This is a genomic window from Anaerobacillus sp. 63XJN7_5_ISO-PGPR-S23-430 (assembly GCF_056173695.1).
In genome coordinates, this window is record NZ_CM149686.1 from 1,839,793 (window position 1) to 1,897,463 (window position 57,671).

A 57,671-nucleotide genomic window follows, 5' to 3' on the forward strand; every position below is an offset into this window, starting at 1 on the left:
TATATAAACTGTATCTTTGGAGGAGATCGTATGTCTAATCCATTAACACCGAGACAAATTGTTGAAAAGCTTGATCAGTATATAGTTGGTCAGAATGACGCGAAAAAGGCTGTTGCCGTGGCATTGAGAAATCGTTACCGTCGGGGTCTTTTAAGCGATAAACTGAAGGATGAAGTGAATCCAAAAAATATTTTAATGATTGGGCCAACAGGCGTTGGTAAAACTGAAATTGCGCGACGACTGGCTCGTCTTGTCAATGCTCCTTTCATTAAAGTAGAAGCAACGAAATTTACTGAAGTGGGTTATGTAGGCCGAGATGTGGAATCAATGGTTCGCGATCTCGTTGAAACATCAATCAGACTTGTCAAAGAAGACCGAATGGAACAGGTGAAGGGCAGAGCGGAAGAAAATGCGAATAAACGCATTGTGGAACTGCTCGTACCGTCTAATAAGAAGCAGACACAATACAAGAATCCGCTTGAAATGTTATTTGGTAATCAGGGGCAAGAAGAAACAAACACCCAGGCTAGTTCAGAAGATCAGTCGATTGCTTCAAGACGAAAGCAAATAGCTCAACAGCTTGCGCTAGGTGAACTCGAAGATCGGATGATTACTGTTGAAGTGGAAGAACAAAACAATTCCATGATGGACATGTTCCAGGGAGCTGGCATGGAGCAAATGGGTATGAACATGCAGGATATGCTCGGAAATATCATGCCTAAAAAGAAGAAAAAACGTAAGCTTCCGGTGTCAGAAGCACGAAAGGTCTTAACGCAGGATGAAGCAGCAAAACTTGTGGATATGGATGAAGTCGCACAGGATGCAGTTTCAAAGACGGAACAAACGGGTATCATCTTCATTGATGAAATTGACAAGGTCGCGGGGAAAAGTCAGCAGTCAGCTGATGTATCCAGAGAGGGCGTTCAAAGAGACATATTGCCAATCGTAGAAGGTTCAACGGTAACAACGAAGTACGGTCCAGTAAAAACAGACCATATTTTGTTTATGGCCGCGGGGGCGTTTCACATGTCGAAACCATCTGATCTAATCCCTGAACTGCAAGGCCGATTCCCAATCCGCGTTGAGTTATCAAGTTTAACCGTAGACGATTTTAAACGTATATTAACAGAGCCTGATAATGCTCTTGTGAAGCAATACACAGCATTATTAGAAACAGAAGGTATTAAAGTTGAATTTTCTGACGATGCTATTCTTAAAATTGCTACGATTGCAACCGAAGTGAATCAGGACACTGACAACATTGGCGCAAGAAGACTGCACACAATTTTAGAAAAGCTTCTTGAAGATCTTTCATTTGAAGCACCGGACATTAATCTAGACAGCATCACGATTACACCAGAGTATGTTGAGGAAAAGTTAGCTTCTATTGCGAAGAACCGTGACCTCAGCCAATACATCCTATAATACATGCAGGAGGACAAAACTATGAATTTACTTGAAAAAACAAGAAAAATTAATGGAATGCTACAAAAATCTGAGGGGCCAGTTAACTTTACAGACATGGCTGAAACACTACGAGACGTCATTATGGCAAACGTATATGTCGTAAGCCGCAGAGGTAAGCTACTTGGAATCGCAATTAATCAAGAAATCGAAAACGAACGCATGAAGAAAATGTTTTCTGAGCGTCAGTTCCCTGAAGAATATACACAAAACCTGTTCAACATTGCAGAAACTTCTTCGAATCTGGATATCACAAGCGAGTACACAGCTTTCCCAGTAGAAAACCGTGACCTCTTTGAAAAAGGTCTTACAACAATTGTACCGATCGTTGGTGGTGGAAGCCGTCTTGGTACGCTCATCCTGTCACGTCTAAGCGACTCATTCTCAGATGATGATCTTCTATTAGCTGAATATGGTGCAACAGTAGTAGGAATGGAAATTCTTCATGAAAAAGCGGAAGAAATTGAAGAAGAAGCAAGAAACAAAGCGGTTGTACAAATGGCGATTTCTTCTCTTTCTTATAGTGAACTTGAAGCAATCGAGCACATCTTTGAAGAACTTGAAGGTAATGAAGGACTTCTAGTTGCAAGTAAAATTGCTGACCGCGTAGGCATCACTCGCTCTGTTATCGTAAACGCTCTTCGTAAGCTTGAGAGTGCTGGTGTTATTGAGTCTCGTTCTCTAGGAATGAAAGGAACTTACATTAAAGTTCTTAACGATAAATTCCTTGTAGAGCTTTCAAAACTTAAGACACAGTAATTCATCTAAAGCTCCGAGATCTCTCGGAGCTTTTTTAATAGAATGTTGCCGATTTCAACAGTCCTTTTGCAAACGATGGAGTTGAATCCTAACCGTTTAAGCGTACTGTGAGAGTGAGTTTGTGTAGGTATTCATGGAATTTAAGATTTAAACTTGCGACTTGTCACTTGATATGATATATTAATCAACGGTGTTAATCACACACGCTTGTTGATTTGGAAAGTGGTGCTGCAGACGCAGTTTTTTCCGAAATAGATGCAAGCGGAGGATAAAAAAAACCATTAGGAGGAACACAATCATGGCAGTAATCTCTATGAAACAGCTTCTTGAAGCTGGGGTACACTTCGGTCATCAGACTCGTCGTTGGAACCCGAAAATGAAACCTTATATCTTCACTGAAAGAAACGGTATCTACATTATCGATCTTCAAAAAACAGTGAAGAAAGTCGAAGAAGCTTATAACTTCGTTCGTGACATTGCTCAGGACGGTGGTAAAGTTCTTTTCGTAGGTACAAAAAAGCAAGCGCAAGATTCCGTTAAGGATGAAGCGATCCGTGCTGGTCAATACTACATCAACCAACGCTGGTTGGGTGGAACGCTTACGAACTTTGAAACTATTCAAAAGCGTATTAACCGCCTGAAGAGCCTTGAGAAGATGCAAGAAGACGGTACTTTTGAAGTACTACCTAAGAAAGAAGTTATGCTTCTTAAAAAAGAAATGGATCGCCTTGAAAGATTCCTTGGTGGTATTAAAGATATGAACGGCGTTCCAGACGCAATGTTCGTAATCGACCCTCGTAAAGAGCGTATTGCTATTGCTGAGGCTCGTAAGCTTAATATCCCAATCGTTGCGATCGTGGATACAAACTGTGATCCAGATGAGATCGACTATATTATCCCTGGTAACGACGATGCAATCCGCGCTGTGAAACTTCTTACTGCTAAAATGGCTGACGCTGTTATCGAAGTTAGCAAAGTAGAAGAAGAAGCAGAAGTTGAAGCGGTAGAAACTGAAGAAACATCTGTATAAGAACACAAAGGGGTGATAAAGGGGAACTCTAACCCCTTTATCACCTTTTTTTAACCCAAAAGGGTATGATTACATATCATAATTCAAGGAGGAATTACTAATGGCAGTAACAGCTCAAATGGTAAAAGAATTGCGTGCACAAACTGGTGCAGGTATGATGGATTGCAAAAAAGCTCTAACAGAAAACGACGGTGACATGGACAAAGCAATCGACTGGCTTCGTGAGAAAGGTATTTCTAAAGCAGCTAAGAAAGCTGACCGCGTAGCAGCTGAAGGTCTTGCAACGATCGCTGTTGAAGGTAACAAAGCAGTAATTGCTGAAATTAACTCTGAAACTGACTTCGTTTCAAAGAACGAAAGCTTTATTTCACTAATCAATGATATTTCGCATCACCTCCTTAGTACGAATCCTGAGTCTGTGGACGCAGCTCTTGAAAGCAAAATGGAAAACGGACAAACCGTTACTGAATTCATTAACGACAAAATTGCTAAAATCGGCGAGAAGATTTCTCTTCGTCGTTTCCAAATCATTGAGAAAACTGACGCTGACGCATTCGGCGCATACCTACACATGGGTGGACGCATTGGTGTTCTAACACTTCTTGAAGGCACAACTGACGAAGAAGTAGCGAAAGACGTTGCTATGCACACTGCAGCAGTTAACCCTCGTTTCGTATCTCGTGATGCTGTTCCAACTGAAGAAGTTGAACGCGAGCGTGAAGTATTGAAGCAACAGGCTCTTAACGAAGGTAAGCCAGAGAAAATTGTTGAGAAAATGGTAGAAGGCCGTATCAACAAATTCTTCGAAGAAATTTCTCTAGTTGATCAGCCGTTTGTTAAAGACACTGATCAAAAAGTTGGTAAGTACGTTGAATCTAAAGGCGCTACTGTAAAAGGCTTCATCCGCTACGAAGTTGGCGAAGGCATGGAGAAACGTGAAGATAACTTCGCTGAAGAAGTTATGTCTCAAGTGAAGAAGTAAAACAATGATAGGGAACACGTTGTGTTCCCTATTTTTCAAGAACAAATACTGATAAACATGCTGGAGGGTTAAAATGAGCGGAGCCAAGTATGAACGCGTTGTGTTAAAATTAAGCGGAGAAGCTTTGTCGGGTGGAGAAGGTCAAGGGATTTCACCGACAATCGTACAGTCAATCGCATCTCAAGTGAAAGAAATTCACGAAATGGGTGTGGAAGTGGCTGTCGTCGTTGGCGGAGGAAACATCTGGCGTGGTAAAGTAGGCAGTGAGATGGGAATGGACCGTGCTACTGCTGATTATATGGGGATGCTTGCAACAGTTATGAATTCACTAGCTATGCAGGATAGCCTTGAGAATATTGGAGTTGAAACACGTGTTCAAACTTCAATCGAAATGAGACAGGTAGCTGAGCCATATATTCGTCGTAAAGCGATTCGACACCTTGAGAAAAAACGCGTTGTCATTTTTGCGGCTGGTACGGGTAATCCATACTTCTCAACAGATACGACTGCTGCATTGCGTGCGGCAGAAATTGAAGCAGATGTTATTTTAATGGCGAAGAACAACGTAGACGGAGTTTACACAGCCGATCCTACAGTTGACGCTACTGCGAAGAAGTATGACACCCTTTCTTACCTTGATGTACTTAAGGAAGGCTTAGCTGTAATGGACTCCACAGCTTCTTCACTTTGTATGGATAATGACATTCCACTTGTTGTCTTTTCCATTATGGAAGAAGGAAACATTAAGCGCGCCATTTGCGGCGAAGAAATTGGAACAGTTGTAAAGGGGAGAAATTAAGATGACGAAAGAAATCTTGAAAAACGCTGAAGAACGTATGCAGAATGGAATTTCAAGCTTGAAGCGTGAGCTAGCAACACTAAGAGCTGGAAGAGCAAATGCTTCTCTACTTGATAAAATTCAAGTTGACTACTACGGTGCTCCAACACCAGTTAACCAGCTTGCTGGTATTTCTGTTCCGGAAGCACGTATGCTACTAATCCAACCTTATGATAAGACTTCAATCGGCGAGATCGAAAAAGCAATTCTTAAATCAGATCTTGGCTTAACACCTTCAAATGATGGGAATGTTATTCGTCTAACGATTCCAGCTCTAACAGAAGAGCGTCGTAAAGATCTTGTGAAACTCGTTAAGAAGTATGCGGAAGAAGGGAAAGTTGTGCTTCGCAACATTCGCCGCGATGCAAATGATGAGTTAAAGAAACAAGAAAAAGATGGCGATATTACAGAAGACGAGCTTCGCCGTGGCAACGACGATGTCCAAAAGCTTACTGACAAGTATGTAGCTGAAGCTGACAGTGTTGCGACTGATAAAGAAAAAGAAATCATGGAAGTCTAATTCAATAACATGTAAAATAAGATAATAAAAGGACCCTCTTTTCCCACAGGGGGTTTTTTTGTTAAGTAAGTGACACAATGGAGGATTTGCAATGCTTGGGAAGTTCTCGAACTGGATGAGAAAGAATGAAGATGAGGAACATTTAGAAATTAACACATCTGCAAATATCCCAGGACATATTGCGATCATTATGGATGGCAATGGACGCTGGGCGAAGAAGCGAGGTCTCCCGCGTGTGGCTGGCCACCGTGAAGGCGTTAAGGTTGTAAAGAAAATCGTAAGAAAGGCGAATGATCTGGGTGTTCAATATTTAACCCTGTATGCCTTTTCGACCGAGAATTGGAAACGACCAAAGGAAGAAGTAGACTTTTTAATGAAGCTCCCTGAGCAATTTCTACTTAGCCACCTGCCAGAATTGATCGAGCAGAACGTTCAAGTTAGAATTATGGGAGAACGAGAACAGCTGCCCCCCCATACGTTCAAAGCCATAAGCAAGGCAGTGAAAGAGACGAAAGACAATACCGGACTCATTCTTAACTTCGCGCTTAACTATGGTAGTCGTCATGAAATGAAAACAGCGATGCAGCGGTTATTAAGTGATGTAAGAAAGGGGATACTGACGGAAGAAGAGATTACGGAAGAGAAGATTTCTTCGTATTTACTCAGTAGCCAGTACCCGGACCCGGATTTATTAATAAGGACAAGCGGAGAAATTCGCTTAAGTAACTTTATGCTCTGGCAGTTAGCTTATACTGAACTTTGGTTTACGGAAGTTCTTTGGCCTGATTTTACAGAGCACCATTTTATTGAGGCCGTACAGGAATACCAGCGAAGAGGAAGACGTTACGGCGGGGTGTAAGTGTAGGAGGACATTAACGTAATGAAACAACGTGTTATTACGGGTGTGATTTTTGGCGCCCTTTTGTTAGGAATGATTATTGTAGGAGACTGGCCATTTATCATTTTGATGGCGCTTGTTGCCACTGTTGGAATGGTCGAACTGTTACTAATGAAGAAAATCACATTGGTTTCACTTCCTGGATTACTTGCTATCGTCGGAACGTGGATTCTTGTTATGCCTGACGACTGGATTGCGTCATTGACGTCGTCTGTATTCACCAAGATTGACCTCTTGTTCTTCGGCTTGCTTATTTTGCTTGCTATGACTGTCCTTACGAAGAATAAGTATAGTTTTGATGAAAGTTCATTTATTATGATGGCTTCGTTATATGTCGGTCTAGGTTTCTATTATTTTACAGCGACACGGTACCTGGGAGAAAATAATTTAGATGGTATGATTCATTTATTTTTCATTATTTTTCTTATATGGGCGTCTGACTCTGGCGCATATTTTGTAGGACGATCGCTCGGAAGGAAAAAGCTATGGCCTCATATATCTCCGAACAAAACGGTTGAAGGTGCAGTTGGCGGCGTTGTAATGGCAGTTCTTGTTGGCGTTGTTTTTCAATTGATTTATCCGGTGTATGATTCCATGATAGTTGTTTTGATCGTCTCCGTTCTAACTTCTGTTTTTGGACAGATAGGTGACCTTGTTGAATCAGCATTCAAGCGTCATTACGGAGTGAAGGATTCAGGCAGTATCTTGCCAGGGCACGGAGGGATACTTGATCGATTTGATAGTCTAATATTCGTTCTCCCTCTTCTGCATTTACTTAACCTGGTTTGATGAAACAGAGTAGATTGGAGGAACGGGTCGTTTGAAGAAAATAAGCTTATTGGGAGCATCTGGTTCTATCGGTATTCAGACTCTCGACATTGTGAGAATGCACCCTGACATGTTTTCTCTTGTAGCTGTTTCAGTAGGGAAAAATGTTCAAAAAGCGGTGGAAATAGCAGAGGAATTTAAGCCAAAGCTATTATCTGTTCAAAAGAAAGAAGATGCTGACTCGCTCAGAAGAACAATTTCAAGAAAGACAAAGATTGTCTATGGAGATGAAGGATTGCTAGAAGTAGCCTGTCATCACGATTCAACCGTTCTTGTAAATGCTATTCTCGGCAGTATCGGACTTTCTCCGACCCTTTCAGCGATTGAACAGGGAAAAACGATTGCTATTGCAAATAAAGAAACGCTTGTAACTGCTGGGCATCTCGTAACAGAGGCAGCCAAACGACATGGATCTGCCCTTCTGCCAGTAGATAGCGAACATTCAGCATTGTTTCAATGCTTGAATGGTGAAAAACAAGATCAAATGGAGCGCCTCATTCTTACAGCATCAGGTGGAAGCTTCCGTGATAAAACACGTGAAGAACTTGTAGGAGTTAGTGTGAATGATGCCTTAAATCATCCGAACTGGTCCATGGGTGCTAAGATTACCATTGATTCAGCTACAATGATGAACAAAGGCCTTGAAGTGATTGAAGCGCACTGGCTGTTTGGAACACCTTATGATCAGATTGATGTATTGCTTCATAAAGAAAGTATTATTCACTCGATGGTAGAGTACATAGACGGTAGTGTCATGGCCCATCTAGGTACTCCGGATATGCGAATTCCAATTCAGTATGCACTTAGCTATCCTGATCGACTTGAAATCAGAAATGCAAAACGGTTAAACTTATGGGAAGTTGGTAAGTTACATTTTGAGAAGGTTGATTACGACCGCTTCCGCGCATTAAAGTTAGCTTATGAAGCTGGCCGCGCCGGTGGTTCACTCCCAGCCGTCATGAATGCGGCAAACGAAACGGCCGTTGCAGCATTTCTGGAGGGAAAGATCGATTTCTTAACGATCGAAGAGCTCGTAGAACAGGCGATGGAAAACCACAGTATCGTTCAAAATGCATCGCTTGAAGAAATTCTTGCTGTAGATTCTGAAACAAGATTACGAGTTCAGTCATTAATTAAATAAAGGTGGTAAGTGGATATGAATACTGTGATTTCGATCATTATCATATTCGGAGCACTTGTCTTTTTCCATGAATTGGGTCACTTGCTCCTGGCAAAACGTGCAGGAATCTTGTGCCGAGAATTCGCCATAGGCTTCGGACCGAAAATTTTCACAATCAAGAAAGGTGAGACGGTTTACACGATCAGACTTCTGCCGCTCGGTGGATTTGTTCGAATGGCCGGCGAAGATCCTGAAATGATTGAATTGAAACCTGGACAGCGTGTTGGGCTTCTGTTTAATGATCAGAATAAAGTTGAAAAGATTGTTATCAATCAAAAATCAGCTTACCCTAATTTAAAAGAAGTAACGGTTGAAGAAGCCGACCTTGAGCGTGGGCTTTATATTAAAGGATACGAAGATGAAGATGAACCAGCTACGGTATTCTCAATTGATGAAACATCTCATTATGTGATGGATGGATCTGAGTTTCAGATTGCGCCGTTTGATCGTCAATTCGGTTCAAAGTCGCTTTGGGACCGTTTCCTGGCCATTTTTGCTGGCCCAGTTATGAACTTTTTACTTGCGATTGTTATTTTCATCACGCTAGGCTTATTACAAGGGACGCCAACGAGCCAGGTTAACGAAGTCGTTGAAGGCAGTCCAGCTGAGCAAGCCGGTATGATGAATGGTGATGTTATTACTGAAATTAATGGGACTGAAATAACAGGCTGGAATAAGATGACGTCTATTATTCAGGATAACGCAAATAATCAACTAGGATTTAAAGTAGATCGTGAAGGTGAATCGGTCTCTTTATCCATTACTCCAGAAAAACAAGAGCTTTCTGAAAATCAATCTGTTGGTCGTATTGGGGTTTCCCCAGAATATCAAGTGGATTTCTTAGACTCTATCGTTTTTGGTTTTACATCAACGTATGAATTCGGAAAGGCCATATTCGTAGGACTTGGCCAGCTTGTAACGGGGCAGCTTTCCATCGATGCTTTCTCAGGACCTGTAGGAATTTATAGTTACACAGAAGAAGCTGCATCTGGAGGGCTCTATGTTCTCATGAGATGGGCTGGTTTCTTAAGTATTAACCTTGGTATTTTTAACTTATTGCCACTTCCTGCACTTGATGGAGGAAGACTACTATTCATCGGTGTGGAAGCGTTACGTGGCAAGCCAATTGATCCGCAAAAGGAAAGCTTAGTTCACTTTATTGGCTTTTCGTTTCTCATGTTACTCATGCTAGTAGTGACATGGAATGATATCCAACGCTTCTTCCTATAGGAGCCACGGGACCCGTTTTAAGAATGAAATGAGGTGCAGTAGATGAAACAATCTAAATATTTTAATCCAACCCTTCGAGATAATCCAGCTGATGCCGAAATTAAAAGTCATCAGCTCCTTGTCAGAGCGGGTTTTATACGTCAAAATGCTTCAGGTATTTATTCATACCTACCATTAGGAAAGAAAGTACTAATGAAAATTGAAGAAGTCATTCGAAAAGAGCTTGATGAAACTGGTGCACAGGAATTATTAATGCCAGCGATTCAACCTGCTGAGCTATGGCAGGAAACGGGGCGATGGGACGTTTACGGTCCTGAGCTAATGAGACTAAAGGATCGCCACGGTAGACCTTTTGCTCTCGGTGCTACTCACGAGGAGTTAATTACAAGTCTTGTTCGCGATGAGTTGAAATCGTACAAGCAATTGCCGGTGACTCTTTATCAGATTCAAACAAAGTATCGTGATGAGCGTCGTCCACGCTTTGGTTTGCTTCGAGGAAGAGAGTTTATTATGAAAGATGCCTACTCTTTCCATTCTTCTGAAGAACAGCTTGATGAAGCATACAATAATATGCATAGAGCTTATAGTCGAATCTTTAGTACCCTGGGCTTGAATTTTCGTCCTGTTGTGGCTGATTCGGGTGCAATGGGTGGTAAAGATACAGAAGAATTTATGGCATTATCTAGCGTTGGGGAAGATACGATCGCATATAGTGATTCTTCAGATTACGCTGCCAATATTGAAATGGCAAAAGTTCATGTAGCGTATGAGAAATCGGACGAGCCAGAGGCACCTTTAACTAAAGGGGAAGGCGAGGCTTCGTTAGAACGCCATATCCGTACTTCTCTTATCAAGGTAGAAGATGAGACCGTTCTTGTTCTTGTAAGAGGGGATCATGAATTAAATGACATCAAGGTTAAGCACCTATTCGCAACGGACATCGTAGAAGTCTTGAATGAAGAAGTTGATGTGAAAGAATTTAACGGCAAGGTTATTGCAGACAATGCAGTTAAAGCCATCGTCAACGGATCAATTAGTGGTAAACATGCTTATCAGAATGTTAATCCAGATCGAGACCTTTCCATTACAAGTTATGAAGACCTTCGTTTTATTCAAGAAGGAGATCCTTCTCCAGATGGCAATGGAACGATTGTTTTTGCGGAAGGCATTGAAATTGGCCAGGTGTTTAAGTTAGGAACAAAATATAGTGAAACAATGGGCGCTTCTTATCTTGATGAAGGCGGGAAAGCTAAGCCTATTATGATGGGTTGTTATGGGATCGGCGTTTCACGAACGCTTGCCGCGATCGCTGAGCAAAATGCAGATGACAATGGGCTGAAATGGCCTCTTGCTGTAACACCATTTCATGTTCACTTGATTACAATCAACGTGAAAGATGCTGATCAAACAGCTCTATCAGATCGTCTATATGAATCTCTACAGAATGAGCGTTATGATGTTCTTTACGATGATCGAAAAGAGCGTGCAGGTGTGAAGTTTAAAGATGCGGATCTCGTCGGTCTTCCATTACGCGTAATCGTTGGTAAGAAAGCAAACGATGAGATCGTGGAAGTGAAGCGAAGAGATACTGGAGAGTCAATTGAAGTATCAGTTGATAACTTGAACGAGACAATCCAGCAACTTTTAACACAAATGAACTAAAATTGTGGATAGGTGCCAGTGGTACCTTCCACCTTTTTTTTCGTTACCTTTACGCATTTTTAAGAAGGAGGAACAATTGAATGGACCAGGATTTAAACATAAGAAAAGAACGTCTCCAACTGCTCCTTCAACAAATATCGATTCCTGATAAATTCGTTGATTATTTTAGAGATGGGTACATTTCGAAATTAACTGTATACAAAGAAACGAGAAAATGGCATTTTGATTTTCATTTTCCAGACGTTCTTCCGTTTCATGTATATGAACTATTTCGCAGTCGTCTGCAAGATGGATTAAAGCACATCGCTACAGTGACTTACGGAATCTCCACAGATAGTGGAGGAAATGAAGAATTAGCAATGGCATACTGGGACAATGTCGCTGAACTGATGAAAGAGCATTCGGCATCCCTAACAGCTGTATTGAAAAGTCAAACGCCTAAAATAAGTGGAAATAAACTTATTGTAACGGTTCGTAATGAAACGGAAGCTGCAATCGCAAGACGAAAGCTATCTGGTCCTTTGTCAGAATGTTATACGCACGCTGGATTTCCGAAGTACATGCTTGAAGTAGAAGTTAAGGCTTCTGAACAGGATTATCAAAAATTTGTTGAACAAAAACAACAAGAAGATCAATCTAAAATGATGGAAGCCTTGATCGAAAAAGAAAAGGCAGATAAATCTTCAAGTAAAAACGTTCCAGATTCTCTTGTCATTGGTTACAAGATCAAAGAAGATCCAGTACCAATCGAAACTATTCAGGACGAAGAACGACGCATTGCTGTTCAAGGTTATGTCTTCCATGCTGAAACGAAAGAGCTTAGAAGTGGACGAACGCTATTAACGTTTAAAATAACGGACTACACGGATTCAATCCTTGTGAAAATGTTCTCCCGCGATAAAGAAGATGTTCCGATTTTAGAAGCAGTAAGAAAAGGAATCTGGGTGAAAGTACGCGGTGGGATCCAGAATGATACGTTTGTACGCGATCTTGTTATGATCGGAAACGATTTAACTGAAATCAAACCTGATTTACGAGTAGATGAGGCGCCTGAGGATGAAAAGCGTATTGAGCTACATGCTCACACGCAAATGAGTCAAATGGACTCCGTCAGTTCAACAGGGGAACTGATTACACAAGCAGCTAAATGGGGACATCCCGCTATCGCCATTACGGATCATAATGTTGTACAGTCATTTCCCGATGCATATGCAGCAGGACAAAAGAACGGTATAAAGGTTATCTATGGTTTAGAAGCAGACCTTGTCGATGATGGGGTACCGATGGCATACAATGAAGCTGATCGTGACCTTGAAACGGGTACTTACATTGTTTTTGACGTGGAAACAACCGGACTTTCGGCTGTTTATAATAAAATTATCGAGTTAGCAGCAGTGAAATTGAAAGATGGAGAAATCGTTGATAAGTTTGAGCGATTTGCTAATCCGCATCATCCTCTTTCCTCAACAACCATTGAACTAACGGGGATTACGGACGATATGGTCATGAACGCCCCTGAAATTGAAGACGTCTTAAAAGACTTCCACGAATTCATGGGAGATGACATTCTTGTTGCTCACAATGCTAGCTTTGATATGGGCTTCTTGAATGTAGGGTTACGTAATATTGGGTTAGGAGAAGCAACAAATCCAGTAATTGATACCCTTGAGCTTGCTCGTTTTCTCTATCCGGAAATGCGAAACCATCGCTTAAATACGCTTTGTAAAAAGTTTGATATCGACCTTACTCAGCACCATAGAGCGATTTATGATGCGGAAGCAACAGGGTATTTGTTGTGGAAATTGGTGAAAGATGCACTTGAGCGTGAAATTACAAACCATAATATGCTGAATGATAATATGGGGCAAACTGGTTTCCAACGTACGCGTCCATCGCACACGATCATATTGGCGCAAAATGACGTAGGTTTAAAAAACTTGTTCAAGCTCGTTTCCCTTTCTCACATTGATTATTTCTACCGAACTGCACGTATTCCTCGTTCTAAGCTTGAGAAATACCGCGAAGGTCTGCTGATCGGTTCAGGCTGTGACAAGGGTGAAGTTTTTGAAGGGATGATGCAAAAGTCACCTGAAGAAGTAGAGGACATCGCGAAGTTTTATGACTATCTGGAAGTGCAGCCGCCACAAAATTACATGCATTTAATCGAGAAAGAACTTGTTCAAGATGAAATGGCGTTGCGTGAAATTATTGGTAAGATTGTTAAGCTTGGTGAGAAGTTAAATAAGCCAGTCGTCGCTACTGGTAACGTTCATTATCTCGAGCCAGAGGATCATATTTATCGTAAAATTCTTATTAAAGCACAGGCGGGTAACCCATTAAATCGCCAAACGTTACCTCAGGTTCATTTTAGAACGACGAACGAAATGCTTGATTGCTTCCATTTTCTTGGGGCAGATAAAGCGAAGGAAATTGTCGTACAAAAACCACAGCAAGTAGCCGACATGATCGATGACATTAAACCGATCAAAGATGATCTATTCACACCTCGAATTGAAGGTGCCGATGAAGAAATGCGTGAGATGAGCTATAACATGGCTCGAAGCATTTATGGTGATGAACTGCCAACAATAGTGGAAGAGAGACTTGAAAAAGAGCTAAAAAGTATTATTGGCCATGGATTCGCCGTTATCTACTTGATTTCTCATAAGCTAGTTAAGAAGTCACTAAACGACGGCTATCTCGTTGGTTCACGTGGGTCTGTAGGTTCTTCATTTGTTGCCACTATGACTGAAATTACTGAAGTGAACCCATTACCACCCCATTATGTTTGTCCATCTTGTAAGAAGTCACAGTTCTTTGATGACGGTTCTGTAGGATCAGGGTTCGATCTTCCAGACAAATCATGCGAAGATTGCGATGTACCTCTTACAAAAGACGGACATGATATACCGTTTGAGACGTTTCTTGGGTTTAAAGGTGATAAAGTACCCGATATTGATTTGAACTTCTCCGGGGAATATCAGCCGCGTGCCCATAATTATACGAAGGAACTGTTTGGAGAAGACAATGTATTCCGAGCAGGAACAATCGGTACAGTCGCTGAGAAGACGGCGTACGGTTATGTAAAAGGATATATGGGAGACCATGACCTTCACTATCGAGGGGCTGAAATTGATCGTCTCGTGTCGGGGTGCACAGGAGTAAAACGTACCTCTGGGCAGCATCCGGGTGGTATTATCGTAGTACCTGATTATATGGACATCTACGATTTTTCACCTATTCAGTTCCCAGCAGATGATAAAACATCCGCATGGAAAACAACCCATTTTGATTTCCATTCGATCCACGATAATCTGTTGAAGCTTGATATACTTGGGCACGATGATCCTACGGTTATTCGTATGCTTCAAGATTTAAGTGGAATTGATCCGAAAACCATCCCAACAGATGACGCTGAAGTGATGAAGCTCTTTAGTGGAACGGAATCTCTTGGAGTGACACAGGATCAAATTATGTGTAAAACAGGAACTTACGGAATCCCAGAATTCGGAACACGATTCGTTCGTCAAATGCTAGAAGATACGAAACCTAGTACATTTTCTGAGCTCGTTCAGATTTCAGGTCTTTCCCACGGTACTGATGTGTGGTTAGGTAATGCACAGGAATTGATTCAAGCTGGTACTTGTAACCTTAGTGAAGTAATTGGTTGTCGTGATGATATTATGGTTTATTTGATCTACAAAGGCCTTGACCCGTCCCTCGCATTTAAAATTATGGAGTTTGTGCGAAAAGGGAAAGGATTGCAAGAAGAGTGGGTAGCTGAAATGAAGAAACATGATGTGCCGGACTGGTACATTGATTCGTGCTTGAAGATCAAGTATATGTTCCCGAAAGCTCACGCAGCAGCATATGTGTTAATGGCTGTTCGGATCGCTTACTTCAAAGTTCACCATCCAATTCTTTTCTATGCAGCATACTTTACCGTAAGAGCCGATGACTTTGACATTGATACGATGGCGAAAGGATCCAACGCGATTCGCGCAAAAATCGAAGAAATCAATGAAAAGGGACTTGATGCTTCACCGAAAGAGAAAAACCTATTAACCGTGATGGAGATTGCGCTTGAAATGTCAGAACGTGGCCTCCGCATGCAGAAAGTAGATCTTTATCGATCAAAAGCGGCTGAATTCGTAGTCGATGGAGATTCGCTCATTCCTCCATTTAATTCTCTTCCGGGAGTAGGGACGAATGCAGCGATCAATATTGAAAACTCCAAAGAAGCCGGTGAATTTTTATCAAAAGAAGATTTACAGCAGCGAAGCAAGATTTCAAAGACTGTACTTGAGTACTTGGATGATCATGGATGTCTTGAAGGACTTCCAGATGCGAATCAACTCAGCTTATTCTAATGAGGCGCATTCGCTTCTCTGTTGAATTGGTTATATGAGTATGGTATAGTAATTGTGGAAATACTAGTGAATACACACGCGACGGAAGAGTGGGGCTATCCCACTCTTTCGTTTTCGATTGGGACCCTGCTGTACAGGATCAGAAAGGAGGACAACCAATGAACGAAAATGTGATTACGGTTACTGAAGAACTAGTAAAACCAATAGTAGATGAAATGAACTTGGAACTTGTAGATATAGAATTCACACAAGAAGGCAAGAATTGGTTTCTCCGTGTCTATATCGATTCTCCTCGAGGCGTTGATATTGAGGAGTGCGGGATAATTAGCGAAAAGCTAAGTGAACAGCTTGATAAACAAGATCCAATTACACAACCATACTTCCTTGAAGTTTCTTCACCTGGTGCAGAACGTCCGCTCAAAAAACGTACGGACTTTGAGAAGGCAGTTGGCAAGCAAGTCTATGTCACAACCTATGAACCATTCAATGGTGAAAAGAGCTTTGAAGGTGTACTTTCGGACTTCAATGGAGAAATGGTTGTTATTGATCAGCGAGTGAAAACAAGAATTAAAAAGGTAGAATTACCTTATGAAAAAGTAGCAAGCGCAAGGCTTGCGGTTGTTTTTTAATTAAAGGGGAGAATGAAAAATGAAGAGTAGTGAGTTATTAGATGCGCTAAATATTCTTGAAAAAGAAAAGGGCATCAGCAAGGATATTATCGTTGAGGCGATTGAAGCAGCGCTTATCTCAGCATATAAGCGAAACTTCCATCAGGCGCAAAACGTTAGAGTTGACTTTAATCAGGATACAGGTTCGATCCGAGTATTCGCTCGAAAAGATGTCGTAGAAGAAGTGGAAGATTCTCGTCTTGAGATTTCACTTGAAGATGCGAAAGACATTGATCGCCAATATGAATTAGAAGATATCGTAGAAATTGAAGTAACGCCTCGTAATTTCGGTCGTATCGCAGCTCAAACAGCGAAGCAAGTTGTTACTCAGCGTGTCCGTGAAGCAGAACGTGGGATCATATTTAGCGAATTTATTGAACGCGAAGACGATATCATGACAGGAATTGTTCAGCGTCAGGATCATCGTTTTATTTATGTTGACCTCGGTCGTATCGAAGCACTTCTCCCTGCAGGTGAACAAATGCCGAACGAAACGTATCATTCCCATGATCGTATCAAGGTATATGTGACAAAAGTTGAAAAAACAACCAAAGGGCCACAGGTGATGGTTTCGAGAACTCATCCTGGTCTTCTTAAGCGTTTATTTGAACTTGAAGTACCGGAAATATTCGATGGAACGGTTGAAGTAAAGTCCATTTCTCGAGAAGCCGGGGATCGTTCAAAGATTGCGGTTCACGCAGAAGATCCTGAAGTTGATCCGGTTGGCTCATGTGTAGGACAGCGTGGTCAGCGTGTACAAGCGATTGTCAATGAGCTTAAAGGTGAGAAAATTGATATCGTAAGCTGGTCTGAAGACATAGTTGCATACGTAGCAAATGCACTAAGCCCTTCAAAAGTACTTAAAGTAAATGTAGACGAAGAAAATAAAATGACTCAAGTTATCGTACCTGACTATCAGCTTTCACTTGCAATCGGGAAGCGTGGCCAAAACGCACGTCTTGCTGCGAAGCTGACTGGATGGAAAATCGATATTAAGAGTCAATCTGAAGCGGAAGAGCTTGGCATCTATAGTGCTGATGAAGCTCCTCTATTCGAAGAGAATGACGCGGAAGATTCTGAGCTAGATTAAGCAAGATCAGGAGAGGTGTCCATCGTGCAAAAACGTAAAATTCCGATGCGGAAATGTGTCGCCTGTCAAGAAATGAAGCCTAAAAAAGAGCTTGTTCGAATCGTTCGTTCGCCTGAAGGGGTTATATCGATCGATCAAACGGGTAAAAAGAATGGACGGGGCGCATACCTTTGCAATAAAGAAGAGTGTTTCGTACTTGCTAAGAAGCGAAATTCTTTAGCGGCTCATCTAAAAGCAGAAGTGACGGAAGATATTTATGCTGACCTCGCAGAATCGCGGTCAAATTAAATGAAGAATAAGAATTGGGAGTCACTGTTAGGACTCGCTCAGCGCGCTGGCAAAGTCGTGTCTGGAGAAGAACTTGTGGTGAAGGAAATTCAGCGCAAGAGCGCAAGACTCGTATTAGTTGCGAGCGACGCATCTGATAACACAAGAAAGAAAATAACGGATAAAGCAACTACTTATAAAGTCCCAGTATGTTTTGTAACAGGGCGCTATGAGCTTGGACATGCAATTGGCAAAGTTCAACGAGTCACGATAGCCGTTACTGATGCAGGGTTTGCGAAGAAGCTCCACGCAATGCTCGATCAATAACTCGGGGGTGATCGTATGAGTAAGATGCGAATTCATGAATATGCAAAAGAACATAATACTACTAGTAAGGATGTTATCGAAAAGTTAAAAAGCATGAATATTACGGTAAACAATCATATGTCTGTGATTGATGATCAGGCCATTGATAAGCTTAATAACGATTCGAAACAATCCAAAAAGGGAAGCGACAAAAACAGTATGGAAAATAAAAACAATCGAAACAACCCAAAAGCAAATGCAAATCAAAAGAATAGCAAAAGCGCACCAAATAACCGTCGCGGTGGACGTCGTCCAAACCGCCGTGGAAAAGGACAGCCGCCTAAAAACACGGCTGCTCCAAGAAGACTGCCTTCTAAAGTAACTTTCATTGGTTCATTAACAGTTGGACAGCTTGCTGAAAAGCTAGGTAAAGATGCTTCTGAACTGATCAAGAAGTTAATGGGTCTTGGTGTTATGGCAACCATTAATCAGGAACTAGATAAAGATACAATGGAACTTATCTGTGATGATTATGGTGTAAAAGTGGAAGAAGAAGAGCTATTTGAAGTAACGGATCTTGATAATTACACTAGTGAAGATGAGGACGGAAAGCTTATTGAACGTCCTGCAGTTGTTACAATCATGGGGCACGTTGACCATGGTAAAACAACGCTACTAGACGGAATCCGTGATACAAAAGTAACGCAGGGTGAAGCTGGTGGTATTACGCAGCACATCGGTGCTTACCAGATCGAAGAAAATAACAAAAAAATTACGTTCCTTGATACTCCTGGACACGCTGCATTTACAACAATGCGTGCACGTGGTGCAAAAGTAACAGATATCACGGTTCTAGTTGTAGCAGCTGACGATGGCGTTATGCCACAAACGGTTGAAGCTATTAACCATGCGAAGGCAGCGGAAGTGCCAATTATCGTTGCTGTTAATAAGATGGATAAAGAAGGAGCAAATCCTGATCGCGTGATGCAGGAACTAACAGAGTATGAACTTGTTTCTGAAGCATGGGGCGGAGATACAATTTTCGTTAACCTTTCTGCCATTAAGCGTGAAGGAATTGATAATCTTCTTGAAACGATTCTATTGATTTCTGAAGTAGAAGAATTTAAAGCGAACCCTAATAAGCTTGCTACAGGTACAGTAATTGAAGCACAGCTAGATAAAGGACGCGGGCCAGTTGCAACACTTCTTGTTCAAGAAGGAACGCTTAAAGTCGGTGACCCAGTTGTAGTCGGTAACACATTTGGTCGTGTTCGTGCTATGGTCAACGATCTTGGTAAGCGTGTTGAAACAGCTGCACCTTCTACTCCTGTAGAAGTGACTGGTTTAAGTGATGTACCAAATGCTGGAGATCGCTTTGTAGCATTTGAAGACGAGAAGACAGCACGTCAAGTTGGTGAAGCACGTAATCAGCAGCAAATTGAAGCTCAGCGTAAAGAATCTTCTAAAATGAATTTGGATGATTTATTTGAAAAGATTCAGCAGGGCGATGTGAAAGATATCAACATTATCGTGAAAGCTGACGTACAGGGATCTGTTGAAGCACTTGCTGGCTCACTTCAGAAGATTGAAGTAGAAGGTGTTAAAATCAACATTATTCACACAGCTGTTGGTGCGATCACAGAGTCAGATATTATCCTTGCATCTGCTTCTAATGCGATCATTATCGGATTTAACGTACGTCCAGATTCAAATGCGAAGAAAGTAGCTGATTCTGAGCAAGTAGAAATTCGCTTGCATCGCGTGATCTATACAGCGATTGAAGAGATTGAATCTGCAATGAAAGGAATGCTTGATCCAGTTTATGAAGAAAAAGTGATTGGTCAAGCTGAAGTACGTGAAACGTTTAAAGTTTCTAAAGTAGGTACAATTGCAGGATCTTACGTAACAGAAGGTAAAATCACTCGTAATTCGGGCGTTCGTGTCATCCGTGACGGAATTGTCGTATTCGAAGGTGAAGTGGATACATTGAAACGCTTCAAAGACGATGCGAAAGAAGTGGCAAAAGGGTACGAATGTGGTATTACGCTTACAAAATTCAATGACGTTAAAGAAGGCGACATCATTGAAGCGTATATTATGGTTGAAGTAAAGCCTAAGTGATTGGATATGTAGAATGTGAATGCATCATTTATGATGCGCAATCCTTGAAGGAAAAAAGATCTGTGCTTCAGTCGGTTATTAGCCGTCTGAAGCATTATAATCTCTCTGTTTCTGAGCTTGACAGCCAGGATTTATGGCAACATACCGTTATTGGTATTGTTACAACGGCTTCAAGCAAAACGGCATGCGAGCGTGAGCTCCAGCGTGCCGTCTCATTGATTGATTCACGTCCTGATATCGAACTCACTCGAGCAACTTATGAGTGGCTTTAGGAAAGAAACGAGGTGTAACGATGAGTAATGTTCGCGCAAATCGTGTTGGTGAACAGATGAAGAAAGAACTTGGTGATATAATCAGCAGGAAGATTAAAGACCCGCGCGTAGGTTTCGTTACAGTAACAGCTGTTGAAGTTACGAATGATCTACAGCAAGCAACGGTATTTATTACTGTCCTTGGTGATGAAGAGAAGAAAGAAGCTACCCTGAATGGTCTTGCGAAAGCAACTGGATTTATTCGTTCTGAAATAGGGAAACGCATTCGTCTTCGCAAAACACCGGAAATCTATTTTGAATTTGATGAATCGATCGATTATGGTAACAAAATTGAACGACTTCTTGCAGATTTAAATCAAGCGGATGAGTAGAAACGAAGGGATAGGCAGGAATGTCTATCCTTTCTCTATGTCATCAGATTGAAAGGAGGAAAACAATGAACGGCATATTACCACTAAAGAAACCAGCTGGAATGACGTCTCATGATTGTGTAGCGGTTACTAGAAAGCTATTAATGACAAAAAAAGTTGGTCATACAGGAACTTTGGATCCAGATGTAACAGGCGTTTTACCACTATGTATCGGCAGAGCAACTAAAGTGGCCCAGTATATGACGGATTTTTCTAAAACGTATGAAGCAGTGATTACACTAGGGTTTTCAACGACGACGGAAGATGCGTCTGGAGAGAAAGTGGAAGAAAAGAAAGTAGACAAACTGCCTTCAACTAACGATATAGAAGAAGCACTTGCTGCGTTTCGAGGTGAGATCGAGCAAGTTCCCCCAATGTATTCTGCTGTCAAAATTAACGGCAAACGACTTTATGAGTATGCTTTTAAAGGAGAAGTGGTGGATCGTCCATCTAGAAAGGTAACGATTCATGACCTAGAGTTAATTGGAGAGGTAACGCTTGAAGAAGGAGCGGTCTCTATCCCTGTACGTGCCACGTGTAGTAAGGGGACATATATTCGAACACTTGCGGTTGATATTGGAGAAAAGCTAGGTTTTCCAGCTCACATGTCGTCTTTAATTCGGACAGCGTCCGGCCCATTTAAGCTAGAAGAATGTTTGACATTTGATGAGATAAAACAGATGATAGAAGAGGAAACGCTATCTCTTTTTCCTATGGAATACGCTCTTTCTGCTATGCCATCCTTTACTGTTGATTCTGCGCTAGAAGAGAAGCTCCAAAATGGCGCTGTGCTTCCTCAGTTGGAAGAGATGACAGAGAATAGACTTGTTATGTACAATAGGGACGGAGAAGCAATTGCAATCTATCAAAAACATCCTGAGAAGCCGGGCTTAATGAAGCCTGAAAAAGTGTTTTCGAGATGAAGTTAGAAGGTGAAACCGTTGAAAACAATTTATTTATCGCATCCTCATCAGTTAAAATCTGAACATCCTGCCGTCATGGCGCTTGGATATTTTGATGGCATTCATCGCGGCCATCAGAAAGTAATTTCGACTGCGAAAGAAATCGCTGATGATAAAGGCGTAAAGTCAGCAGTTATGACGTTTTATCCCCATCCATCAGTCGTTTTGGGGAAGTCTACACCTCAAACAGAGGCCATTACACCACTTGATGATAAAATTGAGCTTATTGAGCAGCTTGGAATTGACGTTCTTTATATCGTGAAATTTGATACAACGATTGCAGGATTAACACCTCAGCAATTTGTTGATGATTATATTATTGCCTTATCAGTTGTTCACGTTGTAGCAGGGTTTGATTTTACATATGGAAGTAAAGGAAGAGGAACGATGGACTCCCTTCCATTTCATGCCCGTAACCAGTTTAGTCAAACGGTGATTGATAAAGTATCTCAACATGACGAGAAAGTAAGCTCTACTTTAATTCGCTCATATATTCGTGAAGGGGCTGTCCAGAACGTGAAAGCCGTTCTTGGTCGGAACTACACGGTGAAGGGCACTGTTGTTCAAGGAGATCAGCGCGGCCGCACAATTGGCTTCCCAACGGCCAACGTCGATCTTAAAGACGAGTATCTCGTGCCAGCTACAGGTGTTTATGCAGTGCGCATGAAAACGGAAGGTAGCTGGATGAGTGGTGTATGCAATGTTGGATACAAACCAACCTTCTATGATGAAAAACCCGATCAGCCGTCACTGGAAGTTCACGTATTTGATTACAGTGGCAATTTGTATGGATCGTCCGTAGAGGTTGAATTCCATCAAAAGATTCGTGGAGAGGTTAAATTCTCTTCTGTTGATGACTTAATTGCCCAAATAGGTCAGGATGCGAAAGATGCAAGAGAAATACTGAAATAGATTTCCCTTGCATTTTAGAACAAAAACCTGTAATCTAATATCTGTACGACAAGTACACAACCTATACTGGGCTATCGAGTCACCGACGTTTGCGCGGTATCAGGGGATTAGAAATTAAGGAGGTGAAACGGATGGCAATCACACAAGAACGTAAGCAAGAGCTTATCACTAAGTTCAAAACTCACGAGAATGATACTGGTTCTCCAGAGGTTCAAATCGCTGTCCTTACTGAGGAAATCAACAATTTGAACGATCATCTACGTTTCCACAAGAAAGACCACCACTCTCGTCGCGGTCTTCTTAAGATGGTTGGTAAACGCCGTAATCTTTTAACGTATCTTCGTAACAAAGACGTTACTCGTTACCGCGAACTTATCAAAGAACTTGGTCTACGTCGATAATGATTCAGAAAAGCGGGATGTTTCCCGCTTTTTTATTAGGTTAAAAATACATAGATTTCTTCCTTTCTTTTTAGAAGCAAAAAGGTTAGGGTATAATAAAAGAAATGATTTTATTGGATGAGAGGAGTTCTCACATTAATGGCACAAGATAAGCAAGTGTTTTCAATCGATTGGGCTGGTCGCGAGTTGTCAGTTGAAATTGGTCAACTGGCTAAACAGGCGAGCGGTGCAGCATTGATCCGTTACGGCGATACAGCCGTACTAGCAACGGTTACAGGCTCTAAAGAGCCGAAAGACCTTCCGTTTTTCCCACTAACGGTTAATTATGAAGAACGATTATATGCAGTAGGTAAAATTCCTGGAGGATTCATCAAGCGTGAAGGACGTCCGAGTGAAAAAGCGATTCTTGCTAGTCGTTTAATTGATCGCCCGATCCGTCCATTATTCCCTGATGGTTTCCGTAATGAAGTTCAAGTTGTCAGCACAGTGATGAGCGTTGATCAAAACTGCTCTTCTGAGATGGCAGCTATGTTCGGTTCATCTCTAGCGCTTGGAATTAGTGATCTTCCATTTGATGGTCCAATTGCTGGCGTTATCGTTGGACGCGTTGATGGGGAGTTTATTGCAAACCCTAATGTTGAGCAGCTTGAACAGAGTGATATTCACCTAACTGTTGCAGGTACTAAAGATGCAATTAACATGGTTGAAGCTGGAGCTGAAGAAGTTCCTGAAGAAATCATGCTTGAAGGTATTCTTTTTGGTCACCAAGAAATTAAGCGCCTGATTTCATTCCAGGAAGAGATCATTGAAGCTACTGGAAAAGAAAAGCGCGAAGTTGTTCTTAAGACTGCAGATAAAACGCTTGAAGCAGCTCTTAGTGAGCAGTACTTATCTGACATTAAAGAAGCTGTAAAAGTGATTGAAAAGCATGCTAGGCAGGAAGCAATTGATGCTGTAATGACGCGTGCAACTGAAGCATATGAAGAAAACGAAGAGTATAGTGCCGATGAAGTGAAATCAATTCTAAATAGCTTCGTTAAGCAAGAAGTTCGTCGTTTAATTCTAAAAGATAAAGTAAGACCAGATGGTCGTGGCGTTGATGAGATTCGTCCACTTGATTCTGAAGTAGGAATTCTACCAAGAACACACGGATCGGGATTGTTTACTCGTGGACAAACCCAGGCACTTAGCATTTGTACTCTTGGTGCACTAGGAGACGTTCAGATTCTCGATGGTCTTGGTACAGAAGAATCTAAGCGATTCATGCATCACTATAACTTCCCGAAATACAGCGTCGGCGAAACTGGACCAATGCGTGGACCTGGTCGTCGTGAGATTGGTCACGGTGCCCTTGGTGAGCGTGCACTTGAGAAGGTTATTCCAACTGAGAAGGATTTCCCATATACGATTCGTCTTGTATCTGAAGTTCTTGAATCAAATGGCTCTACTTCACAAGCAAGTATTTGTGCTAGTACGCTAGCGATGATGGATGCAGGTGTGCCGATCAAAGCACCAGTTGCAGGTATTGCAATGGGACTTGTAAGTGATGGCGAGGATGTAACAGTTCTTACAGATATTCAAGGCATGGAAGATGCTCTTGGTGACATGGACTTTAAAGTTGCTGGAACAAAGCAAGGTGTAACAGCTCTTCAAATGGATATTAAAATTTCTGGCATTAACGAAGACATCCTTCGTCAGGCTCTTGAGCAGGCGAAAAACGGTCGTCTCGCCATTCTTGAAAACATGATGAGTGCGATCAACGAACCTCGTACTGAGCTTTCTGCATACGCACCTAAGATTCTTACAATGTCAATTAAACCAGATAAAATCCGCGACGTTATTGGACCAAGCGGTAAAATCATCAATAAGATCATTGAAGAAACTGGCGTAAAAATTGATATTGAGCAGGATGGTTCGGTCTTTATTTCTTCTACTGAGCAAGAAATGAACGCAAAAGCGAAGAAAATGATCGAAGATCTTGTTAGAGAAGTGGAAGTAGGCACAACTTATCTTGGTAAAGTGAAACGAGTTGAGAAATTTGGAGCATTCGTTGAGCTATTTGCTGGGAAAGAAGGTCTGGTTCACATTTCTGAACTAGCTGAAGAGCGTACAAACAAAGTAGAAGACGTTGTTTCAATCGGTGATGAAATCATGGTTAAAGTGAAAGAAATCGATAAGCAAGGACGCGTTAACCTTTCTCGTAAAGAGATTTTGAAAGAACAGCGTGAACGTGAAGAACAAAGTCAAAAGAGCTAATGAATTCGGCTGAGGCCGAATTCATTTTTTTTTGCTGATTTTTGTTAGCTTATTCTGTTTCCTTTCATTTGGATAAATGTGACCGGCGTTGATTTCATCTAATGCAAACCTTTGTTTTTTGGTAACGAATTGTTTCACGTAAGTTCTAGAGCTTGCCCATCAAACATACCTTTTTTACAAAAGGGGGCAGATGAATGAAGAAATCCTGGATCCAATTTATTGTGTTTATCATGATCTTAGGCGTAGCAGCAGGTTCACTTCAGAACCCCTACACATCAATGTATTTAAGTGATTTGAAAGAACAAGCTACCTTGAACGTGAATGGAAGTCCACTATATGACGAGATTGCTGATGCGAAGGAAAGCATGGATATACCTCCAATTAATGCTGTAATTGATCGTGTTTGGAAAGGAATCCCAGGCTATAATGGTCTGATAATTGATGCAGAAGCTTCCTATGAAAAAATGAAGGGGAAGGCGTTTGATGAGAATCTACTTGTAAAAAAAGAAGTGAAGCCTGATGTTCAGTTAAATGATCTTGAGCCCACTGCAGTCTATAAGGGTAATCCTAAGAAGCCGATGGTCGCCTTTATGATAAACGTCGCTTGGGGAGAGGAATATTTACCTGATATGTTGCAACAGCTTAAGAAATATAGTGTTCATGCTACTTTTTTTCTTGATGGCTCATGGGCGAAGAAAAACCCTGATATCGTTCGTATGCTTGATGAAGAAGGACATGAAATCGGAAATCACGCCTATTCTCATCCTGATTTGAAACAGCTAAGCGACGCCGCTATCCGTAAAGAGCTTGAAGATACAAATCAAGTTATTGAAGCAACAATTGATAAACAACCTGTCGTTTTCGCACCACCAAGCGGAAGCTACGCGAATAACGCCGTTCAAATTGCTGATCAGCTTGGAATGCAAACAGTGCTCTGGTCTGTTGATACCGTGGACTGGAAAAAACCTGCACCACAAGTACTGACAGAGAGGGTGCTCCAAAATGTACACGCGGGTGCTCTTATACTCATGCATCCAACAGAACCGACAGAAAAAAGTCTTGAAGCGTTAATTCGCGGCGTAGAAAAGAGAGGATACCAGCTTGGGACAGTTTCACAAGTGTTAGATTCTAAACGACTTGAGAAAAGATGATAAAATTGTGTCCTTTCTTCATTAATGATATAGTGTTTTTGGAGTATGACGAAACATAATGGCTCGATACAGGAGGAACAGGTTTGATAAATAAAGTAACTTGTAAAAATGGTGTCAGAGTAGTACTAGAAAATATTCCAACAGTCCGTTCAGTTGCTATCGGAATTTGGATTGGAACTGGTTCTCGTTTTGAACCGAAAGAATTAAATGGCGTTTCACATTTCCTTGAACATATGTTTTTTAAAGGAACGGATAAGCGCAGTGCAAAAGATATTGCGGAATCCTTTGATAGCATTGGCGGTCAAGTTAATGCGTTTACATCAAAAGAGTACACCTGTTACTATGCAAAAGTTCTTGATGAGCACGCAGATTATGCTCTTGATGTATTAACTGATATGTTTTTCCATTCAACATTTGAAGCTGGAGAGCTTGCGAAAGAAAAGAATGTTGTACACGAAGAAATCAAAATGTATGAAGATACGCCAGATGATATTGTCCATGACATGCTGAGTCAGGCAAGTTATGGGGATCATGAGCTTGCGATGCCGATCCTTGGAACAGAAGAGACGTTAAAAGGATTCTCAGGTGACACGCTTCGTGATTACATGCAAACTCATTACACACCGGATAATATTGTGGTTTCGATTGCAGGAAATATTGATGAATCGTTCATGCATAAAGTAGAGAATGCATTTGAACACTGGGAAACTCCTGCTGGAAAACCTGAAGTACTCGCTCCGAAATTTCATTCAGGACAAATCGCTCGCCAGAAGGAAACGGAGCAAGCCCATTTATGTCTTGGGTACGCTGGACTTCCGTTTGGTACAGATGATATTTATAGTCTCATTGTGATGAACAATGTGCTCGGTGGAAGCATGAGCAGTCGTCTTTTCCAGGATGTTCGTGAAGATCAAGGACTTGCTTACTCAGTCTTTTCTTATCATTCTGCTTATCAGGATAGCGGGTTATTAACGATCTATGCAGGTACAGCTCAAAACCAGCTGGATCGCTTATATGAGACTATCCAGAAGACTTTAACGGAATTTAAGCGTGATGGCATTACAACGAAAGAGTTGAAGAATTGCAAAGAGCAGCTAAAAGGTAACTTGATGCTCAGTCTTGAAAGTACAAACAGCCGTATGAGCCGAAATGGTAAGAATGAATTGCTATTAAACCAACATCGTTCACTCGATGACATTATTACGAATATTGAGAGCGTTAATCATGAGAACGTAAACAGTATGATCCATTCGATGTTTACTGATGAATTTTCATGCTCGCTTATTAGTCCAAACGGTCAATTACCAGGTGGTATGAAATCCTAAGGACGCTTACCCGTCGAATTATAAGGCGGGTTTTTTCATGTCTTCCTTTAATAAACTACTCATAGACTATGGTATATAACGTGAACGTATTATTAGATAGTGGTTTACGATAGGACTTTCATCAATTTGTTTAAAGGGGGACATATGATGAGATTAAGTCAGCTTAGCGGTAAGGAGCTTATCGATATAGAAAAAGGGCGGAAGCTTGGTGTGCTTGGGCAAACTGATCTATTGTTTGATGAGAAAACAGGGTTATTAAAAGAATTGATCATTCCGAAATCGTCGTGGATGGGGTTAAAACGCAAAGAACAAGAAATTACGATTCCATGGGAGCACATAGAAACGATTGGAAGAGATATGATCATTTTGCAAAATCATCAAAAGGGTTAAAACTGGTACACCTCTTGATTCACCAAGCGGGCATACACCACATAGAATGTTGAGAAATTACAATAATCCCCGTAGTAAGACGTGGAAAAGGAAAGGGGAGGAACGATGCTAACGAATCAACATATCGCTGTTATTGGCGGTGATGCCCGCCAGCTTGAAATTATTCGAAAGTTAACCGAATTGAATGCCGATTTATATTTAATCGGATTCGATCAGCTTGATCATGGCTTTACAGGTGCAACGAAATGCACATTGGATGAAGTGAAGCTAACGACCCTTGATGCAATTGTCCTTCCAGTCAGTGGAACAACGATCGAAGGAGAAGTTGAAACGATCTTCTCAAATGAAAAAGTAGTGTTAACAGCAGATCAACTTAAACAAACGCCAGCCCATTGTACGGTATATAGCGGAATCAGTAACAGCTGTCTAAATGAGATGGTGGCTGAAGCATCTAGAACGTTAGTTCGCTTATTCGAACGAGATGATGTGGCCATTTATAATTCTATTCCGACTGTTGAAGGTACTGTTATGATGGTTATTCAGCATACGGATATTACCATTCATCAATCAAATATTGCGGTTCTAGGTCTTGGTCGAGTCGGGATGTCAGTTGCCAGAACATTTAATGCATTAGGGGCAAATGTTAGTGTTGGGGCTAGAAAACCAGAGCATATCGCGAGAATTGCGGAGATGGGATTAAAACCGTTTCATTTATCTGATCTCGTGAACCAAGTATCCCATTTAGATGTATGTATTAATACAATCCCAGCACAAATCGTCACATCTCAAGTTATTGCTAAAATGCCGTCTCATACGCTCGTGATTGACCTTGCTTCTAAGCCCGGAGGTACTGATTTTCGATACGCCGAAAAAAGAGGAATTAAAGCTCTTCTTGCGCCAGGCCTGCCTGGTATTGTGGCTCCAAAAACGGCCGGAAAAATCATCGCTAATGTTCTGACACAGCTGTTAATTGAGCGGTCTCAGAATGGAAAGGAGAACACTCCATGAGTTTGAAAGGTATGCACATTGGTTTTGGATTAACTGGTTCCCACTGTACGTATGATGCGGTCGTTCCACAAATAGAAGAACTTGTTCAACTAGGTGCTAAGGTGACGCCATTTGTTTCACATACGGTCATGAATACAAATACTCGCTTTGGCGATGGAGAAAACTGGATCGCTCGTATTGAGGAAATAACAGGTAATGAAGCAGTTAATTCGATCGTAAAGGCTGAGCCATTTGGTCCCAAAACACCACTTGATTGTATGGTTATCGCTCCAATAACAGGGAATTCTATTAGTAAATTTGCGAATGCGATGACAGAGTCTCCTGTATTGATGGGGGCAAAAGCAACTTTGCGTAATGAAAAACCAGTTGTGTTAGGCATTTCTACTAACGATGGGCTAGGATTAAATGGTACAAATATCTTAAGATTAATGTCGACGAAGAATATTTATTTCATTCCATTTGGTCAAGATGATCCAGTTAAAAAACCAAATTCACTCGTTGCACGGATGCCATCTTTAAGGGAAACTGTTGAAAAAGCACTTCTTGGCAGACAGCTTCAGCCGGTTTTAATCGAAAGGTATTTGGATTAGCCAATTGATTTATCTTTCTTTAAGATAGGTTTATGATAGAATAGAGAATAAAATCACCAGGAATGGGGAGAAACCTCGGTTTCTCCTTCTGTTGTGATGGATTTTGAATGGAATATGGGAGGAGAATAAGTCATGAGCGGGAAAAAATATCATGTAGCAGTAGTTGGAGCAACAGGCGCAGTCGGACAACAAATGATCAAAACACTAGAGGAAAGAGATTTTCCGATATCGACCTTAACGCTCCTTTCATCATCACGTTCTGCTGGTAAAAAAGTAACGTTTAAGGGTCAGGAAGTAACGGTGAAAGAAGCCACTCCTGAAGCATTTGAAGGGGTTCAGCTTGCGTTATTTAGCGCTGGTGGCAGTGTATCAAAAGCTCTTGCTCCAGAAGCAGTTAAACACGGAGCGATTGTTGTAGATAACACAAGTGCATTCCGTATGGATCCAGAAGTACCTCTTGTTGTACCAGAAGTGAACGAAGGGGATTTGAATGATCACAAAGGGATTATTGCGAATCCAAACTGCTCAACCATTCAAATGGTCGCAGCTCTTGAGCCGCTGAAACAAACATATGGCCTTACTAAAATTATTGTTTCTACTTATCAAGCTGTTTCAGGTGCAGGTGCAAATGCGGTTACTGAAATGAAAGAGCAGTCTAAAGCGGTGCTAAATGGTGAGGACTACGAGCCACAAATTTTGCCTGTTAAAGGTGATAAACAGCACTATCCGATCGCTTTCAATGCCATCCCACAAATCGATGTATTTGAAGACAACGGATTTACTTATGAAGAAATGAAAATGATAAATGAAACGAAGAAAATCATGCATGATGCAGAGCTTCATGTTGCAGCTACTTGTGTGCGACTACCAATTGAAACAGGTCATGCTGAATCAGTCTATGTTGAAATTGGTCATGATGATGTAACAGTAGAAGATATGAAAGAACTATTGAGTAACGCACCAGGTGTAACGCTCAAAGACGACCCTGCAAACCAGGTTTATCCGATGCCCGTTGATGCTGTTGGGAAATCGGACGTTTTTGTCGGTCGTATTCGAAAAGATCTAAATCAAAAAAATGGCTTCCATATGTGGATTGTCTCTGATAATCTACTGAAGGGGGCAGCGTGGAATTCTGTTCAAATTGCTGAAAGCCTTGCAGCCCTAAATATATTGAAATAGACATAAGAAGGTGTTCTAAATGAAAGTCATCGTGCAGAAGTTTGGCGGTACTTCATTGAAAAGTGAAGACGGCAGACTGAGAGCTGTAAACCATATTAAAGATGCAGTGAGCGATGGATATAAAGTTGTCGTCGTCGTTTCAGCAATGGGTCGTAAAGGTGATCCATACGCGACTGACACTCTTCTTGGCCTCATTGGTGATCGAGAACGGAAGGTCACTTCAAGAGAATATGATTTACTTGTATCTTGTGGTGAGAGTATTTCTTCTGTCATATTCTCAAATCTCCTCTTAGGCGAAGGATTGAGAGCCACAGCTTACACCGGAGGTCAGGCAGGTTTCATGACAACGGCTGAGCATAGCAAAGCAAGAATTCTTGAAATGAAGTCAGAAAGACTACTGGAAGAGCTGAAAATGATGGATGTTGTCGTTGTGACAGGCTTCCAGGGCGTCACAAAAGACGGCGATGTAACGACTCTTGGTCGAGGTGGAAGCGATACGTCAGCAGCTGCGCTTGGTGCTGCCCTTTCAGCTGAATGGGTAGACATCTTTACGGATGTAGAAGGTATTATGACAGCTGATCCAAGAATTGTTGAGAAAGCACGTCCTCTCTCCATCGTGACATATAACGAAGTTTGTAATATGGCTTATCAAGGTGCGAAGGTTATTCACCCTCGCGCAGTTGAAATTGCTATGCAGGCGAAGATACCGCTCCGAATTAGGTCAACTTATTCTTCTTCGACAGGTACGCTCGTCACGTCTGCTACAGGAAAAACGACTGGTGAACAGGTGATAGATCGTTTAATTACGGGTATAGCTCATGTAAACGGCGTAACCCAAATTAAAGTGTATGCGAAAGAAGGACAATATGATCTTCAGTCACACGTTTTTAAAGCTATGGCGCGTGAGGGGATCAGCGTTGATTTCATCAACATCAGCTTAACGGGTGTTGTTTATACGGTTATGGAGGAAATGACCGACAGAGCCGTTGCAACGCTAAATGAAATGGGCTACGAGCCTGAAGTCATCGAGAATTGTGCGAAAGTATCTGCAGTTGGAGCTGGAATGAGTGGTGTTCCTGGCGTAACAGCAAAGATTGTGGAATCACTTGCGCGAGAAAACATTGATATTTTACAGTCAGCTGATTCTCATACAACGATTTGGGTTCTTGTGAGACAGACTGACCTTTCAGCAGCAGTTAATGCGCTGCACGAAACGTTTTATCTTCATCTGGAGCCGGGGCAAGAAATGGAACAGATGATGGATCAGCTTTAAGTGATAGGCAAGGAGTGAAAGAAATGAATTTTGGAAAAGTACTAACCGCAATGGTCACCCCTTTCGATCGCAAAGGGTACGTGGATTTTGCGAAGACAGAGCAATTGGTCAACTATTTAATTAATAATGGAACAGAAGGTCTTGTTGTAGCGGGTACAACTGGCGAATCGCCAACGCTTTCTTCAGAAGAAAAAGTGGCGCTCTTTAAGCATTCTGTTAAAATCGCTGATGGCCGCGTACCGATTATTGCAGGAACAGGCAGTAATAACACGCACGCATCGATCGAGTTAACAAAAAAGGCAGAAGCTGCAGGCGTGGATGCGATTATGATCGTAGCCCCTTATTACAGTAAGCCTGGTCAAAAAGGTCTTTATGAGCATTTCAAAGCGATCGCAGAATCAACAAAGCTTCCAGTAATGATTTATAACATTCCTGGTCGTTCTGTTGTGAATATGACGGCAGACACAATTGTTGAGCTTTCTAAGATCAACAACATTGTTTCTGTTAAAGAAGCAAGTGGAGATCTTGACCAAATTACAGATATTATTACGCGCACAGAAGAGTCTTTCTCTGTTTATAGTGGAGATGACGGCTTAACTTTACCGATTCTTTCTATCGGTGGTGATGGCGTTATTTCTGTTGCGTCACACGTTCTTGGGAATGAAATGCAACAGATGATCTCAGCTTATCAATCTGGGGAAGTTAAGGAAGCGGCAGCGGTTCATCAAAAAATCCTGCCAATTATGAATGAGCTCTTTAAAGCACCAAGCCCATCCCCTGTTAAAACAGCTCTTCAGCTAAAGGGTATGGATGTAGGAAGTGTACGTCTACCGATGATTCCTCTAACAGCAGAGGAGCGCTCATCACTAGCCGCTGCGCTTAATAAATAATGTTAGAACGGATGCTTATGCATCCGTTTTTTTTTGCACGGATATTTTTTTGAAAAGTAAGCACTTTTAAGTTCGTTTTTTTCAGACTATCTCATGAATGGTAAAATCGCCTCTCGTTCATACTACTAGTACCAGAGTAAGGAAGGGGTACCAGTATGAACAGTGAATATCGCAATGAAAACCCAGGTCAGGATCCTGAACCTAAAAAAGACGACCAATCAAAATCTTCGCTAGTTGATAAAATTCAGCAGCTTGGCCAAACAAACGTGCCAACGATGGATCAATCTAATATTCATTGTTTAACTATTATCGGACAAATTGAAGGACATGTGCAGCTGCCACCACAAAATAAAACAACAAAATATGAGCATCTTATCCCACAAATTGTGGCAATCGAACAAAACCCTAAGATTGAAGGTGTGCTGATCCTTCTTAATACAGTAGGGGGAGACGTAGAAGCAGGACTTGCTATATCTGAAATGATTGCTTCCCTTTCGAAACCTTCTGTTTCGATTGTCCTTGGTGGTGGACATTCAATTGGAGTGCCAATAGCGGTTGCTGCAAATTATTCGTTTGTCGCAGAAACGGCAACAATGACGATTCATCCTGTTCGACTAACAGGTCTTGTTATCGGCGTGCCGCAAACGTTTGAATATCTCGATAAAATGCAGGAGCGAGTTGTTAGTTTTGTGACAAGGCACTCGAATATTACAGAAGATAAGTTTAAAGAGCTTATGTTTTCAAGAGGAAATTTAACGAGAGATATCGGAACAAACGTAGTGGGTGAAGATGCTGTGAGCTATGGTTTGATCGATGAAGTTGGGGCTGTTGGTCCAGCAATGAAGAAGCTAAATGAATTAATGGAGGAATATAAGGGAGAGCAGGAAGGAGATCTTGTCCAATGATTCTTTATACCATCCTACCAAATGAAGCAGTATTCCCTCCTGATCAGAGTGTTTATGAGCAGCAGAAGATCATCGAATGGAACGGAGTCCAACTTCTTGTCGAGCGAACGTCTCTGACAGAGTGTAGGGTAGTGCAGGTACTTAGCACAGATCCCATGGACTATCTCAATGATGCAACACAGCCTGGTCAAATGTTAACGCTATCCACTTCTCCACTGAAATAGAGCCTATAGGACCACGGGAAGATGTGGTATACTAGGAATAGATTGGTGAACAAAAAGCAGCCTGAAATGGCTGCTTTTTTCACCAGCTATGGCTTGTATAGAGGTGAGATAATGGCAAAACGAAAAAGAAAAAAGACAACAAAGAAACAGGCCGCCTGGCAATCCCAAGTCAAAGTTGAATTTATCGGTTTAACGGTTCTGGCTTTTACCGTTTTAGGTGTTTTGAAAATGGGAGTAGTTGGACGAGCGATTTACCATATGTTTCGCTTTTTTGCAGGCGAATGGTATGGACTAATTATCGCAGGCCTTGTGATATTCGCAGGTTATTTAATTGTGAAGAGGAAGCTCCCAGCCTTTTGGACAAGAAGATTAGCAGGATTTTATTTACTAGGCATTTCATTTCTGTTATTAAGTCACGTCGGCTTATTTGAAACACTTTCTCGTCAGGGCCAATGGGATAGTCCATCGGTTATTGCTAATACATATGAACTCTTCCGAATGGACGTTAGCGATCCATCAGAAACTAGCCCGCTTGGCGGGGGCATGATCGGTGCGCTTCTCTTCGCCTTTTGCTACAGACTTTTTGATGCAACAGGAACGCAGCTAATGGCCTTTCTATTGATTTTACTATCTTTTGTCTTGATTACGGGTAAATCGTTTAGTGATGTACTAGGTAAAGCCCTTGCTTGGATTAAAGGTTTTGTATTAAACACATATGATGAAGCGAAATCACTTCTATCAGAAAGTAAAAATTCAAGAAGAGAAAAGAGAGAACAGCGGGCTGCATTAAGAGAACAAGAAGCATCCATGGAGCCTGAGGAAACGTATGACGTCTCTCAAACAAGTAAGGATGAATCAGAAGAAGAGGCGCCATTTGAGCCTGAGATTCGAACCTTTACTGAAAGTGCATATCCAACACAGTCAGAAACGCCTGTGGAGAAAGAGACAGAAGAAAGTAAAGATGGTGAACCTGTTAAGGAAGCAGCAGATGGAACCCCAATTCAGTCGCTAACAGTTGGCGAGCTAGAAAACAAAGATTATCGTCTTCCATCTTTATCTTTACTGCAGCCTCCAAAGAAGGTGTCGCAGGATAATGAACGTCAGCAAATTTCCGCAAACGCTCGTAAATTAGAAAAGACGTTTGAGAGCTTTGGTGTAAAAGCCAAAGTAATGAAGGTTCATCTTGGTCCAGCGGTAACGAAATATGAGGTATATCCTGATACAGGTGTGAAAGTAAGTAAAATTGTAAACTTAACAGATGACCTGGCACTAGCTCTTGCTGCACGGGACCTACGTATTGAAGCACCGATCCCAGGTAAATCTGCGATAGGGATCGAAGTACCGAATTCTGAAGTCGCGATGGTTACATTGAGGGAAGTATTGGAATCAAAAGAATACCAATCGCACGAATCGAAAGTATCTATTGGTTTCGGAAGAGATATTTCAGGTGAAGCAGTTGTTTCCGATTTATCTAAGATGCCCCATCTACTAGTTGCAGGAGCAACAGGAAGCGGTAAAAGTGTGTGTATCAACGGTATTATTGCAAGCATTATGATGAAGGCCAAGCCTCATGAAGTTAAAATGATGATGATTGATCCTAAGATGGTTGAACTTAACGTATACAATGGTATACCTCATCTTCTAGCACCAGTCGTAACGGATCCGAAGAAAGCTTCACAGGCTTTGAAAAAGGTTGTGAGTGAAATGGAGCGTCGTTATGAGCTATTCTCACATACTGGTACGCGGAATATCGAAGGGTATAACAATCATATTAAGCGTCATAATGAAACGTCAGAGGCGAAGCAGCCTTCACTACCGTATATTGTTGTTATTGTGGATGAGCTAGCTGATTTAATGATGGTAGCGTCAAGCGATGTAGAGGATGCGATTACAAGACTCGCACAGATGGCACGAGCAGCGGGAATACATTTAATCATTGCGACACAGCGTCCGTCAGTTGACGTTATCACAGGGGTGATTAAAGCTAATATTCCATCCCGTATTGCCTTTAGCGTTTCGTCCATGACAGACTCAAGAACAATTCTTGATATGGGTGGAGCAGAGAAATTGCTAGGTAAAGGGGATATGCTATTCCTTCCTGTAGGGGCGAATAAACCCAAACGAGTTCAGGGTGCCTTCTTATCTGATGAGGAAGTAGAAGAACTCGTTGACTTTGTCATTGCCCAGCAAAAAGCTCAGTATCAGGAAGAAATGATACCAACAGATAAGCCTGAGGAAGCTCAGCCGGAAGTAGATGATGATTTATATGATGACGCTGTTCAATTGATAACCGAGATGCAAACAGCTTCGGTATCAATGCTACAACGACGATTTCGAATAGGTTACACCCGAGCAGCAAGATTAATCGATGCTATGGAAGCTCGAGGTATCGTAGGACCTTATGAGGGCAGTAAACCTCGTGAAGTTCTCGTTAGTAAAGGGGAAGAAGCACAATCCAGTTAAGGGTTGTGCTTCTTTTTTGGCTCTATAATATTTGTTGGGGTTTAAGAAAATGAAGCACAAAAATACACGCAAGCTCCTATATCTTTTAAACTTGAATTGACGAGAAACAAGAAAAAGATTGGAGTTGCGTGTACGTGCATTTTAACATGAATTTACCCGGATTAGAAGAAGTGATGGTATCGAAAATGGAAGCCATTAATGGCCAGTATCATGTTCATATTGAAGTGCCAAAGAAGGCGCACCAGTGCCCCCAATGTGAAGAATGGACTGTACGTGTTCATGATTATCGGACTCAGAAAGTACAACACCTTAAAGTATTTGAGCGAACAGCTTTTTTGTTTTATCGCAAGCGCCGTTATGTGTGTGCCTGTGGGAAACGATTCGCTGAAAGGAATTCGATCGTCAATCGCTATCAGCGTCACTCAAAGGAATGGAATCAGGCCCTGGGATTACGCGTGGTACAGGGGAAGAATTTCAAGGATACCGCAGCCCAATTTCGTACGTCGCATTCAACTGCGATAAGGCGGTTTGATGAAGTCGCCGCACCAACGCTTCAAGAAGTGAGTGATCTTCCTCGTGTCATCGCTATTGATGAATATAAAGGAGATACCGATGAAGGAAAATATCAAGTTGTCATTGCGGATGGAGATACAAAGCAGCCTTTGGATATCCTTCCTAATCGCTCCATTGAGACCGTAAAGGACTATCTTCGCAAGAAGGGGTCGCGAGTTGAAGTGGTGATCATGGACATGAGCTATGCCTTCAAGTCAGCTGTTCAAAAGGCACTAGGAAAGCCAATCATCGTGGCTGATCGCTTTCATTTTTGTCGCTACATCTATTGGGCATTAGAGCGTGTACGAAGAAGAGTTCAACAGAATTTCCATGATTATGACCGTAAAAAGTGCAAGCGAATGAAGCATGTTTTTTACAAGCGATATGAGCAGTTGAGTGAGAAACAAAAGTGGTATCTGGACCGTTACCTTGGATTATCCGAGGAATTACGAAAGGCTTACGAGTTAAAAGAAGCGTTTCGAAGCTGGTTTGAGGAAGCGAAACGAATCGGTCAAGAGAATCCTAACCAAGTTAAACAGTCTCTGTATAATTACTACAAAACGGTTGAAGCAGCGAATATGAAGGAGTTCAGACAAGCCGTTCAAACACTTAAGAACTGGCAACCAGAAGTCCTGAATAGTTTTGCCTTGAACTATAATAATGGTTTTATCGAGGGTTTAAACAATCAAACGAAGGTCATTAAGCGAAATGCCTTTGGTTTTAAGCGATATGACCGCTTACGAAGAAAGATCCTTTTACATCATCAGTACAAAAAAATTCGTCATTTTCAACTAGGATAAGGAGTAGGAGATGAATCTCCTACCCCAACATTTGATTTAGAACCTTTTTTTTATGTGTTTTTATCCTAGTGACGACAAATCGGAATGAGAAAAACGAAAAGAATTGGCCATTTGTGTTAGAAATTCTATCATTTTAAATATTGGTAATCGGGCTTTTTTTCAAAAAACTATTCCTTTATCTCCTTGAAAATGGTATAGTTATTGTCGAAATATGACTATTTTTTCAAAAATATTTCATGCGTGTTTCAGAGCCGTTTCTCATGCATATTATTTTTTATTGGGCAATGAAAACGCGACCAAACAAAGCATAGCTCGATAGAGAGAAGAGAGAGCGGGCGGCGTTTAAAAAACATTAGGGGGATTAAGATGAAGAAGAAGTACGGATTTATGTTGTCAGCTGTATTAGCTGCAGGTACGCTTTTGTCAGCTTGTGGAACGGGAGATACGAATAATGAAAGTTCTGGCGGCGGAGGCAGTGAAGGCGAAAGCAGCGACTTTAAAGTTGCGATGGTAACTGATACAGGCGGTGTGGATGATAAATCATTTAACCAATCTGCTTGGGAAGGTCTTCAGCAGTTTGGAAAAGATAATGGACTTGAGAAAGACAAAGGTTTTAAATATGTTCAGTCAACTGCAGCAAGTGACTACCAACCAAACCTTTCAGGCTTAATTCGTGAAGATTATAATTTGATCTTCGGAATCGGATTCCTTATGCAACAAGATATTCAAACAATTGCAACACAAAAGCCAGATTCTCAGCTTGCTCTTGTTGATAGTGTAGCTGTAACGGAAGATGGCGAGCCAATGGAGAACGTAGCAAGTATTACTTTCAAAGAGCACCAGGGTTCATTCTTAGTAGGAGTTATCGCTGGAATGCAATCTGAAACTGACAAAGTTGGTTTTATCGGTGGAGTTGATTCTGAATTAATCAAGAAGTTTGAGAGTGGATTTAAAGCCGGAGTGAAATCCGTTAATCCTGATGCTGAGATCTTCACACAATATGCGGATGATTTCAACGCAGCAGAAGTAGGACAGGCTATTGCAGGTACTCTTTATGATAAAGGCGCGGATATCATTTATCATGCTGCTGGCGGAACAGGAAATGGCGTATTCACTGAAGCGAAGAACCGTGCGAAAAACGGTGAAAAAGTTTGGGTTATCGGTGTTGACCGTGATCAGCATGAAGAAGGAATGCCTGAGAACGTAACGCTAACTTCTATGGTGAAGCGTGTGGATACAGCTGTTATTGAAGTTTCCAAGCAAACAATGGACGGCGACTTCCCAGGAGGAAAAGTTACAGAGTTTGGTCTTGAAGAAGATGGCGTAGGTATTGCTGAATCACAAGAAAATGTATCTGAAGAAGCACTACAAAAAGTAGAAGAGTATAAAGAGAAAATTCAGAGCGGCGAATTGGAAGTTCCAAGTACTGACGATGAGTACAAAGAATTCGAAAGCTCTCTATAAGAGATCGTCCATTACGTTTTCTGAGCGTGATGGATTTCTAGAAATCTCACCTACATTATAGCCAAATATGGGACGAAGGCTAGTATTTTCATAGACTAGCCTTTGTTTCATGCTTTGGATAAGGGAGTGGCATCTACATGGAATACGTCATTGAAATGAGAAATATCCGTAAAGAATTTCCTGGGATTGTGGCAAATGACAATATTACGTTACAGCTAAGAAAAGGGGAAATCCATGCCCTTCTTGGTGAAAATGGCGCAGGGAAATCAACCTTGATGAATGTTTTGTTTGGTCTTTATCAGCCTGAAAAAGGCGAAATACACGTTCGCGGTAAGAAGGTTAATATTACAGATCCAAATGTAGCGAATGAACTCGGAATTGGAATGGTTCACCAGCACTTTATGCTTGTTGAAAAATTTACCGTAACGGAGAATATTATTCTTGGGAATGAGCCAACTGCTAAAGGTCAGGTTAATCTAAAGCAGGCTGCTAAAGATGTAGAAGCTATTTCAAAGCAATATGGTCTTGCAGTCGATCCAAATGCGAAGATTGAAGAAATATCCGTAGGTATGCAGCAGCGTGTGGAAATTCTAAAAACGCTATACCGTGGAGCAGACATCTTAATTTTTGACGAGCCTACTGCAGTGTTAACTCCTCAGGAGATTAAAGAACTTATCACAATTATGAAAAAGCTGATTTCTGAAGGGAAATCAATCATTCTGATTACACACAAACTGAAAGAAATTATGGAAGTAAGTGATCGTTGTACTGTTATTCGTCGAGGTGTCGGGATCGGTACTGTTGATGTTGCGAATACGAATCAGGATGAATTAGCTTCTATGATGGTCGGACGTGAAGTAAATTTTTCAATTCAGAAAAAGCCTTCAGAGCCTTCTAATGCAACGCTTGAGATCAGTAACCTTGTAGTAGAAGATGCACGTAAAGTACCAGTTGTAAACGGTATGAACTTAACTGTCCGTGCAGGAGAAATTGTCGGGATTGCAGGAGTAGATGGTAATGGACAATCAGAATTAATTGAGTCGATTACAGGATTACGTAGATCAAAATCTGGAAGTATCAATCTTAGCGGAAAAAACATAACAAATTGGAAACCGCGTCGTGTAACGGAAAGCGGTATTGCTCATATTCCACAGGATAGGCATAAGCATGGGCTTGTGTTAGATTTTTCGATTGGCGAAAATATGGTTCTTCAGACCTATTATAAAAGACCCTTCTCTAGAAATGGCATTTTAAATCTTTCAACCATTATGGATAAGGCGAAATCATTAATTAAAGAGTATGATGTGCGGACCCCAAGTGAGATGACGCCTGCTCGTGCGCTTTCTGGTGGGAACCAGCAGAAGGCCATTATCGCACGTGAAATCGATCGAAGTCCTAATCTATTGATTGCGGCACAGCCTACACGTGGACTTGATGTAGGTGCGATTGAATTTATTCACTCTAAATTAGTAGAAGAACGTGACAATGGAAAAGCAGTTCTTCTTATTTCCTTTGAACTTGAAGAAATTATGAATGTGAGTGACCGTATTGCGGTTATTTATGAAGGGAAAATAGTGGCGATCGTCAAGCCAGAAGAAACAACTGAGCAAGAGCTTGGACTTTTGATGGCTGGTGCAAAGAGCAAAAAGGCTGGTGAGACTTCATGAAGTTATTAAAAGGGAAATGGTCTGGCATTACAGTGCCGTTGCTTTCAGTAGCTCTAGGATTACTCGTTGGCGGTATTATTATGCTTGTTAGTGGATACAACCCGATTGTTGCTTACGCAGCATTGTTTAACGGGATATTCTCCAATACGTATGTAATGGGTGAAACCGTTCGGCAAATGACGCCGCTTATTTTGTCTGGTCTAGCGGTTGCGTTTGCTTTCCGTACAGGGCTGTTTAATATCGGAGTAGAAGGCCAACTATTAGTTGGGTGGCTTGCATCGGTTTATATTGGTTTACAATTTGAAGGACTAAGTCCTATTGTTCACATTCCACTCGCTATTTTAGCGGCAGGTCTTGCCGGAGCTCTCTGGGCATTTGTACCTGGTTTCTTGAAAGCAAAATATCACGTACATGAAGTTATTACGACGATCATGATGAACTATGTAGCCCTTCATGTTGTGAACGCGATTATTCGTACGTATTTACTTGCTCCTGGCGAGCGAACGGATCAAATAAATGCATCGGCTTCGTTGCAATCTCCGTTACTAGAATCGATTACGGATTTTTCACGTCTTCATTATGGTTTTGTAGTGGCGATTATCGGAGCAATTATTATGTGGTTCCTTCTTTGGAAAACGACGACAGGGTACGAACTTCGCTCGGTTGGTTTTAATAAATATGCTTCAGAATATGCAGGAATTAATGTTCAACGCAACATTGTCCTTTCTATGGTTATCTCCGGAGCTTTTGCAGGAGCAGCTGGGGCAATGGAAGGGCTTGGCACATACGGCTATATGACCGTTATGGCTGACTTTACAGGAGTTGGATTTGACGGAATCGCAGTTGCGCTTCTTGGTGCAAATGGTGCACTAGGTGTTGTTCTTGCTTCAGCGTTATTTGGCGGACTGAAAATTGGAGCTCTCAACATGCAGTCTGTGGCACAGGTACCAACACAGTTAGTTGAAATCGTGATTGCGATGATTATTTTCTTTGTCGCATCCAGTTACTTGATTCACTGGATCAGCAACAGGGTGAGCAAAAGGGGGAAAATTTAATGGATTTTATGCAGATTCTTCAGCTCATTATTCCTGCCGCTATTTTTTCAGCAGCTCCCCTGATTTTCACTGCTCTTGGTGGAGTATTCAGTGAACGGTCAGGTGTTGTTAACATTGGACTAGAAGGCTTAATGTTAATGGGGGCTTTCACGGGTGCGTTATTTACAATTCTAGGCGAACAGTGGGGAATGGGGGCAGCTTCACCTTGGTTTTCACTTGTTGTAGCGATTATCGTTGGAATGCTGTTCTCCTTGCTTCATGCTGTTGCAAGTATTTCGCTTAAAGCTGATCAGGTTGTAAGTGGCGTAGCCCTTAACTTCCTAGCTGCTGGTCTTGCAATCTTCCTTGTGAAGAAAATCTTTGACGCTGGTCAAACGCCAATTATTCAGGAACGTATTTATAAAACGGATGTGCCTTTCTTAAGTGACATTCCGTTTATTGGACCATTGTTTTTCTCAAGTGCGTATTATACGTCATACATTGCGATCGTGCTAGCATTCGTCGTATGGTGGGTTCTCTATAAAACGCCGTTTGGTCTTCGTCTTCGCTCTGTTGGGGAGCACCCGATGGCTGCTGATACGATGGGAATCAACGTGACAAAAATGCGCTATGTAGCGGTTATGCTAAGTGGTGGGTTTGCTGGTCTTGGTGGTGCAGTTTATGCGACATCGATTGCCGGTAACTTTAGCCACGCAACGATTTCTGGACAAGGTTTTATGGCACTTGCTGCTATGATCTTTGGGAAGTGGCATCCGCTTGGCGCAATGGGAGCAGCCCTTTTCTTCGGTCTTGCTCAGTCGCTCAGTATTACTGGACAGCAGATTCCTGGTTTAAAAGAAATTCCAGAAGTTTATCTTCTAATCTCTCCTTATGTTTTAACTATTCTTGCCCTTGCAGGTCTAGTTGGACGAGCGGATGCGCCAAAAGCGATTGGCGAGCCGTATGAGAAAGGAAAGCGATAACGTCGGGGCGAAGCTCTTCGTGAAAACGAAGAGCTTTTTCGTATGAGTAGTTTTTTGGGGGGGGGGGGGGAGATGGTTCTAGGATTTTAATCTTTGTTTTTAAACGTTCCTAGCTGCATCGCCCAGCCTCTCGATCGCTTCAGCCATAAAAATGAACACAAAAAGCGTGTTCTAGTTCAAGAGCTCCAATATCTTCGTTTCTAAACGCTCGTCTTCGCTTTTCGTGTCTAGCTGCAGTGAGCAGACACTTGGTCACTTCGCCCTATAACTCGAACACAAAGACCGTGTTCAATTTATAGAGCTCCAGTGCCTGTCGTGTCTAACCGCTCACTTCCGCTTTTCTTGATCCAGCTACGACTCGCAGAAACTGCGATATTTCACTCTTTCACCAGAACACAAAAAGCGTGTTCTAGTTCAAGAGCTCCAATATCTCCGTTTCTAAACGCTCGTCTTCGCTTTTCTTTTAAAAAGTACTAATTGCTTACACTATTACACATACTATGGTATAAAGGGGGTAAGTTTCAGTTTCCTCTGATGGTAGTTAATGGATTTTAAAAAGGAGTGAGGTCAATGGCTATTATCCCTCATGAGAAAACCTCGTGCGGCGGTTTGACGCTACATAGGATACAAACGGATAAATATAAAACAACAACGGTAGTGGTTCAATTTAAGGCGCGTTTGACTGAAGAGACGGTAACGGAGAGGGCTCTTTTGCCTCATGTGTTGCAAAGCGGGACGGAGAATTATCCTTCGTCTAAAGCGGTGAGGACTGAGCTTGAGAAGCTTTATGGTGCAACGCTTGGTGTGGATCTTGCTAAGAAGGGCGATTTTCATATTATGACGTTCCGGATGGATTTTGCGAATGAGAAGTTCCTTTCGGAAGATGAACCTTTGTTCAAAAAAGCTCTTTCTCTCCTTTCAGAAGTAATCATGAATCCAAAAACGGATGGAACTAGTTTTGATTCTTCTATTGTGGATAAAGAAAAGCGTACGATGAAACAGCGCATTCAGTCTATTTATGATGATAAGATGCGTTTTGCTAATATGAGACTTACGCAAGAAATGTTTCCAAACGAAGCGTTTGGACTTCATGTATATGGGGAGAAAGAAGAAGTCGATCGCGTAACGGCTAAATCTCTTTATGATTTCTACAAAAAAGTGTGTGCTGAAGATGAGATTGATCTTTATTTAGTTGGCAATTTAGAGGGAGTTCATGCTGAAGAGGTCGTTAAGGAACTATTTCCTTTTAAAGAACGGACAGATCGTGGCTCTGAGGCGACACAAAAAGCGTCACTTGATGTAGAAGAGAAAGAAATTTTAGAAACACAGGAAATTAAGCAAGGAAAGCTTCACATGGGCTTTCGTTCAGGCGTTGGGTATGCTGACGATGAATATTTTGCTCTTCAAGTGTTTAACGGTATGTTTGGCGGTTTCTCGCATTCTAAGCTGTTCCGAAACGTGCGTGAGAAAGAAAGTCTCGCTTATTATGCAGCTTCACGTTATGAAAGCCACAAAGGTTTAATTATCGTGATGTCAGGAATTGAATTTAAAAACTATAAGAAAACGGTTGATATCATTAAAGAACAGCTTACAGCGATGAGAAATGGCGAATTTAATGAAGAAGAAATGAAGCAAACGAAAACAATGATTCGTAATCAGCTTCTTGAAACCGTCGATGATGCGAAGGGCATGGTGGAACTTCTTTACCATGGTGTCGTTTCTCAAAAGCTACGCACCATTGAGGAGTGGCTCGACGGAGTCGAAGCTGTAACCAAAGAGGACATTTTAGCAGTTGCGGATAAGGTTAAGCTTGATACCGTTTATTTCTTAAAAGGCGAGGAGGCTTAATCATGAAAACTATTCCATTTAACCAACTACAAGAGACTCTTTACCACCAAACGATGGACAACGGACTTGATGTGTATGTCCTTCCGAAAAAAGGTTTTAACAAAACTTATGCAACGTTTACGACAAAATATGGTTCGGTTGATAATCATTTCGTACCATTAAACGGTTCGGAGAATGTTCAAGTTCCCGATGGCATTGCTCATTTCCTTGAGCACAAAATGTTTGAGAAGGAAGATCGGGATGTGTTTCAAGATTTTAGTAAACAAGGTGCTTCATCAAATGCCTTTACGTCGTTTACACGCACGGCCTACTTGTTTTCAACAACACAGAACGTGATGCAAAACCTTGAAACACTTGTTAATTTTGTTCAAGATCCGTACTTTAGTGACCAAAGTGTTGAAAAGGAAAAGGGGATTATCGGTCAGGAAATTGAAATGTATAATGACAATTCCGACTGGCGCGCGTATTTTGGTGTGATTGAAAATATGTTCCATCATCATCCTGTTAAAATTGATATTGCTGGGACGATCGAATCCATCGCCAAAATCACGAAAGAATCTTTATATACGTGCTATGAAACGTTCTATCATCCATCAAATATGGTGCTATTCGTTGTTGGTGCCGTGGAACCGAATGAAATCATGTCCTTTGTAGAGAAAAATCAGGCGGCGAAATCTTACAAAGATCAGCCACCGATTGAACGATTTTTTGATGAGGAACCTCAAAAGGTGGCAGAGAAGAAGAAAGTTCTTCCGATGTCTGTACAAGTGGCGAAGTGCCTCGTTGGATTTAAAGAACCAAATCCAGGGCGTCAGGGAGAGGATCTTCTGAAGCACGAGCTTTCCATTAATCTTGCGCTTGATTTGATGTTCGGACAGAGCTCGGAGAATTACGAGAAGCTTTATAATGAAGGACTTATTGATCAGAGCTTTTCGTATGATTTTACAGAAGAAGAGAAATTCGGTTTCTCCATCTTAGGAAGCAATACAAGCTCACCAGATGAGCTAGCAGATCGTTTGTTTTCAATGATTCAATCGTTTAAGAATGAGTCAGTTGATACGGATCAGCTCGAGCGAATCCGTAAGAAAAAGATCGGTAGTTTCTTACGAGCATTAAATTCTCCAGAATTTATTGCGAATCAATTCACGCGCTATCGCTTTAATGACATGGATTTATTTGAAGTTGTTCCAATGCTTGAGTCAATTACAGCGAAAGACATTGAAGAGGCGGTTAAGGGACACTTTGCTGAAGAATCATTTACAGTATGTCAGGTCGTTCCAAAATCCTAGAAAGCACCCAACTGGGTGCTTTTTCACTGATCTTTAAATTGAAAATTAGTGATGAGATGAGTTTAAAGAAAGGGAGATACTTAGTGAAAGATGTTTTAATAACCGGGGCGAGCGGCGGGATTGGTAAGGCCATTGCTGCTGCATATATTCATAAAGGGGAGCGGGTATACGCTCATTATCACAAAAATGAACGTTCTCTTTTTGAATTAAAGGCAGCTTATCCCGAGGCGAATTTATTTCCAGTACAGGCGGATTTAGCTAGTAAGGATGGAGCGCGTCACTTAACAGAGCAAGTACAGGGCATCGACACCCTTATTCTAAACGCTGGCAACAGTTTTTTTGGTTTATTAACTGATATGTCCGATACAGAAATTGAAGCGATGATTCAGCTGCAATTAACCTCGTCCATTAAGCTTACAAAGCACTATATCAATGAAATGGTACGAAAGAAAAGCGGTTCAATTATTGTTGTTTCTTCTGTATTTGGATTAACAGGCGCATCATGTGAAGTTGTTTACTCCTCTGTTAAAGGCGGACTAAATGCGTTTGTAAAGGGTCTTGCGAAAGAGTTAGGGCCAAGCGGAATTCGAGTGAACGCTGTGGCACCTGGCTATATTACAACTGAAATGAATGCGCGTTTGACAGGAGAGGACGAACAATTGTTAGTCGATGACATTCCAATGGGACGACCTGGACAACCTGAGGAAGTGGCATCGCTTATTTCTTTTCTAGATTCCGATCAAGCTTCTTACATAAGCGGACAAATTATTTCAGTTGATGGTGCCTGGCTGTAAAAAACGATGCATAATGTCCTTTCCTTCGAGACAACATATAGGTGATGACTTGATAAAGGAGGGATATAGATGTCTGTACTAGATAATTTTGAATCGTGGAAAGGGTTCTTGCACGATCGCTTAAATCAAGGCGAACAGCAAGGACTTTCTCATGAAGTTGTCTCAGATGTTGCTTACCAGATCGGCGGATACCTTGCTGATGGAGTAAAAGCGAAAAATGATCAAGAACAGCTTCTTGCTGACTTATGGCATGTAGCTAGCGAAGAAGAACAGCATGCGATCGCAAATATGATGGTTAAGCTCGTTCAAAACGAAAGATAAATGACTTTTTACAGAAGGAGGGTGTCTATACACCCTTCTTTTTCTATGAAATGGAACAAATGATGTAAGAAAAGTAAATAAAATCCCGATTCATCTCTTTTAACCTTTATGAAAATCATTTATGATTAAAGGAACATAGGAAATTTGTGGCTAAAGGAGTTGGCATATGGAGAAGAAGGAATGGTATCTTGAATATGAAATTCATAAAAACAGACCGGGTCTTCTTGGAGACGTGGCGTCCTTATTAGGAATGCTAGGCATTAACATTATTACGATTAATGGTGTCGATGATATGCGAAGAGGCTTGCTTCTTCTGGTTGATGAAATTCAGCAAATTGAGCGTTTGGAATCTATTTTAAATACAATGGACAATATTACTGTAACAAAGATGCGAGAACCGAAATTGCGAGATCGTCTTGCTGTTCGGCATGGTAGGTACATACAGCGTGATGCGGATGACAAGAAAACGTTTCGTTTTATTCGAGACGAGCTTGGACTACTTGTTGATTTTCTAGCAGAAATTTTTAAACAAGATGGTCATAAGCTTGTTGGAATAAGAGGGATGCCGCGTGTTGGCAAAACTGAGTCGATCGTTGCTTCAAGTGTTTGTGCGAACAAGCGTTGGGTGTTTTTATCTTCAACGATGTTGAAACAAACGGTTCGAACGCAAGTCGCTGACGATGAACTTAACAGTGATCATATCTTTTTAATTGATGGGATTGTATCTGCGAGACGAGCATCTGAACGGCATTGGCAGGTGCTTCGTGATATTATGAGGCTCCCAGCAACAAAGGTTGTCGAGCATCCTGATATATTTGTTCAAGAAACAGAGTATACGATGAACGATTTTGATTATATAATTGAATTGCGAGACGATCCGGAACAAGAAATTACATATCAGGTAATTGAAAATCAATCTTCTGGATTTTCAAGCTTAGACTTTAACTAATTGGTAGGTGTTTTTCATTGACAGAGCTAGGTCAACGTCTGAAAGAGGCTCGAAGCGATAAGGGATTATCAATCGAGGAAATTCAGTCCATTACAAAGATTCAGAAACGCTATCTTCATGCGATTGAAGAAGGAAATTACGAACTGCTTCCAGGTAATTTTTATACGCGTGCATTTATTAAAAACTATGCGGAAGCAGTTGGCTTTAACGGAGAGGAATTTCTTGAGGAATATGCTTCAGAGATCCCTAAAGCAAGTGCAGATGTGCCGGAGAGTTTACCACCAAGGAAAATGAGAAGGCCATCTCAGCCAAGCAAATCTTCATCAGCTTCTTCCAAATGGTCTTCCGTATTTCCGTCTATACTTGTCATTTTGTTGATAGTAGGCGTGGCAGCATTGATCTGGTATGTCGTCCAAAGCGGTGATCAAACGACAAACCAGAATGCTACAACAAACCAGGCGGAGGAACAAATTTCTAGCGATGAGAACAGCGGCAGTGCACCTGATTCAGATGAAGTGAGCGACTCTGAAAACGATGCATCTTCTGAGAAACCTGAAGAGGAACCGAAAGAAGATGAAGAAAAGGAAAAAGAAGAGCCTGCTGAAGAACCTGAAGAAGAGCCTGCCCCTGAAATGGAAATTAAGAAGGTAGACAGCAGCGCTGATCGTTCTACGTATGAGATTACGAATGCAGAGAAGTTTGAAGTGAAGTTAGAAGCATCAGGCAGTAGTTGGGTCGCTCTAACTGGCGCTAGTGATAAGAAGTACGTATATGAAAGTCTTGCCAAAGGGAAAGACGTGACGGAAGACTTATCAAGTGAAGCTTCAGCAACACTTCGTTTAGGGAGTTCGCCAAATGTCGCTGTGTTTGTAAACGGGGAAAAGATTAAGATTCCAAAAGAACCTGTTGTTCAAAATGTGACGTTCAATTTCAAAAAAGCCGAGTAAGTTAAAGGAGTCATCTTGATTAGATGACTCCTTTTCTTACGATTGGTAATGGTGAAGTTTTCCTTTCTGCATGAAAGAAACAGTGTTAGAATAGAATACGATTTAGTGAGGGGAATTGGTACGCATCTTACAGCTAATGAAAACTGATGAAGCCAATGGCTACAACTTATCACATGATCTGATAGGTTAAATGACATTTAGGAGGAACACACTTGAATTTGCCTAATAAAATTACAGTATCACGCATTTTTTTAATTCCTGTATTTCTAATTTTTCTTCTAGCGCCCTTACCGCTTGGTGAAACAGAAATAGCGGGAGCTGTCTTGCTAAATTCCCATTTAGTTGCTACAGCGATCTTTATTTTCGCCTCAGTAACCGATTGGATTGACGGCTACATAGCTAGAAAGCATAACCTTGTCACGAATCTTGGGAAATTCCTGGATCCTCTGGCTGATAAACTGCTCGTTACGTCAGCCTTTGTCTCGCTTGTTGAGCTCGGTGCTGCGCCAGCATGGATTGTTGTCGTTATTCTTAGTCGTGAATTTGCCGTCACAGGGCTTAGGCTAGTTGCTTCTTCAGAAGGAGAAGTACTAGCGGCAAGCAACCTTGGTAAGTTAAAAACATGGATCCAAATTATCGCGATCATTGCTTTGTTAATTGAAAATGTGCCATTCGAAGCGATTGGTTTTCCTTTTGCAACGATTTCGCTATGGGCAGCACTTATTATTACAGTTTATTCTGGGTGGGATTACTTTTCTAAAAATCGTCAGGTACTACTTAAATCACGTTAACACCCTAGGGGAACAGATTAATCTGTTCCCTTTTGAAACCTCTTTAATAAGCGAATAAGCGATCGAATAGGTAAATTTCCCATTGTTTTCAAGGCGCTTCCTTATACGTTAAAGGTAAACCAATGTATAATAGGTGTAGAGAAATTATGAGCTATGGAAACAAGGAAACACCTTGCTTCGGATAGAAGGGATGGTTACAAAATGAATGCAGAAATTATTGGAATCGGTTCAGAGTTACTACTTGGACAAATCGCCAACACAAATGCAAAATTCATCTCAACTCGTTTGGCTGATCTTGGTATCAATGTTTTTTACCATACAGCCGTCGGTGATAACAGTGAACGATTAAAACAAGTTATTGAAGTTGCAGAGTCTCGCTCTGATTTGTTGATTTTCACAGGTGGCCTTGGACCTACTAAAGATGATCTAACGAAAGAGACGATTGCTAGTACTTTAAATAAAAAATTAGTCTATAACGAAGAAGCAATGGAAAACATCCAGGATTACTATAAAAAAACGGGAGCTCCCATGTCAGAGAATAATCGCAAGCAAGCGCTCGTGTTAGACGGAGCTACAGTACTTCGTAACGACAATGGTATGGCCCCGGGTATGGCTGTTACGGCTAACAACCACACATATATGCTTTTTCCAGGACCACCTAAAGAGCTCTATCCAATGTTCACGAACTATGCTGAACCCTATTTACTTGGTCAGTTGAAGCAAGGTGATACGATTGTATCCCGCGTGCTTCGATTCTTTGGCATTGGAGAGTCAAGGCTTGAAGCAGAGCTAGAAGATCTGATTGATCAGCAAACGAACCCGACGATTGCCCCGCTAGCTGGGGAATGGGAAGTTACGCTTCGATTGACAGCTAAAGCCGACACTAAACAAGAAGCGGATAAGTTAATTGATGAAACAGAAAAATTAATTGATGCACGTGTAGGCTCCTATTTATATGGCTATGGAGAGACAACACTCGCAAAAGAAGTCTTCTCACTTCTTAGCGACCGTGATTGGTCTATATCAACAGCAGAAAGCCTTACAGGCGGTATGTTTAGTCAGGAAATAACGGATCTCCCTGGAGCGTCATCACTTTTCTATGGTGGGGTTGTGTGTTACTCTAACGAAGTAAAGCGCGAGATCGGCGTATCAAATGAGACACTAGAAGCATACGGTGCCGTAAGCGAACAATGTGCAATTGAACTCGCTAGAAGCGTAAAAGAGAGATATAAAACCGATGTCGGCATCAGTTTCACAGGTGTTGCAGGTCCAGATCCTAGTGAAGGGAAAGAACCTGGAACAGTGTTTATTGGTGTTGCAGCACCATCTGGTGAGAAAGTGGTCGCCCTCAATCTTGCAGGGAACCGTCATGCCATCCGTAAACGCACTGTGAATCATGGATTGAATACATTATTGAAGTTAGAAAGGTGAATAACGTACGTATGAAGAATTTTGAAGACTTTGCATTGTCAAATGAAGTTAGAAAAGCTGTGCTCGAACTTGGTTTCAAAGAAGCGACCCCGATTCAGGAGAAAGCACTTGAACCAATTTTAGAAGGTAGAGATATGATCGGTCAGGCACAGACCGGTACAGGAAAAACAGCTGCTTTTGGTATTCCTGTTATTGAAAAAGTGAAAAAAATCGGAGGACCTGAAGCCATCATTCTCACACCAACACGTGAGCTTGCTATGCAGGTTGCGACTGAGCTTCAGAAGCTTTCTAAATACAAAGGGTTAAATGTTCTTGCCGTTTACGGTGGGGAGCCAATCTATCATCAAATCCGTGCATTAAAGAGAGGCGTTAACATAGTTGTAGGAACACCAGGACGCATGCTCGATCACTTGAAACGTAAAACACTTCGCACAGATAACGTTCATACAGCTATTTTAGATGAAGCAGATGAAATGCTTGATATGGGCTTTATTGATGATATTGAACTTATTTTCAAGCAGCTGCCGGCTAATCGCCAGTCGCTCTTATTCTCAGCTACAATTCCTGCACCAATCCGTAAGCTCTCCAGCAAATATTTGAAGAATCCACTTACGATTTCCGTTTCTAAAGGAGATATAACAGCGGATACGGTAGAGCAGGTTTATTACAGAACATTTGAAAGTGATAAATTCGATACGCTTTGTCGCGTCATCGAAAGTGAAGACATTCGCCTCGGCATTATTTTTACCAAAACAAAAAAAGGGGCAGCTCAAGTAACAGAGTCATTGAAAAAGCGTGGCTATCGAGCAGAAGAACTTCACGGAGATTTAACGCAACAGCAGCGTTCGAAGGTAATGAATCTCTTTAGAAAATCTCAAGTGAATTTCCTTGTTGCAACAGATATCGCAGCTCGTGGAATTGACGTTGCTCACGTTAGTCACGTGATCAACTATGATATACCTGAGGACCCAGAACGCTATGTTCACCGTATTGGACGTACAGGTCGCGCTGGGAACAAAGGAATTGCGTTAACGCTCGTAACGCCTAAAGACATGCGTTTCCTTCAATCCATTGAATCAAAAATCAAATTGAACCTATCTGCTGAGCCGCTTCAGGATGAAACGGTTGATCTTGATAACATTGTAAAATCTGTTGAAAAGCAGTTGAAAAAGCAAAAGTCTGATTCGACTGCTCGTGAAACAACCGAGCTTCTTTTAGCTAAATATAACGCAGAAGATCTTGTTCAAGCTTTCCTTGAAAACGCCATTCAGCAGAAGCAGAACACGACTCCTTCCGAATATAACTTTGGTGAAACAGGCGGTCAGAATGGAATGGTTCGTTTCTTCTTAAATGTAGGACGTAATATTGATCTTCATCCAAAGAAACTTTTAAGTGAGCTTTCTGTGATGGCTGGCGTTGATACAGAGTCTGTTGGCCGCATTGATATTTTTGAGAAATTCTCATTCTTTGAAGTGCACGAAGACGTTGCACCATTCGTCTATGAAGCGCTTCGAGCTGGCGGTATTGATGGTAAATCAATCCACCTTGAACCAGCTAAACCACAAAAAAGCAGAGTATAAAATAGAACGATCAGCTTCACTACCGGGGCTGATCGTTCTTCTTTCTTTTTTTATCAAGTTATAATAATCGGGACGTGAAAAGTCAATAGGGTAGAAAATAAAAAAAGACGAATAAATGTTCGGTTTTCTATTGGCAAATCACCTAAAAAGAGATATGATAGTGATAGTTTAATAACGAGGAGGAATTCATTCGTGAGTGATCGTAAAGCTGCCTTAGATATGGCACTTAGACAAATAGAAAAACAATTCGGTAAAGGTTCAATCATGAAACTCGGCGAACAAGCTGAGCAAAGAGTCTCTACAGTATCAACTGGTTCACTGGCTCTTGATATTGCTCTTGGTGTGGGCGGTTATCCAAGAGGTCGTGTTATCGAAGTATACGGCCCGGAATCTTCTGGTAAAACAACAGTTGCCCTTCACGCTATCGCAGAAGTACAGCGTAACGGTGGCCAGGCTGCTTTTATTGATGCTGAGCACGCTCTGGATCCGGTTTATGCAGAAAAGCTTGGTGTTAACATCGATGAGCTGCTACTTTCTCAACCTGATACAGGAGAACAAGCCCTAGAAATTGCTGAAGCTCTCGTACGAAGCGGTGCAGTTGATATGGTTGTAGTTGACTCCGTAGCTGCTCTTGTACCAAAGGCAGAAATCGAAGGTGAAATGGGAGATGCACACGTTGGTTTGCAGGCGCGTCTAATGTCTCAAGCGCTTCGTAAGCTTTCAGGTGCGATTAATAAATCCAAAACTACCGCGGTCTTTATTAACCAGATTCGCGAAAAAGTTGGGGTTATGTTCGGGAACCCAGAAACAACTCCAGGCGGACGTGCGCTGAAGTTCTATTCATCTGTTCGATTAGAAGTTCGTCGTGCTGAAACGCTGAAGCAGGGTAACGACATGGTCGGTAACAAAACGCGTATTAAAGTTGTCAAGAACAAGGTCGCTCCGCCGTTTAAACAAGCAGAAGTTGACATTATGTACGGAGAAGGGATTTCTAAGCAAGGTGAGATCCTTGACATTGGTTCAAACCTTGAAATTGTTCAGAAGAGCGGCGCATGGTTCTCTTTCGAAGGCGAACGTCTTGGACAGGGCCGTGAAAATGCAAAGCAATTCTTGAAAGAAAACCCAGCAATGGAAGCTGAAATTGAAGGGCGTATTCGCGCTCATCACAATCTTGATGCAGATAAGCAGCTAGATGAATCAGCTGCAGGTAAAGATACGCTTCTACCTGAAGAAGAATAAGACGCTTGATAGAAAGTCGGTCATAATGGCCGGCTTTTTATCTACTTACATAGTCTGTCGATACGAAACGTTGTACTGACATAGAGAGCTGAATTTCCATGATCAGGCAGTGAATGACCGCTCAATCAAGGCAATTTCACTAAGAGTTCAAGGCGAAAAAAAGAGCAATAATGAGTAATTTGAAGGGATTTTGCCCTGATGTGCTCTCTTGACAACCTTTACTCTGAAAGATACAATATTAATTGTATAATTATAATTTTCTAGTAGAATTATACTTTATTCTTAACAGATGAAATGTGCTGGATTGAAATTTTGCAAGTGGTACTAAGAATTAACATGACAGCAAACCAACAAGTTGATAGCAGGAGGAGGTGAGTTCGATGGATATAGTGATCATCATCTCCACTATGCTGGTCTCTGCAGTCGTCGGAGCAGTTGTTGGATTTCTTGTTCGCAAAACGATTGCTGAAGCGAAAATCTCCAGTGCAGAAATGGAAGCGCAACGGATTATCAAAGAAGGTAAAAACGACGCTGAAGCTTTGAAGAAGGAAGCTATGCTTGAAGCGAAGGACGAGAATCATAATCTTCGTGTTGAAGCTGAGCGTGAAATTCGTGAACGCAGAAATGAGTTACAAAAACAAGAGAATCGTTTGGTACAAAAAGAAGAGGTCCTTGATCGCAAAAGTGAGACTCTTGACAAAAAAGAGGATTCCCTCGAAAGAAGAGAGGACTCTCTCACCAAAAAACAACGGCAAATTGAAGAGATGGAAGGCAAAGTGGAGGAGTTGCTTCAAGAGCAACAACACGAGCTTCAGCGAATTTCTGGTTTAACAAGGGAAGAAGCGAAGCAAATCATCTTCCGTGAAAGTGAGCAGGAGCTTGAGCATGAGCTGGCGCAGATGGTGAAAGAGCGCGAGAACTATGCGAAAGAAGAAGCTGATAAGAAAGCGAGAGAAGTACTTTCGCTTGCGATTCAGCGCTGTGCAGCGGATCATGTTGCAGAAACAACGGTTTCCGTTGTAAACCTGCCTAATGATGAGATGAAAGGTCGAATCATCGGTCGTGAAGGCCGAAACATTCGAACTCTTGAAACGTTAACGGGAATTGACTTGATTATCGATGATACACCTGAGGCAGTTATTCTGTCCGGTTTTGATCCGATACGAAGAGAAATTGCTCGTAATGCCCTGGATAAGCTCGTACAGGATGGAAGAATTCACCCTGCACGAATTGAAGAAATGGTTGAGAAATCACGCAGGGAAGTGGATGAATACATTCGCGAAGTTGGAGAACAATCCACATTTGAAATTGGAGTTCACGGACTCCACCCGGATCTCATTAAGATCCTGGGCCGTTTGAAATTCCGTACAAGTTATGGACAGAATGTCTTGAAGCATTCCATGGAAGTTGCTTATCTAACGGGTCTTATGGCCGCAGAGCTTGGAGAAGACGTACAGTTAGCACGTCGCGCTGGTCTCCTTCATGACCTTGGTAAAGCGATTGACCACGAAGTCGAAGGTAGCCACGTTGAAATTGGCGTTGAGCTTGCGACGAAGTATAAAGAGCATCCGGTTGTTATTAATGCAATCGCATCTCACCATGGTGATACGGAAGCAACATCAGTAATTTCAACGCTTGTGGCAGCAGCCGATGCATTGTCAGCTGCACGTCCGGGAGCGCGTCGTGAAACACTTGAGACGTATATTCGCCGTCTTGAGAAACTTGAGGAAATTTCAGAGTCGTTTGAAGGCGTTGAGAAATCATTCGCGATTCAAGCTGGCCGAGAAATCAGGATCATGGTTAAGCCTGATCTTGTTGATGACGTTTCATCATATCGTCTCGCACGAGAAATTACGAAGAAAATTGAAAATGAACTGGACTACCCTGGGCACATTAAGGTCACGGTCATTCGTGAAACAAGGGCAGTTGAGTATGCAAAATAAAGCGATGCCGCGTGCATCGCTTTATTTAATTTCACCTAAAACTTACGAATCATACTTTCTTTTGATAAACTGATAAAGAATGAACTAAGAGATTGGAGCATTATAATGAATATACTTTTTATTGGAGACGTTGTTGGCTCTCCCGGACGCAATATGATTTCTACTTATTTACCTCGCTTAAAGAAAAAATACAAACCTACTTTTACGATTGTGAATGGCGAGAATGCGGCAAGTGGTCGCGGCATTACAGAGAAGATCTACCGTGGCTTTCTTGAGTCAGGCGCTCAAGTCATTACGATGGGTAATCATACATGGGACAACCGTGAAATTTTTGAATTTATCGATCGTGCTCCTAAACTCGTCAGACCTGCTAACTTCCCAGAAGGAACGCCAGGAAACGGTTCAACGATTGTGAACATTAATGGTGTTGAAGTAGGTGTCATTAACTTGCAGGGAAGAACGTTTCTTCCTGCGATGGATGATCCGTTCCGTAAAGCGGATGAACTGATTGAAGAGATGAGAGAGAGAACACCGGTCATTTTTGTTGATTTTCATGCAGAAACAACGAGTGAAAAACAGGCGATGGGCTGGTATCTTGATGGCAGAGTGACGGCAGTCGTGGGAACACATACTCACGTTCAAACAGCTGATGAGCGCATCTTGCCAGGTGGAACGGCTTATATGACAGATGCAGGAATGACAGGTCCTTACGATGGTATTCTTGGTATGGAGCGTGAAGCGGTAATTAAGAAGTTCCTTACGACAATGCCTGTAAGGTTTGAAGTAACAAAAGGTCGGGAACAACTTAGTGGGGTCTTTTTAACACTAGATCCAAAAACTGGTAAGGCAACAAAGATTCAACGGATTGCGATCAATGACGACCATCCATTCTATGATTAAAACGTTTTGAAAAGATGACGGAAACAGCAGGAATACAAGCTTCTTACAAGGAATATAGTCTAGAGTGGTAATGGATGATCAAATTAAGGAGGGGCTATAATGGATATATTAAAAGTTTCAGCAAAATCCAATCCTAATTCTGTAGCTGGTGCACTTGCGGGCGTCCTTAGGGAACGCGGTAATGCCGAGATTCAAGCGATTGGAGCAGGTGCATTAAATCAAGCTGTTAAAGCAGTAGCCATCGCAAGAGGGTTTGTAGCACCTAGTGGCGTTGACCTCATTTGTATCCCTGCTTTCACCGATATTTTAATTGAT

52 protein-coding genes (1 of these 52 running past the window's edge) are annotated in these 57,671 nt (G+C 41.6%); all 52 read left to right on the forward strand.

Features of this window, described 5'->3' with window-relative positions:
• Positions 1 to 30: 30 nt before the first annotated feature.
• A complete protein-coding gene (gene hslU, locus AC0VYJ_RS09925; protein WP_475367276.1) occupies positions 31 to 1,425 on the forward strand; it encodes an ATP-dependent protease ATPase subunit HslU in 1,395 nt (464 codons plus the stop codon).
• A 21-nt stretch (positions 1,426 to 1,446) separates the two neighbouring features.
• On the forward strand, positions 1,447 to 2,223 hold the full coding sequence (gene codY, locus AC0VYJ_RS09930; protein WP_194221417.1) for a GTP-sensing pleiotropic transcriptional regulator CodY: 777 nt from the start codon (positions 1,447 to 1,449) through the stop codon (positions 2,221 to 2,223).
• Between the two features lie 298 nt (positions 2,224 to 2,521).
• The gene (rpsB, locus tag AC0VYJ_RS09935; protein ID WP_098443375.1) at positions 2,522 to 3,253 is read left to right on the forward strand and encodes a 30S ribosomal protein S2; all 732 of its coding nucleotides are present in this window, start codon (positions 2,522 to 2,524) and stop codon (positions 3,251 to 3,253) included.
• A gap of 100 nt (positions 3,254 to 3,353) precedes the next feature.
• Complete coding sequence (tsf, locus tag AC0VYJ_RS09940; RefSeq protein WP_430242671.1) at positions 3,354 to 4,235, forward strand: translation elongation factor Ts; 882 nt, start codon at positions 3,354 to 3,356, stop codon at positions 4,233 to 4,235.
• 73 nt (positions 4,236 to 4,308) lie between these two features.
• On the forward strand, positions 4,309 to 5,034 hold the full coding sequence (gene pyrH / locus AC0VYJ_RS09945) for a UMP kinase (protein WP_194221419.1): 726 nt from the start codon (positions 4,309 to 4,311) through the stop codon (positions 5,032 to 5,034).
• 1 nt (position 5,035) lies between these two features.
• The gene (gene frr, locus AC0VYJ_RS09950; protein WP_194221420.1) at positions 5,036 to 5,593 is read left to right on the forward strand and encodes a ribosome recycling factor; all 558 of its coding nucleotides are present in this window, start codon (positions 5,036 to 5,038) and stop codon (positions 5,591 to 5,593) included.
• Between the two features lie 91 nt (positions 5,594 to 5,684).
• A complete protein-coding gene (locus AC0VYJ_RS09955; RefSeq protein WP_194221421.1) occupies positions 5,685 to 6,452 on the forward strand; it encodes an isoprenyl transferase in 768 nt (255 codons plus the stop codon).
• A gap of 21 nt (positions 6,453 to 6,473) precedes the next feature.
• The gene (locus tag AC0VYJ_RS09960) at positions 6,474 to 7,280 is read left to right on the forward strand and encodes a phosphatidate cytidylyltransferase (RefSeq protein WP_194221422.1); all 807 of its coding nucleotides are present in this window, start codon (positions 6,474 to 6,476) and stop codon (positions 7,278 to 7,280) included.
• Positions 7,281 to 7,311: 31 nt separating this feature from the next.
• A complete protein-coding gene (gene dxr, locus AC0VYJ_RS09965) occupies positions 7,312 to 8,460 on the forward strand; it encodes a 1-deoxy-D-xylulose-5-phosphate reductoisomerase (RefSeq protein WP_430242668.1) in 1,149 nt (382 codons plus the stop codon).
• 15 nt (positions 8,461 to 8,475) lie between these two features.
• The gene (gene rseP, locus AC0VYJ_RS09970) at positions 8,476 to 9,729 is read left to right on the forward strand and encodes an RIP metalloprotease RseP (RefSeq protein ID WP_475367277.1); all 1,254 of its coding nucleotides are present in this window, start codon (positions 8,476 to 8,478) and stop codon (positions 9,727 to 9,729) included.
• A 42-nt stretch (positions 9,730 to 9,771) separates the two neighbouring features.
• Positions 9,772 to 11,391, forward strand: a complete 1,620-nt coding sequence (locus AC0VYJ_RS09975; RefSeq protein ID WP_475367278.1) for a proline--tRNA ligase — start codon at positions 9,772 to 9,774, stop codon at positions 11,389 to 11,391.
• Positions 11,392 to 11,471: 80 nt separating this feature from the next.
• Positions 11,472 to 15,761 (forward strand): PolC-type DNA polymerase III, encoded by a 4,290-nt coding sequence (locus AC0VYJ_RS09980; protein ID WP_194221426.1) that lies wholly within the window; start codon positions 11,472 to 11,474, stop codon positions 15,759 to 15,761.
• Positions 15,762 to 15,919: 158 nt separating this feature from the next.
• Entirely contained in the window at positions 15,920 to 16,390 is a 471-nt protein-coding gene (gene rimP / locus AC0VYJ_RS09985; RefSeq protein WP_475367279.1) for a ribosome maturation factor RimP, read from the forward strand.
• 19 nt (positions 16,391 to 16,409) lie between these two features.
• Positions 16,410 to 17,519: a transcription termination factor NusA gene (gene nusA, locus AC0VYJ_RS09990; protein WP_430242654.1), complete on the forward strand. Its 1,110-nt coding sequence runs from the start codon at positions 16,410 to 16,412 to the stop codon at positions 17,517 to 17,519.
• Between the two features lie 24 nt (positions 17,520 to 17,543).
• On the forward strand, positions 17,544 to 17,807 hold the full coding sequence (gene rnpM, locus AC0VYJ_RS09995; RefSeq protein ID WP_276511843.1) for an RNase P modulator RnpM: 264 nt from the start codon (positions 17,544 to 17,546) through the stop codon (positions 17,805 to 17,807).
• Positions 17,808 to 18,113, forward strand: a complete 306-nt coding sequence (locus AC0VYJ_RS10000; protein ID WP_194221429.1) for a YlxQ family RNA-binding protein — start codon at positions 17,808 to 17,810, stop codon at positions 18,111 to 18,113. It begins immediately after the preceding gene.
• 15 nt (positions 18,114 to 18,128) lie between these two features.
• A complete protein-coding gene (infB, locus tag AC0VYJ_RS10005; RefSeq protein ID WP_430242647.1) occupies positions 18,129 to 20,213 on the forward strand; it encodes a translation initiation factor IF-2 in 2,085 nt (694 codons plus the stop codon).
• Positions 20,210 to 20,485 (forward strand): DUF503 domain-containing protein, encoded by a 276-nt coding sequence (locus AC0VYJ_RS10010; RefSeq protein ID WP_226612841.1) that lies wholly within the window; start codon positions 20,210 to 20,212, stop codon positions 20,483 to 20,485. The genes infB and AC0VYJ_RS10010 overlap by 4 nt, the downstream gene beginning before the upstream one ends.
• Positions 20,486 to 20,505: 20 nt before the next feature.
• The gene (rbfA, locus tag AC0VYJ_RS10015) at positions 20,506 to 20,856 is read left to right on the forward strand and encodes a 30S ribosome-binding factor RbfA (protein ID WP_098443391.1); all 351 of its coding nucleotides are present in this window, start codon (positions 20,506 to 20,508) and stop codon (positions 20,854 to 20,856) included.
• A gap of 65 nt (positions 20,857 to 20,921) precedes the next feature.
• The gene (gene truB / locus AC0VYJ_RS10020; protein ID WP_194221432.1) at positions 20,922 to 21,818 is read left to right on the forward strand and encodes a tRNA pseudouridine(55) synthase TruB; all 897 of its coding nucleotides are present in this window, start codon (positions 20,922 to 20,924) and stop codon (positions 21,816 to 21,818) included.
• Between the two features lie 18 nt (positions 21,819 to 21,836).
• The gene (gene ribF / locus AC0VYJ_RS10025; RefSeq protein WP_475367280.1) at positions 21,837 to 22,769 is read left to right on the forward strand and encodes a bifunctional riboflavin kinase/FAD synthetase; all 933 of its coding nucleotides are present in this window, start codon (positions 21,837 to 21,839) and stop codon (positions 22,767 to 22,769) included.
• A gap of 131 nt (positions 22,770 to 22,900) precedes the next feature.
• Positions 22,901 to 23,170, forward strand: coding sequence for a 30S ribosomal protein S15 (gene rpsO / locus AC0VYJ_RS10030; protein ID WP_048309782.1), 270 nt, complete (start codon positions 22,901 to 22,903; stop codon positions 23,168 to 23,170).
• Positions 23,171 to 23,308: 138 nt separating this feature from the next.
• A complete protein-coding gene (locus AC0VYJ_RS10035) occupies positions 23,309 to 25,426 on the forward strand; it encodes a polyribonucleotide nucleotidyltransferase (RefSeq protein WP_303531297.1) in 2,118 nt (705 codons plus the stop codon).
• A 194-nt stretch (positions 25,427 to 25,620) separates the two neighbouring features.
• A complete protein-coding gene (locus AC0VYJ_RS10040; protein WP_475367281.1) occupies positions 25,621 to 26,577 on the forward strand; it encodes a polysaccharide deacetylase family protein in 957 nt (318 codons plus the stop codon).
• Positions 26,578 to 26,660: 83 nt separating this feature from the next.
• Positions 26,661 to 27,902: a M16 family metallopeptidase gene (locus AC0VYJ_RS10045; RefSeq protein WP_430242634.1), complete on the forward strand. Its 1,242-nt coding sequence runs from the start codon at positions 26,661 to 26,663 to the stop codon at positions 27,900 to 27,902.
• 147 nt (positions 27,903 to 28,049) lie between these two features.
• Complete coding sequence (locus tag AC0VYJ_RS10050; protein ID WP_194221437.1) at positions 28,050 to 28,292, forward strand: YlmC/YmxH family sporulation protein; 243 nt, start codon at positions 28,050 to 28,052, stop codon at positions 28,290 to 28,292.
• Between the two features lie 105 nt (positions 28,293 to 28,397).
• The gene (gene dpaA, locus AC0VYJ_RS10055; RefSeq protein ID WP_475367282.1) at positions 28,398 to 29,300 is read left to right on the forward strand and encodes a dipicolinic acid synthetase subunit A; all 903 of its coding nucleotides are present in this window, start codon (positions 28,398 to 28,400) and stop codon (positions 29,298 to 29,300) included.
• The gene (locus AC0VYJ_RS10060) at positions 29,297 to 29,890 is read left to right on the forward strand and encodes a dipicolinate synthase subunit B (protein WP_194221439.1); all 594 of its coding nucleotides are present in this window, start codon (positions 29,297 to 29,299) and stop codon (positions 29,888 to 29,890) included. Before dpaA ends, AC0VYJ_RS10060 begins: the two co-directional genes overlap by 4 nt.
• Positions 29,891 to 30,022: 132 nt before the next feature.
• Entirely contained in the window at positions 30,023 to 31,069 is a 1,047-nt protein-coding gene (gene asd / locus AC0VYJ_RS10065; protein WP_430242630.1) for an aspartate-semialdehyde dehydrogenase, read from the forward strand.
• Between the two features lie 19 nt (positions 31,070 to 31,088).
• Positions 31,089 to 32,342 (forward strand): aspartate kinase, encoded by a 1,254-nt coding sequence (gene dapG, locus AC0VYJ_RS10070; RefSeq protein WP_475367283.1) that lies wholly within the window; start codon positions 31,089 to 31,091, stop codon positions 32,340 to 32,342.
• 23 nt (positions 32,343 to 32,365) lie between these two features.
• Positions 32,366 to 33,232 (forward strand): 4-hydroxy-tetrahydrodipicolinate synthase, encoded by an 867-nt coding sequence (gene dapA / locus AC0VYJ_RS10075; RefSeq protein ID WP_475367284.1) that lies wholly within the window; start codon positions 32,366 to 32,368, stop codon positions 33,230 to 33,232.
• A gap of 155 nt (positions 33,233 to 33,387) precedes the next feature.
• The gene (locus AC0VYJ_RS10080; protein WP_194221443.1) at positions 33,388 to 34,137 is read left to right on the forward strand and encodes a ClpP family protease; all 750 of its coding nucleotides are present in this window, start codon (positions 33,388 to 33,390) and stop codon (positions 34,135 to 34,137) included.
• The gene (locus tag AC0VYJ_RS10085; RefSeq protein ID WP_194221444.1) at positions 34,134 to 34,361 is read left to right on the forward strand and encodes a YlzJ-like family protein; all 228 of its coding nucleotides are present in this window, start codon (positions 34,134 to 34,136) and stop codon (positions 34,359 to 34,361) included. Before AC0VYJ_RS10080 ends, AC0VYJ_RS10085 begins: the two co-directional genes overlap by 4 nt.
• Positions 34,362 to 34,472: 111 nt before the next feature.
• The gene (locus tag AC0VYJ_RS10090; protein ID WP_475367285.1) at positions 34,473 to 36,824 is read left to right on the forward strand and encodes an FtsK/SpoIIIE family DNA translocase; all 2,352 of its coding nucleotides are present in this window, start codon (positions 34,473 to 34,475) and stop codon (positions 36,822 to 36,824) included.
• A gap of 128 nt (positions 36,825 to 36,952) precedes the next feature.
• A complete protein-coding gene (locus AC0VYJ_RS10095; protein ID WP_475367286.1) occupies positions 36,953 to 38,176 on the forward strand; it encodes an ISL3 family transposase in 1,224 nt (407 codons plus the stop codon).
• A 366-nt stretch (positions 38,177 to 38,542) separates the two neighbouring features.
• A complete protein-coding gene (locus AC0VYJ_RS10100; RefSeq protein WP_430242620.1) occupies positions 38,543 to 39,640 on the forward strand; it encodes a BMP family lipoprotein in 1,098 nt (365 codons plus the stop codon).
• A 137-nt stretch (positions 39,641 to 39,777) separates the two neighbouring features.
• Positions 39,778 to 41,307, forward strand: coding sequence for an ABC transporter ATP-binding protein (locus tag AC0VYJ_RS10105; protein WP_475367287.1), 1,530 nt, complete (start codon positions 39,778 to 39,780; stop codon positions 41,305 to 41,307).
• Entirely contained in the window at positions 41,304 to 42,362 is a 1,059-nt protein-coding gene (locus tag AC0VYJ_RS10110) for an ABC transporter permease (protein ID WP_475367288.1), read from the forward strand. Before AC0VYJ_RS10105 ends, AC0VYJ_RS10110 begins: the two co-directional genes overlap by 4 nt.
• Positions 42,362 to 43,324, forward strand: a complete 963-nt coding sequence (locus tag AC0VYJ_RS10115; RefSeq protein WP_194221448.1) for an ABC transporter permease — start codon at positions 42,362 to 42,364, stop codon at positions 43,322 to 43,324. Before AC0VYJ_RS10110 ends, AC0VYJ_RS10115 begins: the two co-directional genes overlap by 1 nt.
• 570 nt (positions 43,325 to 43,894) lie before the next feature.
• A complete protein-coding gene (yfmF, locus tag AC0VYJ_RS10120) occupies positions 43,895 to 45,172 on the forward strand; it encodes an EF-P 5-aminopentanol modification-associated protein YfmF (RefSeq protein ID WP_475367289.1) in 1,278 nt (425 codons plus the stop codon).
• 2 nt (positions 45,173 to 45,174) lie between these two features.
• Entirely contained in the window at positions 45,175 to 46,461 is a 1,287-nt protein-coding gene (gene yfmH, locus AC0VYJ_RS10125) for an EF-P 5-aminopentanol modification-associated protein YfmH (protein ID WP_194221450.1), read from the forward strand.
• An 83-nt stretch (positions 46,462 to 46,544) separates the two neighbouring features.
• Positions 46,545 to 47,255, forward strand: a complete 711-nt coding sequence (gene ymfI, locus AC0VYJ_RS10130; RefSeq protein WP_475367290.1) for an elongation factor P 5-aminopentanone reductase — start codon at positions 46,545 to 46,547, stop codon at positions 47,253 to 47,255.
• Positions 47,256 to 47,324: 69 nt separating this feature from the next.
• The gene (locus AC0VYJ_RS10135) at positions 47,325 to 47,576 is read left to right on the forward strand and encodes a DUF3243 domain-containing protein (protein ID WP_194221452.1); all 252 of its coding nucleotides are present in this window, start codon (positions 47,325 to 47,327) and stop codon (positions 47,574 to 47,576) included.
• 166 nt (positions 47,577 to 47,742) lie between these two features.
• Positions 47,743 to 48,525, forward strand: coding sequence for a YmfK family protein (locus AC0VYJ_RS10140; RefSeq protein WP_194221453.1), 783 nt, complete (start codon positions 47,743 to 47,745; stop codon positions 48,523 to 48,525).
• Positions 48,526 to 48,542: 17 nt separating this feature from the next.
• Positions 48,543 to 49,472, forward strand: a complete 930-nt coding sequence (locus tag AC0VYJ_RS10145; protein WP_430242600.1) for a helix-turn-helix domain-containing protein — start codon at positions 48,543 to 48,545, stop codon at positions 49,470 to 49,472.
• A gap of 212 nt (positions 49,473 to 49,684) precedes the next feature.
• On the forward strand, positions 49,685 to 50,263 hold the full coding sequence (gene pgsA, locus AC0VYJ_RS10150; protein WP_194221455.1) for a CDP-diacylglycerol--glycerol-3-phosphate 3-phosphatidyltransferase: 579 nt from the start codon (positions 49,685 to 49,687) through the stop codon (positions 50,261 to 50,263).
• A gap of 201 nt (positions 50,264 to 50,464) precedes the next feature.
• Entirely contained in the window at positions 50,465 to 51,694 is a 1,230-nt protein-coding gene (locus tag AC0VYJ_RS10155; RefSeq protein ID WP_430242597.1) for a competence/damage-inducible protein A, read from the forward strand.
• Positions 51,695 to 51,705: 11 nt separating this feature from the next.
• Positions 51,706 to 53,274, forward strand: a complete 1,569-nt coding sequence (locus AC0VYJ_RS10160; protein ID WP_194221456.1) for a DEAD/DEAH box helicase — start codon at positions 51,706 to 51,708, stop codon at positions 53,272 to 53,274.
• Between the two features lie 192 nt (positions 53,275 to 53,466).
• Complete coding sequence (gene recA, locus AC0VYJ_RS10165; protein ID WP_404682215.1) at positions 53,467 to 54,513, forward strand: recombinase RecA; 1,047 nt, start codon at positions 53,467 to 53,469, stop codon at positions 54,511 to 54,513.
• Between the two features lie 380 nt (positions 54,514 to 54,893).
• Entirely contained in the window at positions 54,894 to 56,456 is a 1,563-nt protein-coding gene (rny, locus tag AC0VYJ_RS10170; RefSeq protein ID WP_194221458.1) for a ribonuclease Y, read from the forward strand.
• Positions 56,457 to 56,561: 105 nt separating this feature from the next.
• Positions 56,562 to 57,356 (forward strand): TIGR00282 family metallophosphoesterase, encoded by a 795-nt coding sequence (locus tag AC0VYJ_RS10175; RefSeq protein ID WP_226612874.1) that lies wholly within the window; start codon positions 56,562 to 56,564, stop codon positions 57,354 to 57,356.
• A gap of 99 nt (positions 57,357 to 57,455) precedes the next feature.
• Positions 57,456 to 57,671, forward strand: the 5' portion of a protein-coding gene (spoVS, locus tag AC0VYJ_RS10180) for a stage V sporulation protein SpoVS (protein ID WP_044391806.1). Its footprint extends 45 nt past the window's final position; only the first 216 of its 261 coding nucleotides appear in the window; it begins with the start codon at positions 57,456 to 57,458; the stop codon falls past the right edge of the window.

Excerpts from the sequence above, each read along its gene's own strand:
- hslU (WP_475367276.1), top strand. The coding sequence starts at position 31 with ATGTCTAATCCATTAACACCGAGACAAATTGTTGAAAAGCTTGATCAG.
- codY (WP_194221417.1), top strand. The coding sequence starts at position 1,447 with ATGAATTTACTTGAAAAAACAAGAAAAATTAATGGAATGCTACAAAAA.
- rpsB (WP_098443375.1), top strand. The coding sequence starts at position 2,522 with ATGGCAGTAATCTCTATGAAACAGCTTCTTGAAGCTGGGGTACACTTC.
- tsf (WP_430242671.1), top strand. The coding sequence starts at position 3,354 with ATGGCAGTAACAGCTCAAATGGTAAAAGAATTGCGTGCACAAACTGGT.
- pyrH (WP_194221419.1), top strand. The coding sequence starts at position 4,309 with ATGAGCGGAGCCAAGTATGAACGCGTTGTGTTAAAATTAAGCGGAGAA.
- frr (WP_194221420.1), top strand. The coding sequence starts at position 5,036 with ATGACGAAAGAAATCTTGAAAAACGCTGAAGAACGTATGCAGAATGGA.
- AC0VYJ_RS09955 (WP_194221421.1), top strand. The coding sequence starts at position 5,685 with ATGCTTGGGAAGTTCTCGAACTGGATGAGAAAGAATGAAGATGAGGAA.
- AC0VYJ_RS09960 (WP_194221422.1), top strand. The coding sequence starts at position 6,474 with ATGAAACAACGTGTTATTACGGGTGTGATTTTTGGCGCCCTTTTGTTA.
- rseP (WP_475367277.1), top strand. The coding sequence starts at position 8,476 with ATGAATACTGTGATTTCGATCATTATCATATTCGGAGCACTTGTCTTT.
- AC0VYJ_RS09975 (WP_475367278.1), top strand. The coding sequence starts at position 9,772 with ATGAAACAATCTAAATATTTTAATCCAACCCTTCGAGATAATCCAGCT.
- AC0VYJ_RS09980 (WP_194221426.1), top strand. The coding sequence starts at position 11,472 with ATGGACCAGGATTTAAACATAAGAAAAGAACGTCTCCAACTGCTCCTT.
- rimP (WP_475367279.1), top strand. The coding sequence starts at position 15,920 with ATGAACGAAAATGTGATTACGGTTACTGAAGAACTAGTAAAACCAATA.
- nusA (WP_430242654.1), top strand. The coding sequence starts at position 16,410 with ATGAAGAGTAGTGAGTTATTAGATGCGCTAAATATTCTTGAAAAAGAA.
- AC0VYJ_RS10000 (WP_194221429.1), top strand. The coding sequence starts at position 17,808 with ATGAAGAATAAGAATTGGGAGTCACTGTTAGGACTCGCTCAGCGCGCT.
- infB (WP_430242647.1), top strand. The coding sequence starts at position 18,129 with ATGAGTAAGATGCGAATTCATGAATATGCAAAAGAACATAATACTACT.
- rbfA (WP_098443391.1), top strand. The coding sequence starts at position 20,506 with ATGAGTAATGTTCGCGCAAATCGTGTTGGTGAACAGATGAAGAAAGAA.
- truB (WP_194221432.1), top strand. The coding sequence starts at position 20,922 with ATGAACGGCATATTACCACTAAAGAAACCAGCTGGAATGACGTCTCAT.
- rpsO (WP_048309782.1), top strand. The coding sequence starts at position 22,901 with ATGGCAATCACACAAGAACGTAAGCAAGAGCTTATCACTAAGTTCAAA.
- AC0VYJ_RS10035 (WP_303531297.1), top strand. The coding sequence starts at position 23,309 with ATGGCACAAGATAAGCAAGTGTTTTCAATCGATTGGGCTGGTCGCGAG.
- AC0VYJ_RS10040 (WP_475367281.1), top strand. The coding sequence starts at position 25,621 with ATGAAGAAATCCTGGATCCAATTTATTGTGTTTATCATGATCTTAGGC.
- AC0VYJ_RS10050 (WP_194221437.1), top strand. The coding sequence starts at position 28,050 with ATGAGATTAAGTCAGCTTAGCGGTAAGGAGCTTATCGATATAGAAAAA.
- dpaA (WP_475367282.1), top strand. The coding sequence starts at position 28,398 with ATGCTAACGAATCAACATATCGCTGTTATTGGCGGTGATGCCCGCCAG.
- AC0VYJ_RS10060 (WP_194221439.1), top strand. The coding sequence starts at position 29,297 with ATGAGTTTGAAAGGTATGCACATTGGTTTTGGATTAACTGGTTCCCAC.
- asd (WP_430242630.1), top strand. The coding sequence starts at position 30,023 with ATGAGCGGGAAAAAATATCATGTAGCAGTAGTTGGAGCAACAGGCGCA.
- dapG (WP_475367283.1), top strand. The coding sequence starts at position 31,089 with ATGAAAGTCATCGTGCAGAAGTTTGGCGGTACTTCATTGAAAAGTGAA.
- dapA (WP_475367284.1), top strand. The coding sequence starts at position 32,366 with ATGAATTTTGGAAAAGTACTAACCGCAATGGTCACCCCTTTCGATCGC.
- AC0VYJ_RS10080 (WP_194221443.1), top strand. The coding sequence starts at position 33,388 with ATGAACAGTGAATATCGCAATGAAAACCCAGGTCAGGATCCTGAACCT.
- AC0VYJ_RS10085 (WP_194221444.1), top strand. The coding sequence starts at position 34,134 with ATGATTCTTTATACCATCCTACCAAATGAAGCAGTATTCCCTCCTGAT.
- AC0VYJ_RS10090 (WP_475367285.1), top strand. The coding sequence starts at position 34,473 with ATGGCAAAACGAAAAAGAAAAAAGACAACAAAGAAACAGGCCGCCTGG.
- AC0VYJ_RS10100 (WP_430242620.1), top strand. The coding sequence starts at position 38,543 with ATGAAGAAGAAGTACGGATTTATGTTGTCAGCTGTATTAGCTGCAGGT.
- AC0VYJ_RS10105 (WP_475367287.1), top strand. The coding sequence starts at position 39,778 with ATGGAATACGTCATTGAAATGAGAAATATCCGTAAAGAATTTCCTGGG.
- AC0VYJ_RS10110 (WP_475367288.1), top strand. The coding sequence starts at position 41,304 with ATGAAGTTATTAAAAGGGAAATGGTCTGGCATTACAGTGCCGTTGCTT.
- AC0VYJ_RS10115 (WP_194221448.1), top strand. The coding sequence starts at position 42,362 with ATGGATTTTATGCAGATTCTTCAGCTCATTATTCCTGCCGCTATTTTT.
- yfmF (WP_475367289.1), top strand. The coding sequence starts at position 43,895 with ATGGCTATTATCCCTCATGAGAAAACCTCGTGCGGCGGTTTGACGCTA.
- yfmH (WP_194221450.1), top strand. The coding sequence starts at position 45,175 with ATGAAAACTATTCCATTTAACCAACTACAAGAGACTCTTTACCACCAA.
- AC0VYJ_RS10135 (WP_194221452.1), top strand. The coding sequence starts at position 47,325 with ATGTCTGTACTAGATAATTTTGAATCGTGGAAAGGGTTCTTGCACGAT.
- AC0VYJ_RS10140 (WP_194221453.1), top strand. The coding sequence starts at position 47,743 with ATGGAGAAGAAGGAATGGTATCTTGAATATGAAATTCATAAAAACAGA.
- AC0VYJ_RS10155 (WP_430242597.1), top strand. The coding sequence starts at position 50,465 with ATGAATGCAGAAATTATTGGAATCGGTTCAGAGTTACTACTTGGACAA.
- AC0VYJ_RS10160 (WP_194221456.1), top strand. The coding sequence starts at position 51,706 with ATGAAGAATTTTGAAGACTTTGCATTGTCAAATGAAGTTAGAAAAGCT.
- rny (WP_194221458.1), top strand. The coding sequence starts at position 54,894 with ATGGATATAGTGATCATCATCTCCACTATGCTGGTCTCTGCAGTCGTC.
- AC0VYJ_RS10175 (WP_226612874.1), top strand. The coding sequence starts at position 56,562 with ATGAATATACTTTTTATTGGAGACGTTGTTGGCTCTCCCGGACGCAAT.